36 protein-coding genes are annotated in these 42842 nt (G+C 59.5%); 34 read left to right on the top strand and 2 right to left on the bottom strand.

All coding sequences use genetic code 11. The features are described 5' to 3' along the window. The 33 genes from nuoB to AACZ55_RS04445 form a co-directional block, all read left to right on the top strand. A partial coding sequence (gene nuoB, locus AACZ55_RS04605) for an NADH-quinone oxidoreductase subunit NuoB (RefSeq protein WP_339643586.1) occupies window positions 1-293 on the top strand: 293 nt, incomplete at its 5' end. A 9-nt stretch (window positions 294-302) separates the two neighbouring features. Continuing rightward, a complete protein-coding gene (locus AACZ55_RS04600; RefSeq protein ID WP_338606982.1) occupies window positions 303-905 on the top strand; it encodes an NADH-quinone oxidoreductase subunit C in 603 nt (200 codons plus the stop codon). Next, entirely contained in the window at window positions 902-2092 is a 1191-nt protein-coding gene (locus tag AACZ55_RS04595) for an NADH-quinone oxidoreductase subunit D (protein WP_338606981.1), read from the top strand. The genes AACZ55_RS04600 and AACZ55_RS04595 overlap by 4 nt, the downstream gene beginning before the upstream one ends. Continuing rightward, a complete protein-coding gene (nuoE, locus tag AACZ55_RS04590; protein WP_339643583.1) occupies window positions 2092-3315 on the top strand; it encodes an NADH-quinone oxidoreductase subunit NuoE in 1224 nt (407 codons plus the stop codon). The genes AACZ55_RS04595 and nuoE overlap by 1 nt, the downstream gene beginning before the upstream one ends. 12 nt (window positions 3316-3327) lie before the next feature. After that, window positions 3328-4635 (top strand): NADH-quinone oxidoreductase subunit NuoF, encoded by a 1308-nt coding sequence (nuoF, locus tag AACZ55_RS04585; RefSeq protein WP_339643581.1) that lies wholly within the window; start codon window positions 3328-3330, stop codon window positions 4633-4635. A gap of 6 nt (window positions 4636-4641) precedes the next feature. Beyond that, a complete protein-coding gene (gene nuoG / locus AACZ55_RS04580; protein WP_339643579.1) occupies window positions 4642-6735 on the top strand; it encodes an NADH-quinone oxidoreductase subunit NuoG in 2094 nt (697 codons plus the stop codon). A 72-nt stretch (window positions 6736-6807) separates the two neighbouring features. After that, window positions 6808-7842, top strand: a complete 1035-nt coding sequence (nuoH, locus tag AACZ55_RS04575; RefSeq protein ID WP_338610687.1) for an NADH-quinone oxidoreductase subunit NuoH — start codon at window positions 6808-6810, stop codon at window positions 7840-7842. Between the two features lie 14 nt (window positions 7843-7856). Continuing rightward, entirely contained in the window at window positions 7857-8345 is a 489-nt protein-coding gene (nuoI, locus tag AACZ55_RS04570; RefSeq protein ID WP_338606977.1) for an NADH-quinone oxidoreductase subunit NuoI, read from the top strand. Between the two features lie 9 nt (window positions 8346-8354). After that, entirely contained in the window at window positions 8355-8963 is a 609-nt protein-coding gene (locus AACZ55_RS04565; protein ID WP_338606976.1) for an NADH-quinone oxidoreductase subunit J, read from the top strand. Window positions 8964-8973: 10 nt separating this feature from the next. Then, on the top strand, window positions 8974-9288 hold the full coding sequence (gene nuoK / locus AACZ55_RS04560; protein ID WP_338610686.1) for an NADH-quinone oxidoreductase subunit NuoK: 315 nt from the start codon (window positions 8974-8976) through the stop codon (window positions 9286-9288). Window positions 9289-9295: 7 nt separating this feature from the next. Next, window positions 9296-11254: an NADH-quinone oxidoreductase subunit L gene (gene nuoL / locus AACZ55_RS04555; RefSeq protein ID WP_339643576.1), complete on the top strand. Its 1959-nt coding sequence runs from the start codon at window positions 9296-9298 to the stop codon at window positions 11252-11254. Beyond that, window positions 11254-12810 (top strand): NADH-quinone oxidoreductase subunit M, encoded by a 1557-nt coding sequence (locus AACZ55_RS04550; protein ID WP_339643591.1) that lies wholly within the window; start codon window positions 11254-11256, stop codon window positions 12808-12810. Before nuoL ends, AACZ55_RS04550 begins: the two co-directional genes overlap by 1 nt. A 9-nt stretch (window positions 12811-12819) precedes the next feature. After that, on the top strand, window positions 12820-14265 hold the full coding sequence (gene nuoN / locus AACZ55_RS04545) for an NADH-quinone oxidoreductase subunit NuoN (protein ID WP_339643574.1): 1446 nt from the start codon (window positions 12820-12822) through the stop codon (window positions 14263-14265). Window positions 14266-14342: 77 nt separating this feature from the next. Then, the gene (locus tag AACZ55_RS04540; protein ID WP_338606974.1) at window positions 14343-15110 is read left to right on the top strand and encodes a biotin--[acetyl-CoA-carboxylase] ligase; all 768 of its coding nucleotides are present in this window, start codon (window positions 14343-14345) and stop codon (window positions 15108-15110) included. Window positions 15111-15170: 60 nt separating this feature from the next. Next, window positions 15171-16853: a ribonuclease J gene (locus AACZ55_RS04535; RefSeq protein ID WP_338606973.1), complete on the top strand. Its 1683-nt coding sequence runs from the start codon at window positions 15171-15173 to the stop codon at window positions 16851-16853. 8 nt (window positions 16854-16861) lie between these two features. Then, on the top strand, window positions 16862-17107 hold the full coding sequence (locus tag AACZ55_RS04530) for a DUF1467 family protein (RefSeq protein WP_338606972.1): 246 nt from the start codon (window positions 16862-16864) through the stop codon (window positions 17105-17107). A gap of 363 nt (window positions 17108-17470) precedes the next feature. Then, window positions 17471-18820 carry a proline--tRNA ligase gene (gene proS, locus AACZ55_RS04525; RefSeq protein WP_339643568.1) on the top strand — a complete coding sequence of 450 codons (1350 nt, stop codon included), beginning with the start codon at window positions 17471-17473 and terminating at the stop codon, window positions 18818-18820. Between the two features lie 59 nt (window positions 18821-18879). Then, complete coding sequence (locus tag AACZ55_RS04520; RefSeq protein ID WP_339643588.1) at window positions 18880-20184, top strand: ABC transporter permease; 1305 nt, start codon at window positions 18880-18882, stop codon at window positions 20182-20184. Continuing rightward, a complete protein-coding gene (locus tag AACZ55_RS04515; RefSeq protein WP_339643565.1) occupies window positions 20177-20863 on the top strand; it encodes an ABC transporter ATP-binding protein in 687 nt (228 codons plus the stop codon). Before AACZ55_RS04520 ends, AACZ55_RS04515 begins: the two co-directional genes overlap by 8 nt. 545 nt (window positions 20864-21408) lie before the next feature. Next, complete coding sequence (dnaE, locus tag AACZ55_RS04510) at window positions 21409-24852, top strand: DNA polymerase III subunit alpha (RefSeq protein WP_339643563.1); 3444 nt, start codon at window positions 21409-21411, stop codon at window positions 24850-24852. 154 nt (window positions 24853-25006) lie between these two features. After that, the gene (gene rpsB / locus AACZ55_RS04505) at window positions 25007-25807 is read left to right on the top strand and encodes a 30S ribosomal protein S2 (protein WP_264224311.1); all 801 of its coding nucleotides are present in this window, start codon (window positions 25007-25009) and stop codon (window positions 25805-25807) included. A 100-nt stretch (window positions 25808-25907) separates the two neighbouring features. Then, window positions 25908-26834, top strand: coding sequence for a translation elongation factor Ts (tsf, locus tag AACZ55_RS04500; protein ID WP_338606968.1), 927 nt, complete (start codon window positions 25908-25910; stop codon window positions 26832-26834). A 57-nt stretch (window positions 26835-26891) separates the two neighbouring features. Next, window positions 26892-27605, top strand: coding sequence for a UMP kinase (gene pyrH / locus AACZ55_RS04495; RefSeq protein ID WP_338606967.1), 714 nt, complete (start codon window positions 26892-26894; stop codon window positions 27603-27605). Between the two features lie 97 nt (window positions 27606-27702). Beyond that, window positions 27703-28263: a ribosome recycling factor gene (gene frr / locus AACZ55_RS04490; RefSeq protein ID WP_339643560.1), complete on the top strand. Its 561-nt coding sequence runs from the start codon at window positions 27703-27705 to the stop codon at window positions 28261-28263. Window positions 28264-28298: 35 nt separating this feature from the next. Continuing rightward, window positions 28299-29048 (top strand): isoprenyl transferase, encoded by a 750-nt coding sequence (locus tag AACZ55_RS04485; protein WP_339643557.1) that lies wholly within the window; start codon window positions 28299-28301, stop codon window positions 29046-29048. Further along, window positions 29045-29920, top strand: a complete 876-nt coding sequence (locus AACZ55_RS04480; protein WP_338606964.1) for a phosphatidate cytidylyltransferase — start codon at window positions 29045-29047, stop codon at window positions 29918-29920. Before AACZ55_RS04485 ends, AACZ55_RS04480 begins: the two co-directional genes overlap by 4 nt. A 74-nt stretch (window positions 29921-29994) precedes the next feature. After that, window positions 29995-31104, top strand: coding sequence for an RIP metalloprotease RseP (gene rseP / locus AACZ55_RS04475; protein ID WP_339643554.1), 1110 nt, complete (start codon window positions 29995-29997; stop codon window positions 31102-31104). Between the two features lie 206 nt (window positions 31105-31310). Continuing rightward, complete coding sequence (gene bamA, locus AACZ55_RS04470; RefSeq protein WP_338606962.1) at window positions 31311-33431, top strand: outer membrane protein assembly factor BamA; 2121 nt, start codon at window positions 31311-31313, stop codon at window positions 33429-33431. A gap of 70 nt (window positions 33432-33501) precedes the next feature. Then, a complete protein-coding gene (gene lpxD, locus AACZ55_RS04465) occupies window positions 33502-34524 on the top strand; it encodes a UDP-3-O-(3-hydroxymyristoyl)glucosamine N-acyltransferase (protein ID WP_339643551.1) in 1023 nt (340 codons plus the stop codon). A 47-nt stretch (window positions 34525-34571) separates the two neighbouring features. Beyond that, the gene (gene fabZ, locus AACZ55_RS04460; protein ID WP_338610682.1) at window positions 34572-35009 is read left to right on the top strand and encodes a 3-hydroxyacyl-ACP dehydratase FabZ; all 438 of its coding nucleotides are present in this window, start codon (window positions 34572-34574) and stop codon (window positions 35007-35009) included. Further along, the gene (gene lpxA / locus AACZ55_RS04455; RefSeq protein ID WP_339643548.1) at window positions 35006-35815 is read left to right on the top strand and encodes an acyl-ACP--UDP-N-acetylglucosamine O-acyltransferase; all 810 of its coding nucleotides are present in this window, start codon (window positions 35006-35008) and stop codon (window positions 35813-35815) included. Before fabZ ends, lpxA begins: the two co-directional genes overlap by 4 nt. Then, window positions 35812-36639, top strand: a complete 828-nt coding sequence (lpxI, locus tag AACZ55_RS04450; protein WP_339643545.1) for a UDP-2,3-diacylglucosamine diphosphatase LpxI — start codon at window positions 35812-35814, stop codon at window positions 36637-36639. The genes lpxA and lpxI overlap by 4 nt, the downstream gene beginning before the upstream one ends. Next, window positions 36632-37750, top strand: coding sequence for a lipid-A-disaccharide synthase (locus AACZ55_RS04445; protein ID WP_339643542.1), 1119 nt, complete (start codon window positions 36632-36634; stop codon window positions 37748-37750). The genes lpxI and AACZ55_RS04445 overlap by 8 nt, the downstream gene beginning before the upstream one ends. On the opposite strand, the gene gltA is transcribed toward AACZ55_RS04445, so the two are convergent. Beyond that, a complete protein-coding gene (gene gltA, locus AACZ55_RS04440) occupies window positions 37747-39036 on the bottom strand; it encodes a citrate synthase (protein ID WP_339643539.1) in 1290 nt (429 codons plus the stop codon). The two genes, AACZ55_RS04445 and gltA, sit on opposite strands and share 4 nt — an antisense overlap. Window positions 39037-39225: 189 nt before the next feature. Then, entirely contained in the window at window positions 39226-40662 is a 1437-nt protein-coding gene (gene gltX / locus AACZ55_RS04435; RefSeq protein WP_339643537.1) for a glutamate--tRNA ligase, read from the bottom strand. A 180-nt stretch (window positions 40663-40842) separates the two neighbouring features. On the opposite strand from gltX, the gene AACZ55_RS04430 reads away from it, so the two are divergent. Continuing rightward, on the top strand, window positions 40843-42842 hold a 2000-nt coding region (locus AACZ55_RS04430), incomplete at its 3' end, for a ComEC/Rec2 family competence protein (RefSeq protein WP_339643534.1).

The following is a 42842-nucleotide window of genomic DNA, read 5'->3' as shown; positions in this document are numbered from 1 at the left end:
CTCCGCGTCAGTCCGACCTGATGATTGTTGCGGGCACGCTGACCAACAAGATGGCCCCGGCGCTGCGCAAGGTCTATGACCAGATGCCCGAGCCGCGCTACGTCATCTCCATGGGCAGCTGCGCCAATGGCGGCGGATATTATCACTATTCCTACTCGGTGGTGCGCGGATGTGACCGCGTGGTGCCGGTCGATATCTACGTTCCCGGCTGCCCGCCGACTGCCGAAGCACTGCTGTATGGCGTGCTGCTGTTGCAAAAGAAGATCCGGCGCACCGGAACCATCGAGCGATAAGGCCAATCAATGGAAGACGCTCTTTCTGAACTCGGCGAGTACATTGCGCTCAAGCTGGGCGAGGCACTCGATGGGTACAATGTCGCCTATGGCGAGTTGACGCTCGAGGCAAAGCCCGACGCGATCCTCAATGTCATGCGCACCCTGCGCGACGACCCGCGTTGCCAGTTCATTTCCATCATTGATGTGTGTGGCGTGGACTATCCCGAGCGCGCCCAGCGTTTCGATGTGGTCTATCATCTGCTCAGCCCTCAGCAGAATGTCCGTATTCGCGTACGGGTCATGACGGACGAAGTAACGCCAGTTCCTTCAATTACCGGCGTTTTTCCTGGTGCGGACTGGTTCGAGCGCGAAGCCTACGACCTTTATGGCATCCTGTTCTCCGGGCACCACGATCTGCGCCGCATTCTGACCGACTATGGCTTCGACGGCCATCCGCTGCGCAAGGATTTTCCGCTGACCGGCTTTGTCGAGGTCCGCTACGACGAGGAGCGCAAGCGCGTCGTCTATGAGCCCGTCAAGCTGGCGCAGGAATTTCGGGATTTCGATTACCTTTCGCCTTGGGAAGGCACCGATTACGTGCTGCCGGGCGACGAGAAGGCCAAGCAATGACCGAGCACGATGTTCGCACGTTCAACATTAACTTTGGCCCGCAGCATCCTGCGGCTCATGGTGTCTTGCGGCTCGTTCTCGAGCTTGATGGCGAAGTGGTCGAGCGCGTCGATCCGCATGTGGGGCTGCTGCATCGCGGCACCGAAAAGCTGATCGAAGCCAAGACCTATCTGCAGGCGGTGCCCTATTTCGACCGCCTCGACTATGTCGCGCCGATGAACCAGGAGCACGCCTTTGCCCTGGCCATCGAAAAGCTTTTGGGAATCGAGGTGCCGTTCCGGGGGCAGCTTATTCGTGTGCTGTATTCCGAGATCGGGCGCATCCTCTCCCATATGCTCAATGTCACGACACAGGCGCTCGATGTTGGCGCGCTCACCCCGCCGCTCTGGGGATTCGAGCAGCGCGAACAGCTCATGGTTTTCTATGAGCGCGCTTCGGGCTCGCGCATGCACGCCGCCTATGTGCGTCCCGGTGGCGTCCATCAGGATCTGCCGCAGGACTTGATCGACGATATCGCCAAATTCACCGAAACCTTCCCCAAGGCTCTCGAAGATCTCGATCAGCTTATTACCGGCAATCGCATCTTCAAGCAGCGCAACGTTGATATTGCTACTGTTACGCTCGAGGATGCCTGGGCATGGGGCTTTTCCGGTGTCATGGTCCGCGGCTCGGGTGCGGCATGGGATCTGCGCAAGAGCCAGCCCTACGAGTGCTACGACCAGCTCGAATTCGATATCCCAGTCGGCAAGAACGGTGACTGCTATGATCGCTACCTCATCCGGATGGAGGAGATGCGTCAGTCCAATTTGATCATGCGCCAGTGCATTGATCTGCTCAATTCACCCGAAGGGCAGGGGCCGGTCTCGACAATGGACGGCAAGGTTGTTCCGCCCAAACGCGGCGAGATGAAGCGCTCGATGGAAGCGCTAATCCACCACTTCAAGCTCTACACCGAAGGCTTCCGCGTGCCCGAGGGTGAAGTTTACGCGGCCGTCGAAGCGCCCAAGGGCGAGTTTGGCGTCTATCTGGTGTCCGATGGCACCAACAGGCCGTATCGCTGCAAGATTCGCGCGCCCGGGTTCGCGCATCTGCAAGCCATGGATTTTCTCTGTCGCGGGCACCTTCTGGCTGACGTTTCGGCCATTCTGGGTTCCCTCGACATCGTGTTCGGAGAGGTTGATCGCTAATGAGCGTGCGTCGCCTTGCAGAAGAAGCAGTCCAGCCCGAGAGTTTTTCCTTTTCCAGGGAAAATACGGCGTGGGCAAAAAAACGTATCGCCATGTATCCGGCCGGACGCCAGCAGTCAGCAGTCATTCCGCTGCTCATGCGCGCCCAGGAACAGGATGGCTGGGTGTCGCGCGCGACGATCGAATCGGTCGCGCAAATGCTCGACATGCCCTATATTCGTGTCTTGGAAGTCGCGACGTTTTACACCCAGTTCCAGCTTCAACCGGTTGGCACCCGCGCTCATATCCAGGTGTGCGGCACCACCCCGTGCATGCTGCGTGGCGCCGAAGATATTCGCGCCGTTTGCCAAAAACACATTCACGCCGAGCCGCATCATCTCAACGATGATGGAACCATGAGCTGGGAAGAGGTGGAATGTGCAGGCGCTTGCGTCAATGCACCGATGGTTACAATCGGTTTCGATACCTATGAAGATCTGACGCCCGAGCGCTTTGAGGAAATCCTGATCGCTTTCCGTGATGGCGACGGCGACAAGGTGCCGACCGGCCCGCAAAACGGCCGCAAGTTCTCAGCGCCGCTGGACGGACAGATAACCCTGCTCGAAGATCCCGCCAAGGCTCCGCCGCATCAGGATAGGGGCCACCTTGAAGCTGAGGCTAAGGCGACAAAGCCTGGCCGCAAGCAAAAGATCGACGAGGAAGCCGCACCCGCCATCAAGGGCCCGTCGGGGGCTGGCAAGGTCTCGGAGGCCGACGCGGAAACGGCCGAGAGGAAAGCTGCCGGACCGGCCAGGCGCAAACCGGATCAGGCCGCCCGCAAGGGCGCGACCGGCGCTGAATCGCCCGCCGTCGAAAAAACGGCCAGCGAAACCGGCGAGAAGACCAAGACCACGAGCCGCGCTGGCAAAAGGCAGGAGGCGGTTGCGACATCGGCTGGAACGACGCCTGACAGCGCTCCGCTGTTCGAGCGTCCCGCAGGCGCTGCAGATGACCTCAAGCTCATTTCCGGCGTCGGCCCGGTGATCGAGCGCAAGCTCAACGATCTGGGTATCACCCAATATGCCCAGGTGGCCGCATTCACAGACGCCGAAGTCGAGCGGGTTGATGCGGTGCTCAACTTCAAGGGTCGCGTTGCCCGGGACAACTGGAAAGGTCAGGCAAAGGCGCTGGCCGACGGTGGCGTTGACGAATATGTCCGCGTCTTCGGCAAGAAGCCGCGCTAGGGGATTTGATCGATGCTCACGGATCAGGATCGCATTTTCACAAATCTCTACGGTCAGGAAGACTGGGGTCTCGAAGGCGCTCGTCGTCGCGGCTCGTGGAGTGGAACCAAGGAATTGCTCGACCAGGGCCGCGACTGGCTGACCAACGAGGTCAAGGCCTCCGGCCTCCGTGGCCGTGGTGGTGCGGGCTTTTCGACGGGCCTGAAATGGTCGTTCATGCCCAAGGTCAATGACGGTCGCCCTCATTATCTGGTCGTCAATGCCGACGAATCCGAGCCGGGCACTTGCAAGGACCGCGAAATTCTGCGCCACGATCCGCATCATCTGGTCGAGGGTTGTCTGATCGCCGGGCGCGCCATGGACGCCCACGCCGCCTACATCTATGTGCGCGGCGAGTTCATGCGCGAGCGTCAGCGGCTCGAAGCTGCTGTGAAGCAGGCCTACGACGCCAGGCTCATCGGCAAGAACAACATTCATGGCTGGGACTTCGACATCATCGTCCATCACGGGGCCGGTGCTTATATTTGCGGTGAGGAAACCGCGCTGCTTGAATCCCTCGAAGGCAAGAAGGGCCAGCCGCGCCTGAAGCCACCTTTCCCCGCCGGTATGGGCCTTTATGGGTGTCCGACCACCGTCAATAACGTCGAGTCCATCGCCGTCGTCCCTGAAATCCTGCGCCGTGGCGCCGCATGGTTCGCCGGTTTGGGACGTGAGAACAACACCGGCACCAAGCTCTTCTGCGTCTCCGGGCACGTCAACAATCCGGCGACCTTCGAAGAAGAGATGGGTACGCCGTTCGACGTGCTGATCGAAAAGCATTGCGGCGGCATCCGTGGCGGCTGGGACAATCTGCTGGCTGTCATCCCCGGCGGCTCTTCGGTCCCTTGTGTGCCCGGCGAAAAAATTCGCTCAGCCCATATGGATTTCGACGGCCTGCGCGAAGTCGGTTCCTCGCTCGGCACTGCTGCCGTGATCGTCATGGACAAGTCCACCGACATCATCAAGGCCATCTGGCGCCTTTCCGCCTTCTACAAGCATGAAAGCTGCGGCCAGTGCACGCCGTGCCGTGAAGGCACGGGTTGGATGATGCGGGTGATGGAGCGCATGGTGCGTGGCGAAGCGCAAAAGCGCGAGATCGACATGCTGTTCGCCGTCACCAAGCAGGTCGAGGGCCACACCATCTGCGCTCTGGGCGATGCCGCGGCTTGGCCGATCCAGGGCCTGATCCGCAATTTCCGTCCCGTGATTGAAGCGCGGATCGACGCATACACCTACAAGTCCACCACCGATGGCGCGGTGCCTTCGGTTGCGGCGGAGTAAGAACGAATGGCGCAAATCAAGGTCGATGGCGAACTGATCGAGGTTCCCGATCACTTCACACTGATGCAGGCTGCCGAGGCAGCTGGCGCGGAAATCCCGCGCTTCTGCTATCATGAGCGTCTGTCGGTGGCAGGCAATTGCCGCATGTGCCTCGTGGAAGTGAAAGGCGGACCGCCCAAACCCCAGGCAAGCTGCGCCATGAGCGTGCGCGACCTGCGCCCCGGCCCGAACGGCGAGGCGCCTGAAATGTTCACCAACACGCCGATGGTCAAAAAGGCCCGCGAAGGCGTGATGGAGTTCCTGCTCATCAACCACCCCCTCGATTGCCCGATCTGCGACCAGGGCGGCGAGTGCGATCTGCAGGATCAGGCCATGGCCTATGGCGTGGATACGTCCCGCTACTGGGAAAACAAGCGCGCCGTCGAAAACAAGCATATCGGCCCGCTGGTCAAGACCATCATGAACCGGTGCATTCACTGTACCCGCTGCGTGCGCTTCACCACCGAAGTCGCCGGCGTTTCGGAGCTGGGTCTGATCGGCCGTGGCGAGGATGCCGAGATCACCTCGTACCTCGAACAGTCGATGACCTCCGAGCTGCAGGGCAACGTCATCGACCTTTGCCCGGTCGGCGCGTTGACCTCGAAGCCCTATGCTTTCCAGGCCCGTCCCTGGGAACTCAACAAGACCGAATCCATCGACGTCATGGATGCCGTCGGTTCCAACATTCGCGTCGATTCTCGCGGCGGTGAAGTCATGCGTGTCCTGCCGCGCATCCATGAAGGCATCAACGAAGAGTGGATTTCCGACAAGACCCGCTTCATCTGGGATGGTCTGCGCACCCAGCGCCTCGATCGCCCCTATGTGCGCAAGAGCAAGAAGCTGCGGGCCGTCTCGTGGAATGAGGCATTCGCCGCGGTCGCCGCTCTGGTCAAGACTGCCGAACCGGGCCGTATCGGCGCAATCGCGGGCGATCTGGCCGGTGTCGAGGAAATGTATGCCCTCAAGAACCTTATGGGCTTGCTGGGCTCGTCAAATATTGACGCTCGCCCTGCCGGTTCGGCGCTGGATCCCAAAAAGGGCAGGGGGTCGTATATCTTCAACCCCACGATTGCCGGCATCGAGCAGGCCGACGCGATTCTTATCATTGGCGCCAACCCGCGCCGTGAGGCTGCCGTGCTCAACGCCCGCATCCGAAAGGCATGGCGCGCCGGCGGTGTGGAAATCGGCGTGATCGGCGAAGCGGCCGATCTGACTTACGATTATACGCATCTCGGCGCAGGGATCGACTCATTGGCCGACCTGGCTTCGGGCAAGGGCAGCTTCGCAAAGATGCTCAAAAAGGCCCAGCGCCCGATTGTGATCGTGGGTGAGGGTGCGGTCACGGGGGCGTCGGCAAAGAACGTTGTCGGCTTTGCCACTGAAATCGCCAAAACGGCTGGCGCCTTGACCGCAGACTGGAACGGCTTTGCCGTCCTCCATACGGCGGCTTCGCGCGTCGGTGCCCTCGATATCGGACTTGTTCCGGGACGGGGCGGTCTCGATACCGCCGGCATGCTCAAGGCCGCCGGCGCGGGAAAGCTTGACGTTCTGTTTGTTCTTGGCGCTGACGAAATCGACATGTCGGGTCTTGGCGAAACCAAGGTGGTATACATCGGAACGCACGGCGACGCGGGCGCTCACCGGGCCGATGTCATCCTGCCCGCCGCGACCTACACCGAAAAATCAGCAACCTACGTGAACACCGAGGGCCGTGTTCAGATGACGGCCCGTGCGGTCTTCGCGCCCGGTGAGGCCAAGGAAGACTGGGCAATTCTGCGCGCCCTCTCGGCGGTTCTCGGCCAGCCGCTGCCGTTTGACTCGCTTTCGGGTCTTCGTGCGCGGCTTTATGGGGAATATCCTCACCTTGCTCAGCTCGATGCCATTGCGCCGGGCAGTGCTTCCGATGTATCCGCTCTGGCAGATACTGCAGCCCCGAAGTCGACATACGCTCTGATCTCTCCGGTCGGCGACTTCTACCTCACCAACCCCATAGCGCGTGCATCTGCCGTAATGGCCGAATGTTCGCAGCTTATGTCGGGTCTGAAACAGGCCGCGGAGTAAGGCAGCGATATGGACTGGATTGTATACGCGCTCGACTATCTTCTCGGTGCCCCGATCCTCGGGCTCGGCACCATGGTCGGGTTTGTCTGGAAGGCGCTGTTACTTCTGGTGACCCTTTTGGTGTTCACAGCGTATGTCCTGCTCGCAGACCGCAAGATCTGGGCCGCTGTTCAGATTCGCCGTGGTCCCAACGTGGTCGGCGCTTTCGGCTTGTTCCAGAGCTTTGCCGATCTCCTCAAATTCGTCTTCAAGGAGCCGGTCATTCCGGCCGGCGCCGACAAGGCGGTCTTCCTTCTCGCGCCGCTCGTAAGCGTCCTTCTCGCGCTTTCGGCCTGGGCCGTGGTGCCGGTTGCTGAGGGCTGGGCGCTCGCCGACATAAATATCGGCATCCTCTACATCTTCGCGATATCGTCTCTGGGTGTCTATGGCGTCATCATGGGCGGGTGGGCGTCGAATTCGAAATATCCGTTCCTCGGTGCCCTCCGTTCCGCTGCTCAAATGGTGTCTTATGAGGTTTCCATCGGCTTTGTGATCGTGACGGTCCTGTTGTGTGTCGGCTCGCTCAATCTGACTCATATCGTGATGGCGCAGCAGGCCGGTGGCCTGGCCCATGTGCTCGGCGTGCCGTGGCTGACCTTCCTGAACTGGTTCTGGCTGCCGCTGTTCCCGATGTTCGTCATCTTCTTTATTTCCGCACTCGCCGAAACCAACCGCCCGCCCTTCGATCTTCCCGAAGCCGAATCCGAGCTTGTTGCCGGCTTCATGGTGGAATATGGCTCGACCCCGTACATGATGTTCATGTTGGGCGAATACGTGTCCATCATCCTCATGTGCGCGCTCACCACCATTCTGTTCCTGGGGGGCTGGACGGCGCCGATCGATCTGCCGCCCTTCACCTGGATCCCGGGCGTCGTGTGGTTCGTGCTAAAGCTCTCGCTGGTCTTTTTCATGTTTGCCATGGTCAAGGCCTTCGTCCCTCGTTACCGCTATGACCAGTTGATGCGTCTGGGCTGGAAGGTGTTTCTGCCGATCTCGCTGGTCATGATCGTTGTCGTTGCCTTCGTTCTTCAGCTCACGGGCTGGGGCTGGCACGGCGGCATGGCATAAGGAGAGAACCACAAATGAAAGCCTTGCGGTTTCTCGACGCTCTGCTGCTCAGGGAGTTCGTATCGACGTTCTTTCTGGCGATGCGCTATTTCTTTGCGCCCAAGCCGACCATCAACTACCCGTTCGAAAAGGGCGCGGTCTCGCCGCGCTTCCGTGGGGAGCATGCTCTGCGCCGTTATCCCAATGGCGAAGAACGCTGCATTGCCTGCAAGCTGTGCGAAGCGATCTGCCCGGCCCAGGCCATCACCATTGAAGCAGGCCCGCGTCAGAACGACGGCACCCGCCGCACGGTTCGCTACGACATCGATATGGTCAAATGCATCTATTGCGGTTTCTGCCAGGAAGCCTGCCCGGTCGATGCCATCGTTGAAGGCCCCAATTTCGAATTTGCAACCGAGACGCGCGAGGAGCTTTACTTCTCCAAGGATCGTCTCCTGGCCAATGGCGACCGTTGGGAGCGTGAACTCGCTGCTAACATCGCCCTTGATGCACCGTACCGTTAGGAGCGACAGGTGACCTTGCCGCTGTTTTTCTTCTACCTGTTCTCGACCATCGTCGTTGCTTCGGCGATCATGGTGATTTCTTCGCGAAATCCCGTGCATTCGGTGCTGTTTCTCATTCTTGCCTTCGTCAATGCGGCGGGCATTTTCATGCTGGCCGGGGCCGAGTTTCTGGCGCTGATCCTGATCGTGGTCTATGTCGGCGCAGTTGCGGTGCTGTTCCTATTCGTCGTCATGATGCTCGATGTGGATTTCGGCGAGTTACGGCGCGGTATTCTCCAGTATGCGCCCATCGGTATCGTGGTCGGCATCATCCTGCTGCTTGAGTTGCTGTTGGTCGCCGGCTCTGCCTATCTGGCTCCGGACGCAGCAACTGGTGGCGTGCTCCCGATCGATGGGGGAGTGGAAAACACACGCGCCCTCGGGCGGGTGCTCTACACGAACTACATTTACCTCTTCCAGGCGTGCGGCCTCGTGCTTCTGGTGGCCATGATCGGAGCGATCGTTCTGACCCTGCGCCACAAGCCGAACGTCAAGCGCCAGGATATTTCCGCGCAGGTCGCGCGGACCAAGGCGACGGGCGTCGAAATCGTCAAGGTCGAGAGCGGAAAAGGGCTATAGGGGGATTATGATGACACCGGCAGTCGGGCTCGGTCACTTCCTGACCGTAGCAGCCATTCTGTTCACCATTGGCGTGTTCGGGATTTTTCTCAATCGCAAGAACATCATCATCATCTTGATGTCGGTGGAGCTGATCCTGCTTGCGGTCAACATCAACTTCGTCGCTTTTTCATCCCATCTGGGCGATCTGGTGGGACAGGTGTTCGCACTGCTGATCCTGACCGTCGCCGCAGCCGAGGCCGCCATCGGCCTTGCGATTCTCGTGATCTTCTTCCGCAATCGGGGCTCGATCGCGGTCGATGACGTCAACATGATGAAGGGCTAGGGCGGCCATGATCCAGGCAATTGTATTCCTGCCGCTGATCGGCGCGCTGGTCGCTGGGCTTTTTGGCCGCGCCATCGGGCACAAGCCCGCGGAAATCATCACAACATCGCTTCTGATGGGCGCCGCTGCACTCTCGTGGATCGTCTTCCTGCCGTTCTTTCTGGGCGACGGCGAGGCCTATAAGGTTACTGTAATGACCTGGATTCACTCAGGCGATCTTCAGATCGATTGGGTGCTCCGCGTCGATACGCTGACGGCCATCATGCTGGTTGTTGTCAACACAGTCTCTTCGCTCGTTCACCTCTATTCCATCGGCTACATGCACGAAGATCCGCATCGTGCGCGCTTCTTTGCCTATCTCTCGCTTTTCACCTTCGCCATGCTCATGCTGGTGACCGCCGATAACTTCGTCCAGATGTTCTTCGGCTGGGAAGGCGTGGGCCTGGCTTCCTACCTGCTGATCGGCTTCTGGTACCAAAAGGAATCCGCACGCGCTGCCGCCGTCAAAGCCTTCGTCGTCAACCGCGTCGGTGACTTCGGTTTCGCGCTCGGTATTTTCGGCACCTTCTTTCTCATCGGCACGCTTGGTTTCGATGAAACCTTCGCGGTCCTTCCCGGTGTCGCAGACGCCACGATGCCGTTCCTGTGGTGGGATGCCCACGCGATGACGGTCATCTGCCTGCTGCTGTTTATGGGCGCCATGGGCAAGTCGGCCCAGTTCCTGCTCCACACATGGCTGCCCGACGCCATGGAAGGCCCAACGCCGGTTTCCGCACTGATCCACGCTGCGACCATGGTGACCGCCGGCGTGTTCATGGTCGCGCGGCTCTCGCCAATGTTCGAAATGAGCGAAGCGGCGACCCTGTTCATCATCTATATCGGAGCCATAACCGCCTTCTGCGCGGCAACCATCGGCCTGGTTCAGAACGACATAAAGCGCGTCATTGCCTATTCCACGATGTCCCAGCTGGGTTATATGTTCGTGGCCCTCGGGGTAGGAGCCTATTCAGCGGGCATATTCCACCTGTTCACCCACGCCTTCTTCAAGGCGCTGCTGTTCCTTGGCGCTGGCTCGGTCATCCACGCGATGCATCACGAACAGGACATGCGCAATATGGGCGGCATCGCCCGCAAGATTCCGATCACCTATGCCATGATGCTCATCGGTACGCTTGCCCTGACCGGTGTCGGCATTCCGGGGACCTCGTTCGGCTTTGCCGGGTTCTTCTCCAAGGACGCGATTATCGAGGCTTCTTATGCCTTTGGTGGCACCGCCGGATCATTTGCGTTCTGGCTTCTGGTCATCGCCGCCCTGTTCACCAGCTTTTATTCCTGGCGCTTGGTGCACCTCACCTTCCACGGCCCGACGCGTGCCGATCACCATACGTTCGATCATGCTCACGAGAGCCCGAACGTCATGCTGATCCCTCTCTACGTTCTTGCCATTGGTGCAGTGCTCGCGGGCGTGGTGTTTTACGACGCCTTCTTCGGACATGCCGAACACATCGCGCACTTCTTCCATGGCGCGATCGTCGTGGATGAGCACATTATCGAGGAAGCGCACGGCGTTCCAACCTGGGTAAAGTGGTCAGCAACCGTGGCCATGCTGATCGGGTTCGTCACCGCCTGGTACATGTATATCCGCAACCCGTCCGCCCCCAAGCAGCTCGCTGCCGAACAGCCGCTGCTCTACAAGTTCCTGCTCAACAAATGGTACTTCGACGAGCTCTATGACGCCATCTTCGTGCGACCGGCCCGCTGGATTGGCACTGCGCTCTGGAAAGGGTTCGATGACTGGCTCGTCGATCAGACCCTGGTAGAAGGCCTCGGCCGCCGGGTCCGGCAAGTAACCGGCTACGTTACGCGCCTGCAGTCAGGCTACCTCTATCACTATGCCTTCGCCATGCTCATCGGCGTTGCAGCCCTTATCACTTGGGCCATCGCCGCCGGGGGACTTCTGGGATGATCCTTGAAAACAACATCCTGACCATCGTTACGTTTCTGCCGCTGGTTGGGGCCTTCTTCATTCTGCTGACCCCTGGGGGCGACCCCGTCGCTCAGCTCAACATCAAGCGCATCGCGCTTGCCACGACCGTCGTGACCTTCATTTTCACGCTGGTCATGTGGGGCATGTTCGATCCCGATACGGCGGATTTCCAGTTCGTCCAGAACCATCCATGGCTCGGCGATGTCATCGGCTATCGCATGGGCGTGGATGGCATCTCGGTGCTGTTTATCGTGCTGACCGGGCTGTTGATGCCCATGTGCATCCTTGCGAGCTGGGATTCGATCACCTTCCGCATCCGTGAATACATGGTGCTGTTCCTGGTCCTCGAAATGCTGATGATCGGCGTTTTCGCGACGCTCGATCTGGCCATGTTCTACGTGTTCTTCGAAGGCACGCTGGTTCCGATGTTCCTCATCATCGGCATCTGGGGCGGCAAGAGGCGTATCCAGGCGTCCTACAAGTTCTTCTTTTACACGTTCATAGGCTCGGTGCTGATGCTGCTGGCCATCATGGCCATGTACTGGCAGGCAGGAACGCTCGATATCGCGCGTCTGCTCGATTACGATTTCCCCGAGAACGTTCAGTATTGGCTCTGGCTTGCATTCTTTGCCTCGTTGGCGGTAAAGATGCCCATGTGGCCGTTCCACCGCTGGTTACCCGAGGCGCACGTCGAAGCGCCCACGGCCGGATCGGTGATCCTTGCGGCAATCCTGCTCAAGCTTGGCGGCTATGGCTTCTTGCGCTTCTCGCTGCCCATGTTCCCCGATGCGTCGCTGTATTTCTCGAACTTCGTGTTCTTCCTTTCCGTCGCCGCGATCATCATCACTTCGCTGGTGGCGCTGGTTCAAACCGACATCAAAAAACTGATCGCCTATTCTTCGGTCGCGCATATGGGCTTCGTGACGATGGGCATTTTCGCCGGGAATGTTTACGGCGTTCAGGGCGCGATCTTCCAGATGATCTCGCACGGCATCGTATCGGGCGCGCTCTTTCTGTCGGTCGGCGTTATCTATGACCGCATGCACACCCGTGACGTCAATGCTTATGGCGGGCTCGTCGAACGCATGCCCAAATACGCGTTCGCGTTCATGGTTTTCACAATGGCCAATGTCGGCCTGCCCGGCACTTCGGGCTTTGTCGGCGAGTTCCTGACGTTGCTGGCCATCTTCCAGGTCAACACCTGGTTTGCAGTATTTGCCACCACCGGTGTTATCCTGTCGGCGTGCTATGCCCTTTGGCTCTATCGCAAGATCATCTGGGGTGCGCTCGAGAAGGAAAGTCTCAAATCCATTCTCGATCTCAATGCCCGCGAAATGGTGACGATTGTTCCGCTGATCATCCTCACCATTCTCTTTGGTTTCTACCCGGCGCCCCTGATGGATGCGATGGCCACTTCGGTGGGCGCGCTTGTCGATCAGTATCAGGCTGCCGTCGGCATCGAACCGATGTCTGCGCTCGTCGATGTGACGGTGCCTGCGGCCGATGTCGCGGCGCCTGCCGCTACGGCCCATTAGGAGGTGAATGTGGTGTCTGAATTTGCCGGTTTCGCCTCTCTGGCGCCCGCCTATCCCGAAATGCTGCTCGCCGTTGGCGCGCTGGTTTTGCTGCTTGTTGGCGTATTCGCGAAGAAGGAAATAGCGACTGGTATCACCGGTATTGCCATCGGTCTTCTGGTCGCCATTGCCGTGATGGTTTCGTTCCTTCCCTCGGAAGGCGTGATCTTTTCTGGCGGCTTCATCAATGACGGCTTTGCCCGCTTCATGAAGGTTCTCATACTTGCTGGGTCGGCTTTCGCTCTGGTCCTCTCGGTGTCCAGTGCCATCGAAAATGGCCTCAACAAGTTCGAATATCCGGTCCTTATCGTTCTTGCCACATTGGGCATGATGATGATGGTGTCGGCCAACGATCTGATGAGCCTGTATGTCGGCCTCGAATTGCAGTCGCTCGCGCTGTACGTTCTCGCAGCTTTCAAGCGCGACAGTGGCAAGGCAACTGAAGCGGGTCTGAAATACTTCGTTCTCGGTGCTCTGTCGTCGGGGATGCTCCTTTACGGTGCCTCTCTGGTTTATGGCTTCACCGGGCACACACAGCTCGACCAGATCGCCGAAGCCGTGGCGCTTGGCGAGCGGACACCCGGCATCATCTTCGGCCTGGTCTTTCTGCTCGCTGGCATTGCCTTCAAGATTTCCGCAGTCCCGTTTCACATGTGGACGCCGGACGTTTATGAAGGTGCACCGACCCCCGTAACCGCCTTTTTCGCATCCGCACCCAAGGTGGCTGCGATGGCTCTGCTTATTCGGGTCGTGTTCGATGCGTTCGAACCCATCGCCAGCGATTGGCAGCAGGTCGTGATCTTCCTTTCAATTGCCTCCATGGTATTGGCCTCGTTTGCGGCCATCGGCCAGAACAACCTCAAACGGCTGCTGGCCTATTCGTCCATCGGCCATGTCGGCTTCGCTTTGGTCGGTCTTTCTGCGGGCAACATCATCGGCGTGGAAGGTGTCGCCATCTATATGGCCGTTTATATCACCATGACCATTGGCACCTTCGCCTGCGTGCTCGCGCTCAAAAACGACGACGGCTACGTGGAAACAATAGATGATCTGGCGGGTCTGGCCAAATCCCGTCCATTCGTCGCCGCAATACTGGCGTTGTTCATGTTTTCCTTAGTCGGCCTGCCGCCACTTGCCGGATTCTTTGCCAAATGGCAGGTGTTTCTTGCGGCCATCGAAGCCCAGCTTTTCGTTCTCGCGGTGATTGGCATGCTGGCCAGCGCGGTGAGCGCATTTTACTATCTGCGCATCATCAAGGTCATGTATTTCGACGAACCCACCCAGTCCTATGCGGTGCCAGCCATCGAGTTGCGCGTCGTGATGGCACTCACGGGTTTTTTGGTGCTCAGCTACTTTTTCACGGTAGGGGCGCCTCTGACGGCCATCGCCCATGGCGCCGCCAACTCCCTTTTTTAGAGCAGGACCGGGTGGTCGCCTTTCCTCTTCCTGAAAGCGCTGTTAGGGCTGGTTATCGAGTAATCGGCTTTGACAGCGTGGGTTCGACCAACGCCGAAGCCATGAACGCTGCAATGTCGGGCGATGCGGGAAAAACGTGGTTCGCAGCCCTGCAGCAGACCGAGGGCAGAGGCCGTCGTGGTCGGGCATGGGAAAGCCCCCATGGCAATCTTGCAGCTTCGCTGATGATGGTGCCTGATGCCCCAGCTGCAGGCCTTGCCGGCCTGGGCTTCGTCGCCGGAGTGGCGCTCAACGCCGCTCTGGCGCGTTTGATTCCCGCGGCTGCAATTCGGGGCGGGATCGATGGTGCAGACGGCACCGCCGGCGGGGGGCGAGCACGCATAGCATTGAAATGGCCAAACGATGTGCTCGCCGACGGTGCCAAGCTCGCCGGTATCCTGCTTGAGGCGCAGAAGCGCCCCGACGGACGCACGGCGATCGTTATCGGCATCGGCGTCAACGTGGTCGCAGCGCCGGAAGGTTTGCCGTATCCGGCCACCTCTCTGGCGACGCTGGGAGCGCCCTTTGATGCCCCCTCGGTCTTTGAGGCACTGGCCGAAAGCTGGGTCGAGTGTTACGAGATCTGGAACAACGGAGCCGGTACCAGCCGGATCATCAACCGCTGGCGCCAAAGCGCTGCGGGGATCGGTGCTGAAGTTGCCGTTCAGCGCGGTGATGGTGTGCTGCGCGGCATTTTCGAAACAATTGATGATGCGGGCCATCTGATTGTCCGCGACGACGAGGGACATCGTATCGCGATAGCGGCGGGCGACGTCCATTTTGGAACCACGGCAACGCTACGCTGAGAGGGCGATTGCCACCAATTTTTGAAAGGGCGTGACCGCAATCCGGTCGCGCGATGGCCTATGGCAAATAAACAGTCCGGACAGGACGAAATGGTCTTCCTGCCCCTTGGTGGCGTTGGCGAGATCGGTATGAACATGGGGCTTTACGGTTTCGGCCCGGCAGACAACCGCAAATGGCTGGTGGTCGATTGCGGCGTCAGCTTCGGCGGTCCGGAACTCCCGGGCATCGAACTGGTCATGCCCGATCCCTCGTTTCTCGAAGAAGAGAGCGACAACGTTGTCGGTCTTGTGCTCACCCACGCTCATGAAGACCACTACGGCGCCATCCTTGATATCTGGCCAGCCTTCGACAAGCCCGTTTTCGCCGGCCGCTTCGGTGCCGCCATGCTCAAGGCAAAGCGGATATCGAACAACATCGAGGACGATGTCGAAGTCCAGATATTTACCCCCGGTGTCCCTTTTCAGGTTGGCCCCTTCAAGGTCGAACCCATCGAGGTTTCCCATTCGATCCCCGAATCCAACGCCTTGCTCATCGAAACGCCGGCCGGCCGTGTGATCCATACCGGGGACTGGAAGATCGATCCTTCCCCGATCGGCACCGCACCCACCAACATCAAGCGCTTCAAGGAAATCGGTTCGGACGGCAAGCCAGTGGCCCTGATCTGCGATTCCACCAATGCGATGAAAGAGGGCGATAGTCCCTCGGAGACCGAGGTCGGTGTCAATCTCGAGCGTTTGATCGCGACAGCAAAGAATCGCGTCGCCGTTACCATCTTTGCGTCCAATCTCGGTCGCATGATCTCTATCGCGCGCGCAGCCGCCAAGGCCGACCGCCAGGTCGTGGCGGCGGGCCGGGCCGTGCATCGCATTGCCGGAATTGCCCGCGAACTGGGCTTGATGGAAGGCGTGCCTGATTTTCTTGATCAGGACGCCTATGGCTACCTGCCGCGCGACAAGGTCGTTTTGATCGCCACCGGCAGTCAGGGCGAATCCCGCGCCGCGATGGCCCGCATCGCCGATGGCTCGCATCCGGTAATCGATCTGTCGCCCGGCGATATGGCGATCTTTTCCTCCTGGGCCATTCCAGGCAACGAAAAGGCCGTGCAGGACATCCAGAACAAACTCGTCGACAAGGGTGTCCAGATCGTCACCGGCCGCGACGAAATGATACATGTGTCTGGCCACCCGAGGCGGCACGAGTTGGCCCAGCTCTACGATTGGCTCAAGCCCGACATCCTCATTCCGGTCCATGGTGAGCCGATGCATCTTGAAGCCCACGCAGCCTTCGGGCGTGAAAAGGGCATCAAGACCGTCCTGTCGATCCGCAATGGCGACATGGTTCAGCTCTTTCCCTCCACCAAGCACCACCGCGGCGAAGTGCGCACCGGCATTCTCTATCTCGACGGCAATCTTCTGTGTACGCCCGAGGAATCGAATGTGCGCGACCGCCGTCGGCTGGCTTTTGGCGGCGTCGCAATCGTCAGTCTGGTGGTCAATGGGCGGGGGCAGATCGTCTCAGGTCCAGAATTCGATCTGGACGGACTTCCTGATCTGGCGGACGATGATGATCCGCTCAGCGCTGTCGCCCAGTCGGCGGCACGGGGGGCGATCAAGAGTTTCCCCGAAAAGCGCCGCTCCGATACCGGGCGCTTTGCCGAAGCGATCCGCCGTGCCGTGCGGTCCGAGCTGAATGCTGCTTGGGGGCGCAAGCCCATCGTCAAGGTGTTCGTTCATAAGGTATAGCTTAGATAATGCAGCCCTTTACCTATATAGCGATCTATTTTGTAATCTGGTGGACCGTGCTTTTTGCCGTCCTGCCTTTCGGGGTGCGTGGCCAGCACGAAGACGGGGAGGTGACAGACGGCACCGACCCGGGAGCGCCTATCAAGGCCAATCTCTGGCAAAAGGCGCTTGCCACCACCCTGATCTCGGCCGTCCTGACCGTGCTGATCTTCTGGGGCATGTCCAATCCATGGCTACAGGAATACTGGAGCTGAACAGCCCCGTTGGCCAGCTTTTCAGTTCATCCGGAACAAAAAAATGCAGGGCTAAGGCCCTGCATCTGATTAAAGTTTCGCGACAATCCACTGGTCTTACAGCGCACAGATCGGGCGGCCAGTGCTCCTCCCTTGACGTTGTCAGCGTCGGCGGGTTGTACCCACCTCTCTTTATATGGCGCGGACCCTACCAAGGACAAATTGTCGCGACAAGTACAAACTTGGAGATTTGTGCGGCAATGACAAAAAACCGACAGGAAACTCGTTGAACGCTCATGGACTTGCCTTTTGACCGTTCCTTGCGCTTGATTGCGCAGCCCGGTATTGAGCCCTTGAGTCGGTTCCCGGCAAATCGGAGTTCTCATGCGCCTGTCCCGCTATTTCCTGCCCGTTCTCAAAGAGACGCCCAAAGAGGCGGAAATCATTTCTCATCGCCTCATGCTGCGCGCCGGCATGATTTCCCAGCAGGGCGCCGGCATGTATGCTTGGCTGCCGCTGGGCTACAAGGTGCTGCGCAAGATTCAGCAGATCATCGAGGAAGAGCAGAATCGGGCAGGGGCTGTCGAACTCCTGATGCCGACTTTGCAATCCGCGGATCTGTGGCGCGAATCCGGGCGCTATGAGGATTACGGCAAGGAAATGCTGCGCATGCAGGACCGCCATGAGCGCGACATGCTCTACGGTCCGACCAATGAGGAGATGATTACCGACATCTTCCGTTCCTATGTGCGGTCCTACAAGGATTTGCCGCTCAATCTCTACCACATTCAGTGGAAGTTCCGCGACGAGATCCGCCCGCGTTTTGGCACCATGCGCTCCCGCGAATTCCTGATGAAGGATGCCTATTCCTTCGACCTCGACAAGGATGAGGCCGTCAAGGCCTACAACCGCATGTTTGTTGCCTACCTGCGCACCTATTGGCGCATGGGGTTGACGGCAATCCCGATGCGCGCCGAAACCGGCCCCATCGGTGGCGACCTTTCCCACGAGTTCATCGTGCTGGCCGATACGGGCGAGAGTGGCGTGTTCTGCCATGCCGATATGCTCGAAAAGCCGATCCCGCCTGCCGACACAGACTTTATGGGCGACCTATCCGGCATCGTCGCCGACTGGACGTCGCTTTATGCGGCCACCGAAGACATGCACGATGAAGCCGATTTCGCCGCAAAAGTGCCCGAGGACAGGCGCATAGCAGCGCGGGGCATCGAAGTGGGTCAGGTCTTTTACTTCGGCACCAAATATTCCGAGCCCATGGGCGCCACCGTAACGGGCTCCGACGGCAAAGACGTCGCCGTCCATATGGGCTCTTACGGAATCGGTCTAACGCGGATCATTCCGGCTATTATCGAAGCCAGCCACGACGAAAACGGTATCATCTGGCCGGTCTCGGTCGCGCCCTTTGAGGTTACCCTCATCAACCTCAAATCCGGCGATGCCGAATGTGATGCCGCAAACGAAAAGCTCTACAGCCAGCTTCACGCGGCGGGCATAGACGCGCTCTATGACGACCGCTCCACGGGCGCTGGCCAGAAGTTCGCCACCTCCGACCTCATCGGCATTCCCTTCCAACTCATCGTCGGCCCGCGCGGTCTGGCCTCGGGTGAGGTGGAAATCAAGCACCGCAAATCCGGCGAACGCGAAACCATTGGCATCGAGGATGCCGTTTCTCGCCTGAAAGCGCTCATCGAGCCTGAACGCAGGGACAACGCTTGACCTCCGCCGACGCCGCCCGGCAGCAAAAGGGAACGCGCCCGTTTTCACGGTTTGAGTGGATGGTGTCCGGCCGCTACCTGCGGGCACGCCGCAGCGATGCGTTCATTTCCGTCATCGCCGCCCTGACCATGATCGGCATCGCCATCGGCGTTGCCACCCTGATCGTTGTCATGAGCGTTATGAACGGGTTCCGTGACGAGCTTCTGTCCAAGATCCTTGGGCTGAATGGCCACTTTACCGCCTTTCCCATCGAAGAAACGTTCGACGATTACGAGGCGGTCCGTGACCGTCTCGAAGGAGTCGATGGCGTGGTTTCCGCAGTGGCATTTGTCGAGGGCCAGGCGCTGGTCACCGGTACATATAATTCCACGGGCGCCAATGTGCGCGGCATGACACTCGCCGATATCGAGAAGCTCCCCTTGCTCTATTCGAGCGCCCTGGCCGGCGGCTGGGAGGATTGGGACGATCTTGAGGGCGTAGCCATCGGCAGCCGCATGGCGTCCCAGCTCGGTGTGACGGTGGGCGATACCATAACCATCGTTACCCCCAATGGCCCGCGCACCCCGCTCGGCTCAACCCCGCAGATCCGATCCTATCCCGTGAACGTCGTTTTCGATGTTGGCATGGTGGAATTCGATTCTCTGTTCATTTTCATGCCCATCCGGGCAGCTCAGAACTATTTCCGTCTCTATGAGGACCGGTTGCGCGAAGGTATGGAAGAGCCCGACATCATGGCCAGTGACGAGGAAATCGACGCGGCCTATGAGCGGATTTACACGGCGACGGCGGTCGAGGTCTTCCTTAACGATCCGGACGCCACCTGGGACAGACAACTCGACCTCGAACAGGCCGCTGGTCGGCCGATGGTTTTCACCGATTGGCAGCGGCGCAACGCCACCTTCTTTTCGGCCTTGCAGGTCGAGCGCGTGGTGATGTTCACAATTCTTTCGATGATCGTTTTGGTCGCGGCCTTCAATATCATCTCCAGCCTCGTGATGCTGGTGAAGGACAAGGGCGCTGATATCGCGGTGTTGCGCACCATGGGTGCCACACGTTCCTCGATCATGCGCATTTTCTGCATAACCGGAACTGCCATTGGCTTTATCGGGACGTTTGCCGGCTTCCTGCTTGGCTTGGTCCTGGCCCTCAACGCCGAATCCATCAGGGCTTGGGTGTCCAGTGTCATTGGCGTGGCGCTGTTTCCGCCCGAGGTCTTTATGCTCTCTCAACTCCCCTCGCGGGTTGATGCGCTTGAAGTGACTGTAGTGCTCGTCATGGCACTGGGGCTGTCTTTCCTCGCTACGCTTTATCCCGCCTGGCGCGCGGCCCAGTACGATCCCGTGGAGGCGCTACGCTATGAGTGACGTGCTTCTCGAACTCAAGGATGTCCGCCAGACCTATGGTGATGGGGAAGGGGCCGTCCACGTCCTCAACGGCGCCGATCTGACCGTCAATCGCGGTGAGATCGTCGCGCTCATCGCTCCATCGGGCGCGGGCAAGTCGACCTTGCTCCACATCTGCGGCCTGCTCGAGCGTCCGACAGCTGGTGACGTCGATATTGACGGCGAACGGACGGCCAAACTTGCCGACCGTCAGCGCACGCTGCTCCGCCGTCATCTCATTGGTTATGTGTATCAGTTCCACCACCTGCTTCCCGAATTCAGCGCGCTCGAAAACGTCACAATGCCGCAATTGATTGCCGGTGAGAGCCAACGCGAGGGTGATCAGCGATCGAAGGCGCTGCTTGACGCCATGGGAATCGGTCATCGCACCACGCATCGGCCGGCCGAACTTTCGGGCGGGGAGCAACAGCGTGTCGCCATCGCCCGCGCCGCCGCCAACCGGCCAAGCCTCATTCTCGCCGACGAACCTACAGGCAATCTCGACCCTGTGACATCCGACACCGTGTTCTCGGCGCTCGCCGAACTGATCCGCCAGCAAAATGCCGGCTGCATCATTGCCACACACAATCACGATCTCGCCCGTAAGGCCGACCGCATCGTGACTATCGTCGAAGGCCGCATCCAGCCCACGACTTTGTAAGCTCTGGTCCGTCTGGTTCTGCCGACACATCAAGAGCCGAGCCGGGACCAGCGGCCGACACTCGTCCATGCGCGTTCGATAGATATTGCGCTGGGTTCCGGGTGGAGGGGAAGCGCTGGCTTGTCCCATCTTCAACGTCACCTTGGAGTATTTCCCCAAGGGCCAGCTGCCTTGCGCCGAAGCGGGTTCTCACCAATCCGCACTGACGCCGTGTGATCCCTCATTACGAGAACCTGGTACCCCAATTGACTGGAAAGACTTTTTTAACCAGCGCGGTCGTCGACCTGTGAACTCCGTGGACAAGAACAAATCAAGAATATATAAGAACAAAACATAAACACTGTGCAACGGAGGTTTCCATGCTCGATTTCGTCAAGGACTTCATGGCTCTGGTTTCGCTTACAGCCTTTGGTGGCGTTACGCTGCTCTATCTCGATATGATGCCCTATCTCGTCTGATTCCCGGCTGTGCATAAGCTGCTGGTGAGGTGGCATCGCACGGCTCGGAATGGCACAAAGACAATCCAGCATCTTCGGTTAGCTCACATGTCCGGTCCCGGTTTCGTCCATCTTCACGTCCATTCGGCCTTCTCGCTGCTTGAGGGAGCATTGCCGCTTGGCACGATACTGGATTTGGCCAAGGCTGACGGACAGCCCGCCATCGGTATTGCCGACACCAACAATCTGTTCGGCGCGCTGGAGTTTTCCGAGAAGGCATCGGGCAAGGGTATCCAGCCGATCATTGGTTGCGAATTGGCGCTCGATTTTGGCGCCGACACCGAAAAGCCATCAGACCGTGTCAATCTGGGCAAAGGGTCCGTAGTTCTGATCGCCGCCGATGCAGGAGGATTTTCCATCCTCTCCGAGCTCGTTTCGAGAGCATATCAGGAGGGGGTCGACGGGCGTACCGCCATCCACATTGACTGGCTGGTCGATAACGCGCTGGGCCTGCTCTGTCTTACAGGTGGGCCCGAAGGAGCCATCGACCCCTATCTCGCCGCAGGGCTTGACGTTCAGGCCGAGGCGCGGCTGGCGGTTCTTCATCGGGTGTTCGGCGATCGGCTCTATGTCGAAATCCAGCGCCATGACCGCGCGCTGGAAAATGCCGTCGAGCCGCGCCTGATCGAACTGGCATATACGCTCGGCCTGCCGCTCGTTGCGACCAACGAGCCTTATTATCCCAAGCCGGATGACTACGATTCCCACGATGCGCTGCTGGCCATCGCCGCGGGCTCCGTTGTCGCGCAGACCGAGCGCCGGCGCCTGTCGGACCAGCATTATTTCAAGTCGCGCGAGGAAATGATCGCGTTGTTTTCCGATCTGCCCGAAGCGTTGGAAAACACGGTCGAGATTGCACAACGCTGCAGCTATCGCCCACGCACTCACGATCCCATTCTGCCCAAATTCGCTGCTGCGGACGGAGTGGGGGAAGAGGAGGCGGTCGCCGCCGAAGGAGAGGAACTGGCGCGCCAGGCGCGTGAGGGACTCAAGATGCGTTTGGCCGATTATGGCCACGCCCCCGAGCGAACCACCCAGGAATATGAGGAGCGGTTGGAATTCGAGATCAAGGTGATCCGGGACATGAAGTTTCCCGGCTATTTCCTTATCGTTGCCGACTTTATTAAATGGGCCAAAGCCCACAATATTCCCGTCGGCCCGGGCCGTGGGTCGGGTGCGGGCTCACTGGTGGCCTATGCGCTCACCATCACGGACCTCGATCCGCTGCGCTACAATCTGCTGTTCGAGCGCTTCCTCAATCCCGAACGCGTGTCGATGCCCGACTTTGACATCGACTTCTGCCAGGAACGCCGTGAAGAGGTCATTCGCTACGTTCAGGACAAATACGGCTACGAGCAGGTCGCCCAGATCATCACCTTCGGAACGCTCCAGCCACGCGCCGCGCTGCGCGACGTCGGCCGCGTGCTTCAGATGCCCTACGGCCAGGTCGACCGCATCTGCAAGCTGGTCCCCAACAATCCAGCCAACCCCGTGACCTTGGCGCAAGCGATAAACGACGAGCCGCGCCTGCAGATGATGCGCGACGAGGATGAGACTGTCGCCGAACTCCTGCGCATCGCCGGAAAGCTCGAGGGCCTGTTCCGCCACGCCTCGACCCACGCCGCAGGCATCGTGATTGGTGACCGCCCGCTGCAAAAGCTGCTCCCGCTCTACCGTGATCCGCGCTCGGATATGCCGGTTACCCAGTACAATCTGAAATGGGTCGAACCGGCAGGTCTTGTGAAGTTCGACTTCCTCGGCCTCAAGACACTGACCACGATCCGCTATGCCGTTGAAATGGTAAAGGAAACTGGCGTCGACCTCGATATCGATGCCATCCCGCTCGAGGATGCGCCCACTTATAAGCTCTACGCCGATGGCGATACCTACGGCATCTTCCAGTTTGAAAGTCCGGGCATGCGGCGTTCTCTGGTCGAGCTCAAGCCTGACCGCATCGAAGATCTGATCGCGATGAATGCGCTCTACCGGCCCGGTCCGATGGACAATATCCCGAGCTTCATTCATCGCAAGCACGGGCACGAGGAGGTGGAATACCCCCACGAAACACTCGCCGCGGTACTCGATGAGACTTACGGCATCATTGTCTATCAGGAACAGGTGATGCAGATCGCCCAGCTCTTGGCTGGCTACTCCTTGGGTGAGGCCGACGTGCTGCGCCGCGCGATGGGCAAGAAGATCAAGGCCGAAATGGACAAGCAGCGCGTCCGCTTCCAGGAAGGCGCAATCCGCAACGGCATCAAGAAGGGCCAGGCCGACACCATCTTCGACCTGCTCGCCAAGTTCGCCAATTACGGCTTCAACAAGAGCCATGCCGCAGCGTACGCCTGGGTATCCTACCAGACGGCCTATCTGAAGACCCATTACCCGGAACAATTCTACGCGGCGTCCATGACGCTCGACATGGCCCAGACAGACAAGCTGTCCGATTTCCGCCGTGAGGCTCAGAAAAAAGGTATTGAAGTCGTCCCGCCTTGCATCAACCGGTCCGAGGTCAATTTCTCGGTGCGCGATGGCCGCATTTTTTATTCGCTGTGCGCCGTTAAGGGTGTGGGCCGGAACGTTGCCGAACATATTGTCGAGATTCGTGGTGACCGCCCGTTCGGCGATCTCGCCGATTTCGCCTCCCGCATCGATCCGAAGGTCATCAATAAGCGGACCTTGGAAACGCTCATAAATGCCGGCGCTTTCGACATGCTCAACAAGCGCCGCGAGCAACTGGTCGAAGTCATTGATACCATAGTGAACACCGCCCAGCGCGAAACCAGCGGTCGCGCAGATGGCATCGTGGATATGTTTGCGTCCAGCCAGCCCCAGGCCATTACGCCCCCCGAACATGTCGCGCCCTGGAGCCTCACCGAACGTCTGGCGCGCGAACACGCTGCCATAGGCTTCTATCTCTCCGCCCATCCTCTCGATGACTACACCGAGCTGTTCGAGAAACTCCGCGTTCAGCAATGGTCAAGCTTCGAGCGCGCCGCGAGAAATGGCGCCGTTGCCGGGCGTCTGGCCGGAACGCTGATCTCGCGCCAAGACCGCCGCACCCGCAAGGGTTCGACGATGGCGATCATGATGTTTTCCGATCCCAGCGGGTCATTCGAATGCATAGCATTTTCCGAGCAGATCAGTGATTTCGGCCGTTGGCTCGAACCTGGCAAGTCGATAGTGCTGGAGGTCGGCGCCGATTCCCGGCCCGACGGTGTTCGGCTCCGACTCATCAATTGCGAGCCGATAGATGCCTCGGTCGAAAAGCTCGGTCGCCGCATGACGATCTTTGCCGGCAACGAGCGATGCCTTGGGCCGATCAAATCCCAGCTCCAGCCGGGTGGGGAGGGGGTTGTCAGCCTCGTGCTGGTCCGCGACGGGGGTGAACGCGAGTACGAAATTGAGCTGCCCGGTCAGTTTCGCCTCACGCCACAACTGGCCGGCGGGCTCAAAGCCGTTACCGGTGTGGTTGATGTGCGCTTGAACTAGCCTGTAACGCTTGCCATATGGGCGGGGCTGCTATATAGCCCGCAGCGTCAAATCCACATGCAAAGGCGGGCCTGTGCTTTAAACAGGTCCATCCGGTGGCGGGTCTCCGCCTCTTTTCCTTTGCAGAGGCATAACCGGTTAAGGAGTATACCAGATGGCATTGCCAGATTTTTCCATGCGTCAACTGCTTGAGGCCGGCGTTCACTTCGGCCACCAGAAGCACCGCTGGAACCCGAAGATGGAACGCTATATTTTCGGCGTTCGCAACGACATTCACATTCTCGATCTCAGCCAGACCGTTCCGGCGCTCTATCGTGCTCTCCAGCTCATCAGCGACACCGTTGCCGATGGCGGTCGTGTGCTGTTCGTCGGCACCAAGCGCCAGGCTGCCCCGCTTGTTGCGGAAGCCGCGCGCCAGAGCGCGCAGTATTATGTCAACTCTCGTTGGCTCGGTGGCATGCTGACCAACTGGCAGACCATTTCGAACTCGATTGCGCGTCTGCGTGAGCTCGAATCGCTCCAGGCGGAAGGCGCAACGGGCCTGACCAAGCGTGAGCGTCTGCAGCGCAGCCGCGAACAGGAGCGCCTCGAGCGCGACCTTGGTGGCATCAAGGACATGGGCAACATTCCCAATCTGATGTTCGTCATCGACACCAACAAGGAAGCCAACGCGATCAAGGAAGCCCGCCGTCTGGGTATCCCGGTCGTTGCTATCGTCGACACCAATTGCGACCCTGACATCGTCGATTACGCGATCCCAGGCAATGACGACGCGGCGCGCGCCCTTGAACTTTACCTGTCGCTGGTTTCCAAGGCCGCAATCGATGGTATCGCCCGCTCGTCTTCGTCGATGGGCCGCGATATCGGTGCTTCCGAGGAAGTGCTCGAAGAGCCGGCCCTTGAAGCCGAGCCTGCTGCCGAACAGCCGGCTGAAGGTGAAACCGCGCAGGCATAATCGCCCGCGCGTCATCTCCCCGACACGCATTTATTATTATCCGTGCCCATGATCCCGCGCCGCCCGGCGCGGGAATTGGGGCAGACAAAGAGGTATCGAGATGTCAATCAGTGCAGCAGATGTGAAACAGCTCCGCGAAATGACCGGCGTGGGCATGATGGACTGCAAGAAGGCGCTCACCGAGACCAATGGCGACATCGAGGCCGCAATCGATTGGCTGCGCTCGAAAGGCCTTGCCAAGGCTGCCAAGAAGGCAGATCGCATTGCCGCCGAAGGTCTTGTGGGTATTGCCGTTGAAGGCAACCGCGCCGCAATCGTCGAAATCAACTCTGAGACCGATTTCGTTGCCCGCAACGAACAGTTCCAGGGTATCGTCCGCAACGCCGCAAAGCTGGCGCTGGACGTCAACGGCGACGTCGACGCGCTGGCTGCCGCCCAGTTCCCCGGCACCGGCCGCACCGTGTCTGGAGAACTGACCGAAGCCATCGCCAAGATCGGCGAAAACATGACTCTGCGCCGCGCCGCGGTCATGGAAGTCGCTCAGGGCGCCATCGGCACCTATGTCCATTCCTCGATCTCGGATGGTCTGGGCCGCATCGGCGTCCTTGTCGGTCTGGAATCGGAAGGCGACAAGGACAAGCTCACAGCGCTGGGCCGCCAGATCGCCATGCACGTTGCGGCCACCAAGCCGCTGTCGCTGTCGTCCGATGATCTCGACCCAGAGGCCGTCGAGCGCGAGCGCGCCGTGTTCTCCGAACAGGCCCGTCAGTCCGGCAAGCCCGACAATATCATCGAAAAGATGGTCGAAGGCCGCATCCGTAAGTACTACGAAGAAGTGACCCTTCTGGCTCAGACATTCGTGATCGACGGTGAAAACACCGTTGAGCAGGCTGTCAAGAATGCCGAGGCCGATGTCGGTGCTCCGATCAAGGTCGCCGGCTACGTGCTCTTCGCCCTCGGCGAAGGCATTGAAAAGCAGGAATCGGACTTCGCAGCCGAGGTTGCCGCTGCTGCGGGCACCGCGTAACGTATCCGAAATTTTTTCGGATTCGTTGTCGCCAAAAGCTCGAAAGCGGGACACTTAATGTCCAGAACCGGCTATTCACGCGTCTTGCTTAAGGTCTCCGGCGAAGCCCTCGCCGGAGACCAGTCATATGGAATCGAGCCCGAATTTCTCAATTCCATCGCCCGCCAGATCGTCGATCTGACCCGGTCAGGCATGCAAGTCGCCATCGTCATCGGTGGCGGTAATATCTTCAGGGGCATGGCCGTCGCCGCCAGGGGTGGCGATCGGGTTATCGGCGACCACATGGGTATGCTGGGAACTGTCATCAATTCCCTTGCCCTGGGCGATGCCATCCGCAGGGCAGGGGGGCGATCGCATGTCTTTTCATCGGTTTCCATGCCCTCGATTTGCGATACGTTCACCCAACGTGCCGCTATTGCCGCGCTTGAAGGCGGCGCCACGGTGATCTGCGCCGGAGGTACTGGCAACCCCTTCTTCACCACCGACACTGCCGCCGCACTCAAGGCCATTGAGTTGCGCTGCGACGTGCTCTTGAAGGGCACCAAGGTCGATGGTGTTTATTCCGCCGATCCGGAAAAAGATCCGTCCGCCACGAGATTTGACGCCATCTCCCATGAAGAGGTGATCGCCCAGGACCTGAGGGTCATGGACACCGCGGCATTTGCTCTTGCACGCGACAATGGCTTGCCGATAATCGTCTATGCCTTGTCGGACAAGGAAGGTCTGGTGGGCGTCCTCGATGGGCGAACTCCGAGTACGCGCGTTGGCTGACGCCGCGCGCTTTGATTTAAAAATGACATGATCGCTTGACCGATTGGTCAGGTGATAGCGGGCGGTAGCGCCCAGCAGACGACCGGGAGAAGACTTGATGTCCGAAGCGTTCTCACTCGAAAGCCTCCGCACGAGGATGAAAAAGTCCATTGAATCGATGAAGGGCGACCTCGCCGGCCTGCGCACCGGGCGCGCCAGTGCCAGTCTTCTCGAACCGATCATGGTCGATGCCTACGGCTCGTTGATGCCGCTCAACCAGGTTGCCACTGTTTCTGTGCCCGAGCCTCGGATGCTCTCAGTCCAGGTCTGGGACCGCTCGATGTCCTCAGCAGTTGAAAAGGCAATCCGGGAATCGTCGCTCGGTCTCAACCCGATGGCCGAGGGCCAGATCATCCGTGTGCCACTGCCTGAACTCAACGAAGAGCGTCGCCGCGAACTGTCCAAGGTTGCCCATCAATATGCCGAGCAGGCGCGCGTCGCCGTTCGTCACGTACGCCGCGACGGTATCGAGCTGCTGCGCAAGCTCGAAAAGGATGGTGATATGGGCCAAGACGAAGCACGCTCGGAAACCGACAGGGTTCAGAAGGCGACCGACGATGCCATTGCTGAGATCGACCAGCTCGTGGCCGCCAAGGAACAGGAAATCATGCACGTTTAGGCGGGCGCCGGCTTGGCTCCGGTCTGAGGAAACCGATGTCTACACATCCGGCGACAGTATCGATAGAGCCACAGCGCGATCTCAAGATCCCGCGCCATATCGGCGTGATCATGGACGGCAATGGCCGCTGGGCGAAACAGCGCGGCCTGGGGCGCTCCGAAGGCCACCGGGCAGGTGTTGAGGCCGTGCGCCGCATCGTGGCTCTGGCCATCGATTATGGTGTCCAATGCTTGACGCTCTTTTCGTTCTCGGCCGAAAACTGGCGTCGCCCACCTGACGAAGTGCGTTTCATCTTCGGCCTCTTGCGGCGGTTCGTTACCTCCGACCTCGAAAAACTCCACGCTCAGAATGTGCGCATTCGCATCATCGGCGATCGCGAAGGGCTGGAACGCGGCCTGCGCGGAATTATCGAAGACGTGGAAAACCGTACGGCCGGGAATACTGGCCTCGACCTGATTATCGCCTTTAACTACGGCGCCAAAACCGAGATTGTGACGGCCACAAGGGCCATTGCGCGCAAGGTCGCCGCAGGCGAGCTCAAGGCCGCGGAAATCGACGAGGCGACCATAGCCCGTCATCTCGATACCTCCGGACTCCCCGATCCTGACCTCATCCTGCGCACCAGCGGCGAAATGAGGCTCTCCAATTTCCTGCTTTGGCAATCCGCCTATGCCGAGCTGGTCTTTGTCGAGGAGAACTGGCCCGATTTCGACGAATCGGTTTTCGTCCGTGCGCTCAAGTCCTACACTGAGCGCGACAGGCGATTTGGCGGTATCAGGACGTGACGGAAGAAAAGGGTAGGGCGACGACAGCTTATGCAAAGCTATGGCCGTTTGGACCGGACCTTCTGCCGCGTCTGCTCTCTGCCATCGTCCTCATTCCTCTCACCGCCATTGCCCTGATTGCCGGCTGGATTCCGTTCGCTCTTCTCATCGCGCTCGTCATGGCGGGCGCCTATCGCGAATGGGAAGCCATGATTATCGGCCGCCAGTCGGGCTGGCCGGCGGTGTTTTTCATGGGAATGATCGCCATAGCCGCCGTTGCCCATCCAATGAACGGGGCCTGGACCAGTGCCATCGTTTTCGGCGTTGCCATTGTTCTGGCCTTGTTCGTCAAGGCGCCCAACCGGCACTGGCGTATTGGTGGCATTGTGTTTTTTGGCTTCGCCACTGTTGCATTTCTCGCCATTCGCGGCAGTTCGGCCGTTGGCATATGGGCGGGCGTCTTCCTGGTCTCAGTGGTCTGGATGACAGATATCGGCGCCTATTTTATCGGTCGCATCGTCGGAGGGACCAAGCTGTCCCCGGATGTATCGCCCTCCAAGACATGGTCGGGCGCGGCAGGCGGCTTGTGCGTGGGCACATTGAGCGGCATTGCGGTGTGGTTTGTCGCCGGCTGGGTGCTCGATACCCCTTCGCCCTTTGCCATAGGGATGTTGATTTCTGTCGTCGTCTCGATTTCCGGCCAGTTGGGTGATCTCGCCGAGAGTGCGGTAAAGCGTCGCTTCGCCGTCAAGGACAGCGGTGACATAATCCCCGGTCACGGGGGCCTGATGGACCGTATCGACAGCCTTACATCGGCTGGTATTGTCCTGTGGGGCATCGGGTTGGCCAATCGCGGCCTCGGCGCGGTACCACAAGGCATTCTGTTCTGGTAAAATGCCGGCGCGACAAATTTGGGTCATAACGCCCCCGCCATGGTTTGTCATGGCATCGCTTCAAAGGGATTTAGATGATCAGTGAACTTCCGTTCTTCCTGAACTACATCATACCCTTCCTGGCCATTCTTACGGTCATCGTCTTCGTCCATGAGATGGGGCACTATCTCGTGGCCCGCTGGAACGGGGTGGCCATCGACGCTTTTTCGATAGGCTTTGGCCCCGAACTGATCGGTTGGAACGACAAGCGTGGCACAAGGTGGCGTATCGCGGCCTTTCCACTGGGTGGCTACGTCAAGTTCACGGGCGACATGAACGCGGCAAGTGTGCCCGATCCGGATACCGGCCGCTACGACCCGGCAATCCGGCCCAATCTGTTTGCCAACAAATCGGTCTTCCAGCGTATGGCCGTCGTGGTAGCAGGCCCGGCTGCCAACTTTCTTCTCACGTTCCTGATTCTCTACGCCATGCTGCTCGGCTATGGGCGATTGACGCTCGATCCGGTGGTTGGAGATGTGGTTGCCGATTCGCCGGCCGCCATGGCGGGTCTGGAGTCGGGAGACCGCTTTTTGTCGGTCGATGGTTACGACATCCGCGGCTTTGAAGACGTTCAACGAATAATCTCGACCGCGCCAGAGCGCACCGTTCCCATGATTATAGAACGGGACGGAGATCGTCTGGACCTCTCGCTGGTTCCGCGCACGGAAATCACGACTACCCGTTTCGGGCGTGAGCTCAAGGTGGGCCGGATGGGCGTCACGCGTGACGTGAGCGAGGGCGACATCGTGCTGTACCGCCCAGGGCCATTGGAAGCTGTTGGCATGACGTTCGAGGAAATCTCGTTCATCATCGATCGGACGCTAAACTTTCTTGGCGACATTTTCATAGGCCGCGCCGATCTCGATCAGGTGGCTGGTCCGGTTGGCATGGCGCAGGTTTCGGGCGAGGTCGCCACGCTGGGCCTGTTAGCATTGGTTAACCTTACGGCACTTTTATCGCTAAACATCGGCATAATTAACCTGTTCCCAGTCCCTATGTTGGATGGTGGTCATCTGATGTACTACCTCTACGAGGCTGTGCGCGGCCGTCCCCTGAGCCAGCGCGTTCAGGAAATCGGATATCGCATAGGCTTTGCCCTGGTGTGTACGCTGATGGTTTTCACGCTGATCAACGATCTGGTCTGAAGTCGGGCCAGCGGCAGGCAGCGCGCGGTATCAAGGGGTTAGCAAGTGTTGCATGATTACATGTCTGGCCATCTTTTGGCCGCAGGGCAGGGGGTTTCACCTTGCCCGTCGAGGAAAAACAGGTAAAACCTGTCATCGGAGTATGGGGGAATCCACGTCTTGAGACGATTCCCGGTCCAAGTCTCAAAGGGCAAGCAAGAACAATCATGATGAAATCAGCCAAGCTTTTGCACAGCGTCCTCCTCGCCATGGCGCTTTTCACCTTTGCGCCTTTTATCGGAAGTGCCGCGCTGGTTCTGAGTGTTTCGCCTGCGCAGGCCCAGGTGGCTGAGGGGACCGAGGTCTCGGCGATCGGGTTCGACGGCAACAGCCGATTTAATGACAACCAGCTTTCCGCAATGGTGGATGTGGCCGCGCGCCGGGTTTACACTCAGGCTGGCATTGCCAACGACATCCAGACAATCCAGTCCGCCTATACCCAGGCCGGCTATTCCAATGTAACGGTGACCTCAAGCACCGAGCCGACGACTGATGGCCGGGTCCGCGTCTTCTTCCAGGTCAATGAGGGTGATCGCGCAGGCATTGCCGCGATCAACTTTACCGGCAATAATTCCATCAGCTCGATGGTGCTCAAGGGCGTTGTCACCACCAAGGAAACCCACATTTTCAGCTGGCTGTTCCGCGATGATCTCTACAGTGAGGACCGCCTTGCCGTCGACCGTGAGCGCGTTCGGCTCTACTACGCCAATCGCGGCTTCCCCGATGCGCGCGTCTTGTCCTCGGTCGCCGAGTTCGATGCCACCCGCAACGCCTATTTCATCAACTTTACCGTCGATGAAGGCCAGCGCTATGATTTTGGGAACATCGCCATTGAAACCTCGATTTCGGGCCTTGATGCGGACGCCCTGCGTGGCGGGATCAGCACCGGTTCGGGCAGCCGCTATTCTCTTTCCGATCTCAGCGAATCCACCTCAGAGCTTGCGTTGCGCGCGACCAATCAGGGCTATCCTTTTGCCGAAGTTCGCCCACGCATCGATCGTGACATCAACAGCAATACCTTCAATGTGACCTATCTGGTCGATGAAGGTCCGCGTGTTTATGTCGAGCGCATCAACATCACCGGCAATACAAAGACCCGCGACTATGTCATCCGCCGCGAGTTCGACTTCGCCGAGGGCGATCCGTTCAACCGGGCGCTGGTGACCAAGGGGCGTGCCGATATCGAATCCCTGGGCTTTTTCTCCTCGGTGCAGGTCACATCCGCGCCGGGCAGCTCCCCGGACCGCGTCATTTTGAATGTGGCGGTCGTCGAGCGCAGCACCGGCGATTACGGTGTTGGTGCCGGCTACTCTACGCGTGACGGCATTTTTGGTGAAATATCGCTGACAGAACGCAACTTCCTTGGTCGCGGCCAGTATCTGCGCATCGCCCTTGGCCGTTCTGAAAATGGCGAGACCTATGACTTCAGCTTCACCGAGCCACGCTTCATGGGGCTGCGCATATCCGCTGGCGTCGATGCCTATCGGCGCGTAACGGTCGAGGGGTCCACCTTCTCGTATGGAACCGAAACCACAGGTGCCCAGCTCCGCTTCGGCCTTCCGGTCGCTCAGGATCTGACGCTCACCACGCGTCTCGGCCTCGAACAGGTGACATTTACCGATGATGAAGCGCCCGCGGCACCCGCCTATATCGGCGGAACCCGTGACCGCCTGACTGTCGGCTACACGCTGACCTACGACACGCTCGACGACCAGCAGCGTCCGACAGAAGGCATGATTTTGTCCTTCTCGCAGGATTACACGACGCTCACTGCCGACTTCCTGAAGACCGAAGTCAGAGCGCGCGTATACTATCCGATCTGGGAAGAAATGGGCGTGGTCGGCAGCTTGCGTGGCCAGGCCGGCACGATCACCGATATCGGTGGCAGCGGCATCCACCCCACTGATACCTTCCAGCTCGGGCCGAACCTTGTCCGTGGCTATCGCTTCGGTGGAATGGGTGCCCGTGCGGCCGGAACCGGCGACGCGCTTGGTGTACTCTCTTACGCTGGACTGTCCGCCGAAATCGACTTCCCGCTGCCCTTCCTGCCCGAAAACTGGGGCCTGCGCGGTGCGGTTTGGGGTGATGTCGGCTGGATAGACGGCATTCCGGCTGGTGGATATGAAACGGCCGACGGTATCGGCAACCCGCTCAAATCCTCGGTCGGCGGTTCGCTGATCTGGGAATCGCCGCTGGGTCCGCTGCGGGGTGATTTCGCCCATGTGATCGAACCCGACACCTTCGATCGCACCCAGGTGTTCCAGCTGACGCTTTCGACACTGTTCTAATCGTCCGCTCTTATTGAAAAAACGGAAACCGCGGCGTATCAGAGCCGCGGTTTCTTTTTCAGGCGCAGCAATGATCGATCCCCGATTTCACCAGTGCATTGGCCCGCGGCTTTTGTCGGACTTGCTCGTTGCCGCAGGGCACAAAGCGTTGGCGGGCAATCTGGCTTCGAACCCTTTGATCGAAGGCGCCAGCGATCTGGCCGATGCCGGTGCCGCCAACATCTCGTTCGCGGCCAGTAAGTCCTATGCCGATCAATTGGCCCGCAGCCGTGCAGGGGCCGTGCTGGCCACCGCTGATCTTGCCGCTTCCGTCGCCGACCATGCGACAGCAATATTCTGCGAAAAGCCCTACGATGTCTTCGTCGACATCCTCAATGTGTTCTATCCCGACGATGGCGCGTCGGTTATTCGCGCCTCGACATACACCGATCCTGCTCCGCTGATTGAGCCCGGCGTGACACTAGGTGCCAACGTCAGTGTCGGGCCGGGCGCGCAAATCGGTTCGGGCACCGTCATTGGTGCCAATACCACCATCGGCGCGGGTGTCACCATCGGGCGCGATTGCGTCATCGGCTCCAATGTTTCGATCGAATGCGCCTATCTGGGCAATGAAGTTGTCATCCAGCCCGGTGTCGTCATCGGCGCAGAAGGTTTCGGCTTCCAGTTGCGCTCCGACCGGCATCGCAAGATACCACAACTGGGCCGCGTCATCATTCAGGACCGCGTCGAGCTCGGAGCCAACACAACCGTCGACCGCGGCACTCTGGGCGATACGGTCATAGGTGAGGGCACCAAGATCGACAATCTAGTTCAGGTGGGCCACAACTGCCGTATCGGTCGCAATTGCGTCATTTCGGGCATGTGTGGGTTGTCGGGGTCAACGATCCTGGAAGATGGCGTCGTCATGGGGGGCGGCGCCGGCACGGCGGGGCATCTGCGGCTGGGCGCCAACACGCTTGTTCTGGCACGTTCAGGCGTTACCCACAGCTTTCCGGCCGGCTCCAATATTGCCGGGGCGCCTGCCCAGGATGTAAAGATGTGGAAGCGAGAAATCGTAGCGGTAAGACGGTTGTCAAAAGGGGATAAGACTTGAGTACCCTCAGTCCTGATACGGCCAAGCAGGCCACTGAACTCTCCACAATGGAGATTGATGCCGTCCTGAACGCGCTTCCGCATCGCTATCCATTTCTGATGATCGACCGCATCATAGAAATCGACGGCGACAATTCGGCCATCGGCATCAAGAACGTGACCTTCAACGAGCCTCAGTTCCAAGGCCATTTTCCCGGCGAACCCATTTTTCCCGGTGTGTTGATCATCGAGGGCATGGCCCAGACGGCCGGCGCCATCGTCATCAATCTCGAGAACAAGTCCGGTGACAGGCACATCGTCTATCTTTTGACGATCGACGCGGTGAAGTTCCGCAAGCCGGCCAAGCCTGGCGACAAGCTTGAATATCACATAAAAAAAATCCACCGCCGCAAGACTGTCGGGCGTTATGAAGCAAAGGCCATCGTGAACGGTGTCGTCGTCGCAGAAGCCGAAATCGGCGCGATGATCGTCAAGGAACAAGCGTGACTGCATCCATCCATTCCACAGCCATCGTCAGCGAAAGCGCGACGTTGGGCGAAAACGTGCAAGTTGGCCCCTATTGCATCGTGGGGGGTGACGTCACCCTTGGGGATGGCGCAAGGCTCGTGTCCCACGTTTCCATCGACGGCCGCACCGAGGTTGGCGCCCGAACGACGATTTACCCCTTCTCGTCCATCGGCCATCCGCCGCAGGACCTCAAATTTGAAGGTGAGCCAAGCACGGTATCGATCGGCAGCGACTGCGTGTTGCGCGAATACGTAACCATCAATCCCGGCACCGCCGGCGGCGGGATGGAAACGCGGGTCGGCAACAATTGCCTGCTCATGGTCGGCGTTCACATCGCCCATGATTGCCGCGTGGGCAACCATGTGGTCATGGCCAATCAGGCCTCCCTGGCCGGCCATTGCGTAGTCGATGATTACGTCCGGTTCGGCGGCATTTGCGGTGTTCATCAGTTCGTACGCATCGGCGCCCACGCTTTTGTCGGCGCCATGTCGTTTGTCGAAAACGACGTCATCCCCTACGGCTCGGTGCTTGGCAATCGAGCCTATCTCGGCGGTCTGAACCTTGTTGGCCTCAAGCGCCGCAAGTTCGACCGTGAGTCCATCCATGCGCTCCGGGCCGCCTATCGCATGATTTTTTCGAGCGAGGGTACGCTGCGTGAGCGTATTGAGGACGCCGCCGAAATCTTCGAGGGCGAAGCGCTCGTCGAAGAAGTCATTGAGTTCATAAGAAAGCCGTCCGAGCGCGCGCTCTGCATGCCACGCAACGGCACGCCAGCCGAACAATGACCGTCCCGGGCCGATTGGCGCTCGTCGCCGGATCGGGCGACCTTGTGCCTCAGGCCATTGCCGCCGCTCGCGACGCCGGGTGGGAAGTTCGCGTGCTCACGCTCCAGCCGCGCCCCGATCTGGAGGCCGAGCATCCCTTCCAGATCAAAGTGTCCCGCCCAGATCAGGTGCTGCGCGAAATCCGCCGATTCAAGGCCACTCACGTTTGCGCCGTGGGCGGCATGCACATGTCGGACAAGGAGCGCGAGACTTTCGCCGAATTTGCTGGCGACAAGGACGCCGCCGCCAAAGGCGACAGCAAGCTGTCGCAGCTCGGGGCAGCCCTTCTCAAGATATTGGGCCTACCCTTCATCGGCGTGCACGAAATCGTTTCCGATCTTCTCGCACCGCAAGGGCAAATCGGCGCTGTCCATGCCGATGACGCGTTGATCCGCACAGCCGAATTTGCCTTTGCCGCCGCACGTAAGGCCGGTTCCCTCGATCTTGGCCAGGCGCTCGTCGCTGCCGGCGCCCGGATCATTGCCACCGAAGACATCGGTGGTACCGACGAACTGCTCACGCGGTGTGCCGCCTATCGCGAACGCGGCCTTATCGGAAACGGGCGCGGTCGTCTGGTGCTGGCCAAAACCTCAAAGCCCGGGCAGCCCCTGCACGTCGATCTTCCCGCTATCGGTAAAAACACCGTCGCACTGGCTCAAAACGCCGGCATCGAGGCCATTGTCGTTGAGACCGGGCGCACCTTGTTGATTGGTCGCGACGAGCTCATTTCAGCCGCCAATGCCGCCGATATCGCGCTTGTCGGCATTGCTGCCCAAGATGACTAGCGTTTTCGTACTCGCTGGCGAGGCGTCAGGCGATCGCATTGGTGCCAATCTGATAGCCGGCCTGCGCCGTTCTCGCCCCGATCTTTCCATATCCGGGGTCGGTGGCGATGCCATGGAAGGCGAGGGGCTCTCCTCGCTGTTTCCAATCGACGATCTTGCGGTCATGGGCTATCGCGACGTTATCGTGCGGCTTCCGCTCTTGCTGTGGCGGGCGCGCCAGGTCGTCTCCGCCGTAATGCGGCAACAACCGGGCGTCGTCGTCCTCATAGATGCGCAAGTCTTCTCCAAGGTCGTCGCCAGATCACTGCGCAAACGGGGCTATGGCGGCGCCATCATTCTTTATGTCGCCCCGGCCGTCTGGGCGTGGGGCGCCGGGCGGGCCCGAAAGTTGGCGGGCATCTTTGATGAGGTGCTCAGTGTCCTTCCCTTCGAGCCTGGGGCCATGCGAAGCTTGGGCGGTCCACAAACCGCCTATGTCGGACACCCCGCGCTTGAAAAATATTCCATGCGTTCGGTCCAACCTGCCGCCGGTCCCATATTGCTGCTCCCGGGCAGCCGTAGGGGCGAAATCACTCGTCATCTTCCCATGATGGCTGAAGTGGCGCAACGCTTGTCGGCTCACCCTTCCGTCACTGGTTTCATCATTCTCTCCACACGGTCGCAGGCGGCCCGCATTTCGCGCATAGTGGCCCAATGGCCGATCCCGGTGTCGGTGGTTGTGACCGCGCAGGATCGCCAGTCCGCAATCGAACAGGCCATCGCTGCTGTTGCCGTCAGCGGCACCGTTACACTCGAGCTTGCGCTTGCCGGGGTCCCTCACATCCTGACCTATGTGGCCGAAGGCGCCCAGGTGCGCATGTTCAAAAGGGCAACGACGCGCTTTATCGGCTTGCCCAATATCATCGCAGAAAAAGAGGTGATCCCGGAAGTCCTGTTCGCTCACAAGGGCGAGCCGGAAAAACTGGCTGACGCCGCCTTTGCTCTGGTCGACGCGCCAAATGAGTTGGCTTCCCAAGCAGAAGACTTCCGCCAGATCCGCACTCTCATGGAAAAAGGGGCACCGGAAGCGCCCCTTCAAGATCCTGTCGAAAGAATTCTGGCCCGTATCTAGCGGGCAGAGATATCCACGTAATCGCGCTTGGTCGCGCCGTTATAGAGCTGGCGCGGACGGCCGATCTTTTTCTGCGGGTCGCCGATCATTTCCTTCCACTGGGCAATCCAGCCCACGGTGCGCGAAAGCGCGAAGATTGCAGTGAACATGGAGGTCGGGAAGCCGATCGCATCGAGAATGATACCCGAATAGAAATCCACATTCGGATAGAGCTTACGCTCGACGAAATAGGGGTCCTCCAGAGCGATCTTTTCGAGTTCCTGGGCAACCTGCAGCGTCGGGTTGTTTTCAACACCCAGCAAGTCGAGAACCTCACGCGCCGACTCCTGCATTACGGCAGCCCGGGGATCGTAATTCTTGTAAACCCGGTGCCCGAAGCCCATTAGGCGGAACGGATCGTTCTTGTCCTTGGCCCGCGCGATAAATTCAGGGATGCGGTCAACCGTTCCGATCTGGCGCAGCATGTTGAGCGCAGCTTCGTTCGCCCCGCCATGCGCCGGGCCCCATAGGCACGCCACACCCGCAGCAATACACGCAAACGGATTTGCATCCGACGAGCCGGACAGACGAACCGTTGAAGTCGAAGCGTTTTGCTCATGGTCGGCATGAAGCGTAAAAATGCGGTCCATGGCTCTGGCGACCACCGGATCGACCTTGTATTCCTCGGCCGGCACGGCAAAGCACATGTGCAGGAAGTTTGAGGCGTAGTCGAGATCGTTACGCGGATAGACAAAGGGCTGGCCCACCGAATATTTGTAGGCCATAGCCGCAATCGTCGGCAGCTTGGCGATCATCCGGATCGAAGCGATTTCACGCTGCTCGGGGTCCGAGATGTCTGTGGAGTCGTGGTAGAACGCCGCCATCGCACCAACGACGCCGGTTACGATTGCCATCGGATGCGCGTCGCGGCGGAACCCGCGATAAAAATAGTGCATCTGTTCGTGCACCATCGTGTGACGTGTCACCCGGTTCTCGAAGTCCCGTAGATCGGCTTTCGATGGCAACTCGCCATAGAGCAACAGATAACAGACTTCGATATACGAGCTGTTGTCCGCAAGCTGGTCGATCGGATAGCCGCGATAGAGGAGTTCGCCCTTGTCGCCATCGATATACGTGATGGCGCTGTCGCAGGCTGCTGTCGACGTGAACCCGGGATCGTAGGTAAACAGCCCGGTCTGGGCGTACAGCGAGCGAATGTCGATGACATCGGGCCCAACCGTGCCGCTGAGCACCGGGAACTCATAGGTCTCATCGCCCAGAGTAAGTTTTGCCGATTGTTCGCTCATTCATGTGCCTCCCGGGTTTCGGCCCAGATATGCCGCAAGCACCAGGCTCGCCCGCTCTGAGCACGCACAATGACGTCTTTGAAAAATGCTTCGCTTGGGTATCCGAAATTGTCACACCATGCAACTACGTCAAGGTTCTTGACGTATAGGTAAATATAGATCGCAATTCAGAAAACAGCGAGGATGGCGCTAGGAATGAACCCCGGTGCCAACGCCCACTACATCTGAAAGCCGGGCCAAGCTCTCTTCGCGCCCAATCAATACCATGACCTCGAAAATGCCCGGCGAAATTGTTCGCCCCGTAAGGGCGGCCCGCAAGGGTTGGGCAACCTTGCCCAGCTTCAACCCCACTGTCTCTGCATAGGTCCGCACGGTCCCATCCAGACTTTCGACGGACCAGCCATCGAGGGACGAAAACGCGGTCGTCAACGCTGCCAGATGCGCAACGCTCTCTTCATTGAGCAGTGCTGCCGCCTTTTCTTCGATAGGAAGCGGCCGTTCCGCATAGATGAACTGCGCCAGGTCGATCAGCTCCAGTACGGTCTTGGCACGCGGTTGAAGCTCTGGAATGGCAGCAAGCACGGTGTCCTTGTTGGAAACCAGCCCGGCATAGTCCGCATTTCGCCCGGTTTCCGATGCCGTCTCGACCATCACATCGTAGAGCCGGGCAGGGTCGGTCGAGCGGATATAGTGGCCGTTTAGATTGTCGAGCTTGACGAAATCGAAGCGTGAAGCGCCCTTGTTAAGGGCCTCGAGCGAGAACCACTCGACCATCTGGTCGGTCGAAAATATCTCGTCATCGCCATGCGCCCAGCCCAGGCGGGCAAGATAATTGCGCAACGCTTCGGGCAGGTATCCCATTTGCCGATAGGTTTCGACCCCCATGGCGCCATGCCGCTTGGAAAGCTTTGCGCCATCCGGCCCGTGGATCAGCGGAATATGCGCCATTTCCGGGATATCCCAGCCCATGGCCCGATAAATCACGATCTGCCGGGCGGCATTGGTCAGATGATCGTCGCCCCGGATGATATGGGTAACGCCCATGTCGTGATCGTCAACTACCACGGCGTGCATATAGGTGGGTGTTCCATCAGAGCGCAGGATGATGAAATCGTCGAGGTTTTCAGCCTTGAAGACCACATCGCCCTGCACCCGGTCCTTGACCACGATGTCACCGGACTGTGGGGCCTTGATCCGTACGACAGGCTTGACACCCTCAGGCGCTTCTGATGCATCGCGGTCGCGCCAGCGCCCGTCATAGCGCGGCGGGCGGCCTTCGGCGCGCGCTTTGTCGCGCATCTCGGTCAATTCCTGAGGCGTGCAATAACACTTGTAGGCATTACCGCTTTCGAGCAGTTTTAACGCAATCTCGGCGTGCCGGTCTGCCCGCACGAACTGGCTGATCGGGGTCCCGTCCCAATCGAGGCCAAGCCAGCTCATGCCGTCCAGAATGGCCGCCACGGCGGCCTCGGTAGAGCGCTCGCGGTCGGTGTCTTCAATGCGCAGCAGCATCTTTCCACCCATCTTGCGCGCGAACGCCCAGTTGAACAGTGCGGTTCGCGCGCCCCCGATATGCAGGAAACCTGTGGGAGAAGGCGCAAAACGCGTTACGACGGGTTTGGACATAAGGCTTACCGCTTGGAGAAATGTTTGGCCCGTGTGTACCATAGCGCCCAACGAGCGCAAGGGTTGGGGGCGCGCAAGATGGTCGACTTTCCTGTCGCCAAAAATCTTCGGCAGGGACGGGCGGCTGGGCCGCTTGCGTGGCTCGTGGCCCGGATCTCTGCTCTTTGTGCTGGCTTGCGCATGGCGGTCCTCGACGCCGTGACCCAGCGTCGCAACTTCATTCTCTTTCCCTTCTTCATGATCGCCGGGCTCATCGTCTATCGCGTGCTTCCAAGTGAACCGGCGTTTATTGCTCTCGCGACCCTGATCGGTTTCACCTTCGCAACTGCCTGGCTTGGCCGTGATCGTGCCCCGATCCGGGAAATTGCACTTCTTGCATCGATGTTCGCTCTCGGCATGGTTCTCCTGCCCGTTCATGGTGCGCTGTTCGGTACCCGGATGCTCGAGAGCCCCCGCTATGGCACCTATACGGCGAGCATTGAGGCTGTCACCTACAACGATGGCAGCGAGCAGCGCTGGGTCCTTTCCGATGTCGCTGGCGAATTGGATTGGACGCTCCCCAATGTTCGCCTGGCCCGCGTCACTGTGCCCGGTGCTTACGATGTTTCCCCCGGCGACATCATAACGGCTCGCATCCGCTTTTATCCGGTTCCGCCGCCCGCCGTCCCGGGCGGCTACGACTCCCAGTTCGTGAGCCATTTTGATGGCATCGGTGCCTATGGAACTGCATTCGGCGATATCGAAATCTCGAAAAGCGCCGCCGGGGAGCTGTCGCGCGCGGTCAAGGACCTTCGCGCCGCCATCACAACGCGTATCGTGTCCCAACTTGGCGAACGCATCGGTGGAATCGCCGCGGCGCTCGTCACCGGCGATCAGAGCCGGATCACCGACGATGACCGCAATCTGATGGCATCGGCCGGCATCGCCCATGTCATTGCCATTTCCGGTCTGCACCTGACGCTGGTGGCGGGCACCATGTTCGCCTGCGTTCGCTTTTTTCTCTCACTGGGCCATGGTGTCACCCAACGCTTCCCCATAAAAAAGATCGCCGCGGGTTTTGGTATTGCCACGGCGCTAGCCTACATGGTGATTTCGGGTATGGTTATCCCGGCGGTGCGCTCGACCATCATGCTCGCGCTCATCTTTGCCGCCATCATTGCCGGGCGGCAGGCGCTGACCATGCGCAACGTGGCGATCGCCGGTCTGGCAATCATCGTTTTCGAACCCACCAGCGTCTTCCGCGCTTCTTTTCAGCTCTCCTTTGCCGCCGTCATCGCTTTGATAGCGGCTTACGAATTGGCTCGGCGCAATCGGGAGGACAGGGAACGCCCACAGCGGGGCAGGGCGCTGACCCTGATGCTCGATATTGCTACCACCAGCATCATCGCCGGTCTGGCAACACTGGTCTTTACCGCCTACCACTTCCAGCAGACCGCGCCATTCGGGGTGTTGGGTAACCTAATGGTTATGCCCATCGTGAGCTTTGTGATGATGCCTGCTGCTCTGCTCGGAACCTTGCTGCTCCCTCTTGGCCTCGAGGCCATTCCCTATGCTGGGCTCGGCTGGAGCATCGAGGCTATGCTCTGGTGCGCCGGTTTCGTCCGAAATTTGAGCGGCGGGTTCGACCCGAGCCCCATACTGTCCCCGGTCGCACTCGGCGTCGCTCTGTTCGCATTGGCATGGCTGGCCTATTTTCGAACCCACATGCGCATAATTGGCCCCATTGTCGCGGTTCCGCTCATCGCTTTTTTCTGTCTCGAGCAGGCGCCCGACATATTCATTGCCGATCAAAGCCAGGCATTGGCCGTTCGCAGCGGAGACCGGGTTGCCCTGATCGCCGGCCGCAACAATACCTTTGCCACCACCATCTGGTCAGAACGCTATCTGACGGTTATCGAAGACGCCCACACCGCCACAGGTTGCGACAGTCTGGGCTGCATCCTCTCGACCGAGGAGGGCTATACCGTAGCGCTGGTCAAATCTCGCGACGCGTTTGACGAAGATTGCCGCATCGCCGAGATCGTCATCGCCCGCCTGACTGCGCCGCCCCAATGCAAGACGGCAGCCAAACTGGTTGTCGACGCTTCAGACCTCGCACGCTATGGCGCTCATATGATCGATTGGAATGGCCCCGATCTGCCGCCAACAATCCGCACCGCCATCGACGGACCGGACCGCCC

Origin of the sequence: uncultured Pelagibacterium sp. (genome assembly GCF_963972885.1) — a bacterium.
GTDB classification, from domain to species: Bacteria; Pseudomonadota; Alphaproteobacteria; order Rhizobiales; family Devosiaceae; genus Pelagibacterium; species Pelagibacterium nitratireducens.
This window is presented reverse-complemented; position numbering and strand designations above follow the sequence as displayed.

Excerpts from the sequence above, each read along its gene's own strand:
- fabZ (WP_338610682.1), top strand. The coding sequence starts at position 34,572 with ATGGAGATTGATGCCGTCCTGAACGCGCTTCCGCATCGCTATCCATTT.
- frr (WP_339643560.1), top strand. The coding sequence starts at position 27,703 with ATGTCCGAAGCGTTCTCACTCGAAAGCCTCCGCACGAGGATGAAAAAG.
- nuoI (WP_338606977.1), top strand. The coding sequence starts at position 7,857 with ATGAAAGCCTTGCGGTTTCTCGACGCTCTGCTGCTCAGGGAGTTCGTA.
- nuoH (WP_338610687.1), top strand. The coding sequence starts at position 6,808 with ATGGTCGGGTTTGTCTGGAAGGCGCTGTTACTTCTGGTGACCCTTTTG.
- lpxI (WP_339643545.1), top strand. The coding sequence starts at position 35,812 with ATGACCGTCCCGGGCCGATTGGCGCTCGTCGCCGGATCGGGCGACCTT.
- nuoL (WP_339643576.1), top strand. The coding sequence starts at position 9,296 with ATGATCCAGGCAATTGTATTCCTGCCGCTGATCGGCGCGCTGGTCGCT.
- AACZ55_RS04485 (WP_339643557.1), top strand. The coding sequence starts at position 28,299 with ATGTCTACACATCCGGCGACAGTATCGATAGAGCCACAGCGCGATCTC.
- AACZ55_RS04595 (WP_338606981.1), top strand. The coding sequence starts at position 902 with ATGACCGAGCACGATGTTCGCACGTTCAACATTAACTTTGGCCCGCAG.
- nuoK (WP_338610686.1), top strand. The coding sequence starts at position 8,974 with ATGACACCGGCAGTCGGGCTCGGTCACTTCCTGACCGTAGCAGCCATT.
- AACZ55_RS04515 (WP_339643565.1), top strand. The coding sequence starts at position 20,177 with ATGAGTGACGTGCTTCTCGAACTCAAGGATGTCCGCCAGACCTATGGT.
- AACZ55_RS04530 (WP_338606972.1), top strand. The coding sequence starts at position 16,862 with ATGCAGCCCTTTACCTATATAGCGATCTATTTTGTAATCTGGTGGACC.
- rseP (WP_339643554.1), top strand. The coding sequence starts at position 29,995 with ATGATCAGTGAACTTCCGTTCTTCCTGAACTACATCATACCCTTCCTG.
- tsf (WP_338606968.1), top strand. The coding sequence starts at position 25,908 with ATGTCAATCAGTGCAGCAGATGTGAAACAGCTCCGCGAAATGACCGGC.
- AACZ55_RS04520 (WP_339643588.1), top strand. The coding sequence starts at position 18,880 with ATGGTGTCCGGCCGCTACCTGCGGGCACGCCGCAGCGATGCGTTCATT.
- nuoF (WP_339643581.1), top strand. The coding sequence starts at position 3,328 with ATGCTCACGGATCAGGATCGCATTTTCACAAATCTCTACGGTCAGGAA.
- AACZ55_RS04600 (WP_338606982.1), top strand. The coding sequence starts at position 303 with ATGGAAGACGCTCTTTCTGAACTCGGCGAGTACATTGCGCTCAAGCTG.
- lpxD (WP_339643551.1), top strand. The coding sequence starts at position 33,502 with ATGATCGATCCCCGATTTCACCAGTGCATTGGCCCGCGGCTTTTGTCG.
- gltX (WP_339643537.1), bottom strand. The coding sequence starts at position 40,662 with ATGTCCAAACCCGTCGTAACGCGTTTTGCGCCTTCTCCCACAGGTTTC.
- nuoE (WP_339643583.1), top strand. The coding sequence starts at position 2,092 with ATGAGCGTGCGTCGCCTTGCAGAAGAAGCAGTCCAGCCCGAGAGTTTT.
- pyrH (WP_338606967.1), top strand. The coding sequence starts at position 26,892 with ATGTCCAGAACCGGCTATTCACGCGTCTTGCTTAAGGTCTCCGGCGAA.
- rpsB (WP_264224311.1), top strand. The coding sequence starts at position 25,007 with ATGGCATTGCCAGATTTTTCCATGCGTCAACTGCTTGAGGCCGGCGTT.
- proS (WP_339643568.1), top strand. The coding sequence starts at position 17,471 with ATGCGCCTGTCCCGCTATTTCCTGCCCGTTCTCAAAGAGACGCCCAAA.
- gltA (WP_339643539.1), bottom strand. The coding sequence starts at position 39,036 with ATGAGCGAACAATCGGCAAAACTTACTCTGGGCGATGAGACCTATGAG.
- dnaE (WP_339643563.1), top strand. The coding sequence starts at position 21,409 with ATGTCCGGTCCCGGTTTCGTCCATCTTCACGTCCATTCGGCCTTCTCG.
- AACZ55_RS04535 (WP_338606973.1), top strand. The coding sequence starts at position 15,171 with ATGGCAAATAAACAGTCCGGACAGGACGAAATGGTCTTCCTGCCCCTT.
- nuoG (WP_339643579.1), top strand. The coding sequence starts at position 4,642 with ATGGCGCAAATCAAGGTCGATGGCGAACTGATCGAGGTTCCCGATCAC.
- AACZ55_RS04445 (WP_339643542.1), top strand. The coding sequence starts at position 36,632 with ATGACTAGCGTTTTCGTACTCGCTGGCGAGGCGTCAGGCGATCGCATT.
- bamA (WP_338606962.1), top strand. The coding sequence starts at position 31,311 with ATGATGAAATCAGCCAAGCTTTTGCACAGCGTCCTCCTCGCCATGGCG.